Source organism: Pedobacter sp. Leaf176 (assembly GCF_001424305.1).
In the GTDB taxonomy this organism is placed as follows: domain Bacteria; phylum Bacteroidota; class Bacteroidia; order Sphingobacteriales; family Sphingobacteriaceae; genus Pedobacter.
On sequence record NZ_LMPD01000001.1, the window covers coordinates 634,386 to 691,260 of the forward strand.

Annotated in this window: 59 protein-coding genes (2 of these 59 only partly in view); 26 read left to right on the plus strand and 33 right to left on the minus strand. The window is 37.4% G+C overall.

Annotated features, from left to right (window positions below):
- Window positions 1-549: the 5' portion of an HAD family hydrolase gene (locus ASF92_RS02840; RefSeq protein ID WP_056087487.1), read on the minus strand. The gene continues 84 nt to the left of window position 1, outside the view; the window shows 549 of its 633 coding nt (coding positions 1-549); the start codon lies at window positions 547-549; its stop codon lies off the left edge, out of view.
- 76 nt (window positions 550-625) lie between these two features.
- Here ASF92_RS02840 and ASF92_RS02845 point away from each other — a divergent pair, with 76 nt between their 5' ends.
- From ASF92_RS02845 to ASF92_RS02860, 4 genes are all read left to right on the plus strand, one after another.
- Window positions 626-853, plus strand: a complete 228-nt coding sequence (locus ASF92_RS02845) for a YtxH domain-containing protein (protein WP_056087490.1) — start codon at window positions 626-628, stop codon at window positions 851-853.
- 62 nt (window positions 854-915) lie between these two features.
- Complete coding sequence (locus tag ASF92_RS02850) at window positions 916-2,316, plus strand: MBL fold metallo-hydrolase RNA specificity domain-containing protein (RefSeq protein WP_056087492.1); 1,401 nt, start codon at window positions 916-918, stop codon at window positions 2,314-2,316.
- A 454-nt stretch (window positions 2,317-2,770) separates the two neighbouring features.
- Entirely contained in the window at window positions 2,771-3,124 is a 354-nt protein-coding gene (locus tag ASF92_RS02855; RefSeq protein WP_157263688.1) for a hypothetical protein, read from the plus strand.
- Between the two features lie 187 nt (window positions 3,125-3,311).
- Window positions 3,312-3,503, plus strand: coding sequence for a cold-shock protein (locus ASF92_RS02860; RefSeq protein WP_010599638.1), 192 nt, complete (start codon window positions 3,312-3,314; stop codon window positions 3,501-3,503).
- Window positions 3,504-3,573: 70 nt separating this feature from the next.
- On the opposite strand, the gene ASF92_RS02865 is transcribed toward ASF92_RS02860, so the two are convergent.
- Window positions 3,574-3,981: a GxxExxY protein gene (locus tag ASF92_RS02865; protein WP_056087498.1), complete on the minus strand. Its 408-nt coding sequence runs from the start codon at window positions 3,979-3,981 to the stop codon at window positions 3,574-3,576.
- An 804-nt stretch (window positions 3,982-4,785) separates the two neighbouring features.
- On the opposite strand from ASF92_RS02865, the gene ASF92_RS02870 reads away from it, so the two are divergent.
- From ASF92_RS02870 to ASF92_RS02880, 3 genes are all read left to right on the plus strand, one after another.
- Window positions 4,786-5,466: a succinate dehydrogenase cytochrome b subunit gene (locus ASF92_RS02870; RefSeq protein ID WP_056087501.1), complete on the plus strand. Its 681-nt coding sequence runs from the start codon at window positions 4,786-4,788 to the stop codon at window positions 5,464-5,466.
- 18 nt (window positions 5,467-5,484) lie between these two features.
- Window positions 5,485-7,464 carry a fumarate reductase/succinate dehydrogenase flavoprotein subunit gene (locus ASF92_RS02875; RefSeq protein WP_056087504.1) on the plus strand — a complete coding sequence of 660 codons (1,980 nt, stop codon included), beginning with the start codon at window positions 5,485-5,487 and terminating at the stop codon, window positions 7,462-7,464.
- 66 nt (window positions 7,465-7,530) lie between these two features.
- Window positions 7,531-8,301, plus strand: a complete 771-nt coding sequence (locus tag ASF92_RS02880; RefSeq protein WP_056089108.1) for a succinate dehydrogenase/fumarate reductase iron-sulfur subunit — start codon at window positions 7,531-7,533, stop codon at window positions 8,299-8,301.
- A gap of 319 nt (window positions 8,302-8,620) precedes the next feature.
- On the opposite strand, the gene ASF92_RS02885 is transcribed toward ASF92_RS02880, so the two are convergent.
- The 12 genes from ASF92_RS02885 to ASF92_RS02940 form a co-directional block, all read right to left on the minus strand.
- Window positions 8,621-9,013: an energy transducer TonB gene (locus tag ASF92_RS02885; protein ID WP_056087508.1), complete on the minus strand. Its 393-nt coding sequence runs from the start codon at window positions 9,011-9,013 to the stop codon at window positions 8,621-8,623.
- A 222-nt stretch (window positions 9,014-9,235) separates the two neighbouring features.
- Window positions 9,236-9,808 (minus strand): hypothetical protein, encoded by a 573-nt coding sequence (locus ASF92_RS02890; protein WP_056087511.1) that lies wholly within the window; start codon window positions 9,806-9,808, stop codon window positions 9,236-9,238.
- Window positions 9,809-9,814: 6 nt separating this feature from the next.
- The gene (locus ASF92_RS21335) at window positions 9,815-11,806 is read right to left on the minus strand and encodes a M56 family metallopeptidase (protein ID WP_056087515.1); all 1,992 of its coding nucleotides are present in this window, start codon (window positions 11,804-11,806) and stop codon (window positions 9,815-9,817) included.
- Entirely contained in the window at window positions 11,803-12,180 is a 378-nt protein-coding gene (locus tag ASF92_RS02900; protein WP_056087520.1) for a BlaI/MecI/CopY family transcriptional regulator, read from the minus strand. The genes ASF92_RS21335 and ASF92_RS02900 overlap by 4 nt, the downstream gene beginning before the upstream one ends.
- A 107-nt stretch (window positions 12,181-12,287) precedes the next feature.
- Window positions 12,288-12,929: a response regulator transcription factor gene (locus ASF92_RS02905; protein ID WP_056087522.1), complete on the minus strand. Its 642-nt coding sequence runs from the start codon at window positions 12,927-12,929 to the stop codon at window positions 12,288-12,290.
- A gap of 1 nt (window position 12,930) precedes the next feature.
- Window positions 12,931-13,599, minus strand: coding sequence for a sensor histidine kinase (locus ASF92_RS02910; RefSeq protein ID WP_197413215.1), 669 nt, complete (start codon window positions 13,597-13,599; stop codon window positions 12,931-12,933).
- An 89-nt stretch (window positions 13,600-13,688) separates the two neighbouring features.
- A complete protein-coding gene (locus tag ASF92_RS02915) occupies window positions 13,689-14,339 on the minus strand; it encodes a hypothetical protein (RefSeq protein ID WP_056087528.1) in 651 nt (216 codons plus the stop codon).
- A 26-nt stretch (window positions 14,340-14,365) separates the two neighbouring features.
- On the minus strand, window positions 14,366-14,848 hold the full coding sequence (locus ASF92_RS02920; protein ID WP_056087531.1) for a hypothetical protein: 483 nt from the start codon (window positions 14,846-14,848) through the stop codon (window positions 14,366-14,368).
- A gap of 501 nt (window positions 14,849-15,349) precedes the next feature.
- Window positions 15,350-16,942, minus strand: coding sequence for a M20/M25/M40 family metallo-hydrolase (locus ASF92_RS02925; protein WP_056087533.1), 1,593 nt, complete (start codon window positions 16,940-16,942; stop codon window positions 15,350-15,352).
- A gap of 245 nt (window positions 16,943-17,187) precedes the next feature.
- Window positions 17,188-17,985, minus strand: a complete 798-nt coding sequence (locus ASF92_RS02930; RefSeq protein ID WP_056087536.1) for an ABC transporter permease — start codon at window positions 17,983-17,985, stop codon at window positions 17,188-17,190.
- A gap of 2 nt (window positions 17,986-17,987) precedes the next feature.
- Window positions 17,988-18,896: an ABC transporter ATP-binding protein gene (locus ASF92_RS02935; RefSeq protein ID WP_056087539.1), complete on the minus strand. Its 909-nt coding sequence runs from the start codon at window positions 18,894-18,896 to the stop codon at window positions 17,988-17,990.
- Between the two features lie 2 nt (window positions 18,897-18,898).
- A complete protein-coding gene (locus tag ASF92_RS02940; protein WP_056087541.1) occupies window positions 18,899-19,159 on the minus strand; it encodes a hypothetical protein in 261 nt (86 codons plus the stop codon).
- 246 nt (window positions 19,160-19,405) lie between these two features.
- Between ASF92_RS02940 and ASF92_RS02945 the strand changes: the two genes are divergently transcribed.
- Both ASF92_RS02945 and ASF92_RS02950 read left to right on the plus strand, forming a co-directional pair.
- On the plus strand, window positions 19,406-20,437 hold the full coding sequence (locus tag ASF92_RS02945; RefSeq protein ID WP_056087544.1) for a sensor histidine kinase: 1,032 nt from the start codon (window positions 19,406-19,408) through the stop codon (window positions 20,435-20,437).
- Window positions 20,438-20,520: 83 nt separating this feature from the next.
- A complete protein-coding gene (locus ASF92_RS02950) occupies window positions 20,521-21,270 on the plus strand; it encodes a LytTR family DNA-binding domain-containing protein (RefSeq protein WP_056087549.1) in 750 nt (249 codons plus the stop codon).
- A gap of 89 nt (window positions 21,271-21,359) precedes the next feature.
- On the opposite strand, the gene ASF92_RS02955 is transcribed toward ASF92_RS02950, so the two are convergent.
- Window positions 21,360-22,118, minus strand: coding sequence for a 1-acyl-sn-glycerol-3-phosphate acyltransferase (locus ASF92_RS02955; RefSeq protein WP_056087552.1), 759 nt, complete (start codon window positions 22,116-22,118; stop codon window positions 21,360-21,362).
- 56 nt (window positions 22,119-22,174) lie between these two features.
- Window positions 22,175-22,636, minus strand: a complete 462-nt coding sequence (gene tnpA, locus ASF92_RS02960) for an IS200/IS605 family transposase (protein ID WP_056087553.1) — start codon at window positions 22,634-22,636, stop codon at window positions 22,175-22,177.
- A gap of 45 nt (window positions 22,637-22,681) precedes the next feature.
- Here tnpA and ASF92_RS02965 point away from each other — a divergent pair, with 45 nt between their 5' ends.
- Window positions 22,682-22,897, plus strand: coding sequence for a hypothetical protein (locus ASF92_RS02965; RefSeq protein WP_056087557.1), 216 nt, complete (start codon window positions 22,682-22,684; stop codon window positions 22,895-22,897).
- Here ASF92_RS02965 and ASF92_RS02970 read toward each other — a convergent pair.
- Both ASF92_RS02970 and ASF92_RS02975 read right to left on the minus strand, forming a co-directional pair.
- Window positions 22,892-23,446, minus strand: coding sequence for an NUDIX hydrolase (locus ASF92_RS02970; protein ID WP_056087559.1), 555 nt, complete (start codon window positions 23,444-23,446; stop codon window positions 22,892-22,894). The two genes, ASF92_RS02965 and ASF92_RS02970, sit on opposite strands and share 6 nt — an antisense overlap.
- A 61-nt stretch (window positions 23,447-23,507) precedes the next feature.
- Window positions 23,508-26,000 (minus strand): outer membrane beta-barrel family protein, encoded by a 2,493-nt coding sequence (locus tag ASF92_RS02975; RefSeq protein WP_056087562.1) that lies wholly within the window; start codon window positions 25,998-26,000, stop codon window positions 23,508-23,510.
- A 215-nt stretch (window positions 26,001-26,215) separates the two neighbouring features.
- On the opposite strand from ASF92_RS02975, the gene ASF92_RS02980 reads away from it, so the two are divergent.
- On the plus strand, window positions 26,216-27,139 hold the full coding sequence (locus tag ASF92_RS02980) for an NAD(P)-dependent oxidoreductase (RefSeq protein WP_056087565.1): 924 nt from the start codon (window positions 26,216-26,218) through the stop codon (window positions 27,137-27,139).
- 3 nt (window positions 27,140-27,142) lie between these two features.
- On the opposite strand, the gene ASF92_RS02985 is transcribed toward ASF92_RS02980, so the two are convergent.
- A complete protein-coding gene (locus ASF92_RS02985; RefSeq protein ID WP_056087567.1) occupies window positions 27,143-27,601 on the minus strand; it encodes a GNAT family N-acetyltransferase in 459 nt (152 codons plus the stop codon).
- A gap of 141 nt (window positions 27,602-27,742) precedes the next feature.
- On the opposite strand from ASF92_RS02985, the gene ASF92_RS02990 reads away from it, so the two are divergent.
- Window positions 27,743-28,219, plus strand: a complete 477-nt coding sequence (locus ASF92_RS02990) for an OsmC family protein (RefSeq protein WP_056087570.1) — start codon at window positions 27,743-27,745, stop codon at window positions 28,217-28,219.
- An 81-nt stretch (window positions 28,220-28,300) separates the two neighbouring features.
- Here the strand turns inward: ASF92_RS02990 and ASF92_RS02995 are convergent, their stop codons facing one another.
- Window positions 28,301-30,178 carry a M1 family metallopeptidase gene (locus tag ASF92_RS02995; protein WP_056087573.1) on the minus strand — a complete coding sequence of 626 codons (1,878 nt, stop codon included), beginning with the start codon at window positions 30,176-30,178 and terminating at the stop codon, window positions 28,301-28,303.
- A gap of 361 nt (window positions 30,179-30,539) precedes the next feature.
- Here ASF92_RS02995 and greA point away from each other — a divergent pair, with 361 nt between their 5' ends.
- Window positions 30,540-31,013, plus strand: coding sequence for a transcription elongation factor GreA (gene greA, locus ASF92_RS03000; RefSeq protein ID WP_047798983.1), 474 nt, complete (start codon window positions 30,540-30,542; stop codon window positions 31,011-31,013).
- 85 nt (window positions 31,014-31,098) lie between these two features.
- Window positions 31,099-31,497: an HIT family protein gene (locus ASF92_RS03005; RefSeq protein WP_056087577.1), complete on the plus strand. Its 399-nt coding sequence runs from the start codon at window positions 31,099-31,101 to the stop codon at window positions 31,495-31,497.
- 54 nt (window positions 31,498-31,551) lie between these two features.
- Here the strand turns inward: ASF92_RS03005 and ASF92_RS03010 are convergent, their stop codons facing one another.
- Entirely contained in the window at window positions 31,552-32,391 is an 840-nt protein-coding gene (locus tag ASF92_RS03010) for a hypothetical protein (protein ID WP_082489433.1), read from the minus strand.
- 168 nt (window positions 32,392-32,559) lie between these two features.
- On the opposite strand from ASF92_RS03010, the gene ASF92_RS03015 reads away from it, so the two are divergent.
- Together ASF92_RS03015 and ASF92_RS03020 are read left to right on the plus strand one after the other, a co-directional pair.
- Window positions 32,560-33,183 carry an RNA polymerase sigma factor gene (locus ASF92_RS03015; protein WP_231729725.1) on the plus strand — a complete coding sequence of 208 codons (624 nt, stop codon included), beginning with the start codon at window positions 32,560-32,562 and terminating at the stop codon, window positions 33,181-33,183.
- On the plus strand, window positions 33,180-34,373 hold the full coding sequence (locus ASF92_RS03020) for an outer membrane beta-barrel protein (protein WP_056087583.1): 1,194 nt from the start codon (window positions 33,180-33,182) through the stop codon (window positions 34,371-34,373). Before ASF92_RS03015 ends, ASF92_RS03020 begins: the two co-directional genes overlap by 4 nt.
- 1 nt (window position 34,374) lies before the next feature.
- Here ASF92_RS03020 and ASF92_RS03025 read toward each other — a convergent pair whose 3' ends face one another.
- The 3 genes from ASF92_RS03025 to ASF92_RS03035 all read right to left on the minus strand — a co-directional run bounded on the left by ASF92_RS03025 (window position 34,375) and on the right by ASF92_RS03035 (window position 36,844).
- The gene (locus tag ASF92_RS03025) at window positions 34,375-35,256 is read right to left on the minus strand and encodes a pirin family protein (protein WP_056087585.1); all 882 of its coding nucleotides are present in this window, start codon (window positions 35,254-35,256) and stop codon (window positions 34,375-34,377) included.
- 175 nt (window positions 35,257-35,431) lie between these two features.
- Window positions 35,432-36,532, minus strand: coding sequence for an NADH:flavin oxidoreductase (locus ASF92_RS03030; RefSeq protein WP_056087588.1), 1,101 nt, complete (start codon window positions 36,530-36,532; stop codon window positions 35,432-35,434).
- A gap of 9 nt (window positions 36,533-36,541) precedes the next feature.
- The gene (locus ASF92_RS03035) at window positions 36,542-36,844 is read right to left on the minus strand and encodes a helix-turn-helix transcriptional regulator (protein ID WP_056087591.1); all 303 of its coding nucleotides are present in this window, start codon (window positions 36,842-36,844) and stop codon (window positions 36,542-36,544) included.
- Between the two features lie 175 nt (window positions 36,845-37,019).
- Here ASF92_RS03035 and ASF92_RS03040 point away from each other — a divergent pair, with 175 nt between their 5' ends.
- The 6 genes from ASF92_RS03040 (at window position 37,020) to ASF92_RS03065 (ending at window position 46,730) form a co-directional block, all read left to right on the plus strand.
- Complete coding sequence (locus ASF92_RS03040) at window positions 37,020-37,598, plus strand: RNA polymerase sigma factor (RefSeq protein ID WP_056087594.1); 579 nt, start codon at window positions 37,020-37,022, stop codon at window positions 37,596-37,598.
- Window positions 37,599-38,100: 502 nt separating this feature from the next.
- Window positions 38,101-39,273 (plus strand): FecR family protein, encoded by a 1,173-nt coding sequence (locus ASF92_RS03045; protein WP_056087596.1) that lies wholly within the window; start codon window positions 38,101-38,103, stop codon window positions 39,271-39,273.
- Window positions 39,274-39,487: 214 nt separating this feature from the next.
- Window positions 39,488-42,841, plus strand: a complete 3,354-nt coding sequence (locus ASF92_RS03050; protein ID WP_231729726.1) for a TonB-dependent receptor — start codon at window positions 39,488-39,490, stop codon at window positions 42,839-42,841.
- Between the two features lie 11 nt (window positions 42,842-42,852).
- Window positions 42,853-44,361, plus strand: a complete 1,509-nt coding sequence (locus ASF92_RS03055; protein ID WP_056087599.1) for a RagB/SusD family nutrient uptake outer membrane protein — start codon at window positions 42,853-42,855, stop codon at window positions 44,359-44,361.
- A gap of 12 nt (window positions 44,362-44,373) precedes the next feature.
- Complete coding sequence (locus ASF92_RS03060) at window positions 44,374-45,795, plus strand: PKD domain-containing protein (protein WP_157263690.1); 1,422 nt, start codon at window positions 44,374-44,376, stop codon at window positions 45,793-45,795.
- 65 nt (window positions 45,796-45,860) lie between these two features.
- Window positions 45,861-46,730, plus strand: a complete 870-nt coding sequence (locus ASF92_RS03065; protein ID WP_231729727.1) for a family 16 glycosylhydrolase — start codon at window positions 45,861-45,863, stop codon at window positions 46,728-46,730.
- A 483-nt stretch (window positions 46,731-47,213) separates the two neighbouring features.
- On the opposite strand, the gene ASF92_RS21135 is transcribed toward ASF92_RS03065, so the two are convergent.
- Together ASF92_RS21135 and ASF92_RS03075 are read right to left on the minus strand one after the other, a co-directional pair.
- Window positions 47,214-47,720 (minus strand): hypothetical protein, encoded by a 507-nt coding sequence (locus ASF92_RS21135; RefSeq protein ID WP_197413216.1) that lies wholly within the window; start codon window positions 47,718-47,720, stop codon window positions 47,214-47,216.
- Between the two features lie 260 nt (window positions 47,721-47,980).
- Complete coding sequence (locus tag ASF92_RS03075; RefSeq protein WP_056087610.1) at window positions 47,981-48,373, minus strand: helix-turn-helix domain-containing protein; 393 nt, start codon at window positions 48,371-48,373, stop codon at window positions 47,981-47,983.
- Between the two features lie 99 nt (window positions 48,374-48,472).
- On the opposite strand from ASF92_RS03075, the gene ASF92_RS03080 reads away from it, so the two are divergent.
- Window positions 48,473-48,850 (plus strand): DoxX family protein, encoded by a 378-nt coding sequence (locus ASF92_RS03080; RefSeq protein WP_056089112.1) that lies wholly within the window; start codon window positions 48,473-48,475, stop codon window positions 48,848-48,850.
- A gap of 110 nt (window positions 48,851-48,960) precedes the next feature.
- Here the strand turns inward: ASF92_RS03080 and ASF92_RS03085 are convergent, their stop codons facing one another.
- The 3 genes from ASF92_RS03085 to ASF92_RS03095 form a co-directional block, all read right to left on the minus strand.
- A complete protein-coding gene (locus ASF92_RS03085) occupies window positions 48,961-50,220 on the minus strand; it encodes an MFS transporter (RefSeq protein WP_056087612.1) in 1,260 nt (419 codons plus the stop codon).
- 18 nt (window positions 50,221-50,238) lie between these two features.
- On the minus strand, window positions 50,239-50,673 hold the full coding sequence (locus tag ASF92_RS03090) for a MarR family winged helix-turn-helix transcriptional regulator (protein WP_056087615.1): 435 nt from the start codon (window positions 50,671-50,673) through the stop codon (window positions 50,239-50,241).
- A 95-nt stretch (window positions 50,674-50,768) separates the two neighbouring features.
- Window positions 50,769-51,089, minus strand: a complete 321-nt coding sequence (locus ASF92_RS03095) for a hypothetical protein (RefSeq protein ID WP_231729728.1) — start codon at window positions 51,087-51,089, stop codon at window positions 50,769-50,771.
- An 82-nt stretch (window positions 51,090-51,171) separates the two neighbouring features.
- Here ASF92_RS03095 and ASF92_RS03100 point away from each other — a divergent pair, with 82 nt between their 5' ends.
- Window positions 51,172-51,468, plus strand: a complete 297-nt coding sequence (locus tag ASF92_RS03100; protein ID WP_056087619.1) for a Dabb family protein — start codon at window positions 51,172-51,174, stop codon at window positions 51,466-51,468.
- A gap of 61 nt (window positions 51,469-51,529) precedes the next feature.
- Here ASF92_RS03100 and ASF92_RS03105 read toward each other — a convergent pair whose 3' ends face one another.
- The 3 genes from ASF92_RS03105 to ASF92_RS03115 all read right to left on the minus strand — a co-directional run bounded on the left by ASF92_RS03105 (window position 51,530) and on the right by ASF92_RS03115 (window position 55,570).
- A complete protein-coding gene (locus ASF92_RS03105) occupies window positions 51,530-51,754 on the minus strand; it encodes a CDGSH iron-sulfur domain-containing protein (RefSeq protein WP_056087622.1) in 225 nt (74 codons plus the stop codon).
- A 168-nt stretch (window positions 51,755-51,922) separates the two neighbouring features.
- A complete protein-coding gene (locus tag ASF92_RS03110) occupies window positions 51,923-54,433 on the minus strand; it encodes a zinc-dependent metalloprotease (RefSeq protein ID WP_056087625.1) in 2,511 nt (836 codons plus the stop codon).
- A gap of 354 nt (window positions 54,434-54,787) precedes the next feature.
- A complete protein-coding gene (locus ASF92_RS03115; RefSeq protein WP_056089119.1) occupies window positions 54,788-55,570 on the minus strand; it encodes an alpha/beta fold hydrolase in 783 nt (260 codons plus the stop codon).
- A gap of 256 nt (window positions 55,571-55,826) precedes the next feature.
- On the opposite strand from ASF92_RS03115, the gene ASF92_RS21140 reads away from it, so the two are divergent.
- Both ASF92_RS21140 and ASF92_RS03120 read left to right on the plus strand, forming a co-directional pair.
- On the plus strand, window positions 55,827-55,973 hold the full coding sequence (locus ASF92_RS21140) for a hypothetical protein (protein ID WP_197413217.1): 147 nt from the start codon (window positions 55,827-55,829) through the stop codon (window positions 55,971-55,973).
- Window positions 55,974-56,009: 36 nt separating this feature from the next.
- The gene (locus tag ASF92_RS03120) at window positions 56,010-56,525 is read left to right on the plus strand and encodes a DinB family protein (protein WP_056087628.1); all 516 of its coding nucleotides are present in this window, start codon (window positions 56,010-56,012) and stop codon (window positions 56,523-56,525) included.
- Between the two features lie 138 nt (window positions 56,526-56,663).
- On the opposite strand, the gene ASF92_RS03125 is transcribed toward ASF92_RS03120, so the two are convergent.
- Window positions 56,664-56,875: the 3' end of a lipoprotein signal peptidase gene (locus ASF92_RS03125; protein ID WP_056087630.1), read on the minus strand. The gene runs 391 nt beyond the window's last position; only the last 212 of its 603 coding nucleotides appear in the window; the start codon falls outside the window, past its right edge — the gene reads right to left on this strand; it ends in the stop codon at window positions 56,664-56,666.

The window sequence follows — 56,875 nt, forward strand, 5'->3', positions numbered from 1 at the left end:
ATCCAGTAAAAAAGTGGTCAAACCCAGCTCTAAGCCAAATTTGATTTCAGAGTCAACATCGTCGCCGATTACCAGTATGTCATTAAGATTCAAATTGTGTTTACTTATCAATGTTTTGAAAGCATCTTTTTTAGTTTGATTTGAAGTTGTGACATCGACAATATAAACTTCTTCAAAATCATCAGCTATACCCAGCATTGTCACTTTTGTGGCTTGCTTCTTCTGAAATCCTGCTGTAACAATAAATTTTCTACCCCTAAGTGATTTTATGAAATGATAATCCTCCCCCGGCGTTAGTGGCGACGTTACCTCGCCGTTGACTAAATATTTTATTGCATTATCAATAGCTTCTTGTTTAAACCCGAATTTTAAAGCCACTTTCTGAAACGGTATTCTCAACATTTCTTTTTTAGCAATTTGATACTGCTCATCAGAAATGCCTAAGTCCTGTTGTTCCAGAACATGATACAAGCCGCCCATTAACTGATCCTCATTGGGCTTGGTAAAATAAATCGTATTATCTAAATCGATAAAGAAAATGCTTTTCATTATGGTTTGGTTTTTGTGTTGTTAAAAAAATAAAACAGCAGCAGCTAATTTATGTTTAATATTAAAAAATAAGATTATGACTAAGGAAACAAAAATTATAGTAGGTGTATTAGCCGGAGCGGCTTTGGGTGCAACAATTGCATTAGCACTATCTTCTGATTCATCAGATGATTTAAAAGGGAAAGTATCTGATTTTTTTAGCGATTTGCTGGATGCTTCCAAAGATAAACTTGCAGGTCTTACAGATAAAGCTTCGGGTGTAGCTGATAAGGTTAAAGACAAAATAGCCGACATAAAAGCATAAATAATTGGAGATGCCGGTTAATACCGGCATTTTTATTCAATTATAATTTCTAACCATCACGAATGAAAATAACTTTTCACGGTGCTGCACGTACAGTTACGGGTAGTAAACACCTGATTACACTAAAAAACGAAACCCAAATATTATTAGATTGTGGCCTTTTTCAAGGCATGGGAGAGTTTACCGATAAGCTCAACAACGCTTTCGGTTTCGATCCAGAAAAAATCAAATACCTTGTGCTGTCTCATGCCCATATAGACCATTGCGGCTTACTACCTCGCTTAGTGGGATCGGGTTTTGAAGGAAATATCTTTTGTACGGCGGCAACAATGGATTTGGCCAGGATTTTAATGATGGATTCTGCAAAAATACAAATGCAGGATGCAGAATTTGCCAATCGGCATTTAAAGCCGGGCCAGGAAGAGGAGCAACCGCTCTACACTGAAGATGATGTTGTTAAAACAGTCGGTAAAATGAAGATTGTGGAATACAATGAAGATTTTGATATTGAACCTGGCATCCGGTTAAAATTTACAGATGCAGGGCATATTCTTGGCAGTGCAGCCGTGCATTTAACGATTACAGAGGATAATAAACCTACCCGCATTACATTTAGTGGTGACGTAGGCCGTTATGAAGATTTGTTATTGAAAAGTCCGCAACAATTTGATCAGGCAGAGTATATTTTAATGGAATCCACTTATGGTGACTCCTTGCATAAGGATCTGGACCCGATTGAAGATATGCTTTATGAAGTGATAAATAATACCTGCAACATCAAAAAGGGAAAAGTTATCATTCCTGCATTTAGTGTTGGTCGTACGCAGGAACTTCTGTATGCTTTAAATGGATTAGAACTAAAGGGCAAATTACCTGATGTTCCTTATTATGTAGATAGTCCATTGTCTTCAAGGGCGACAGAGATTCTAAGAAACCATCCTGAAGTTTACAATAACGGTGTTAAAGAAATCTTAAAGGTGGACCATGATATTTTTGGTTTTAAAGGACTACGCTTCATCGAAACAGCGGAAGAATCCAAAGCCTTAAATCAGGATCCGAGAGCATGCGTTATTATATCCTCATCTGGAATGGCTGAAGCCGGTAGGGTGAAACATCACATTCGAAATAACATAAGCAATGTAAAGAACACAATTTTAATAGTTGGTTATTGCGAGCCATCTTCGTTGGGCGGACGGTTAATTGCCGGGCAAAAAGTCGTCAATATTTTTCACGATGATTATGAGGTACAAGCGGAAGTTCGTTCAATAAAATCAATGAGTGCACATGGAGATTATGAAGATTTATTGAAATTTTTATCAGGACAGGATCCAGCTAAAGTTAAACAATTATTCCTGGTACACGGGGAATATGAAGTTCAGCAAAACTTTGCAACCAGGTTAAAGGAACATGGTTTTAAACACGTTGCCATTCCCGAATACCATCAGGAGTTTGAACTCGAATAATTCAGATCAGATTTCTTAGCTTTTATATAAGCTGGGAAATCCTTTTTTTTCTATCGGTAGTCAAAAGCGGCTATCAGGATTTCCTAACTTCAAAGACATAATCTGTCTACTAATCAATTTTTATTTTTACGCCATTGAAGCGATCTACGATAAACATTCGTTTTATCAATGGGACTTGTTTATCTAAAATCATAAACACATTTTAGATTCTCATTTACCGGACGGATATCCGTATTTAGATAATGCTGATGATTCAGGCATCACCAGCATCTGTAAATATTAATTAAAATTAAATGTTATGGCTTTAGCTTACATCAATCTCCGTACGAAACAATATTTTAACTTCATGTGTCGCACAGAGTTTGAACGCCGGATTTTCCATGACACTTACTGCGAATTTCAAAAGAGGTCGAAGCCATTTAATTTAAACCAGCGTTTAAATACCTTTTCCCAGATGATAGAGGTAAATGAAAGCGCAAGCAGATTACATCAAAGACTTCAGTATTCCGTAATGAATACAATCGATGCTTTGGAAAATAAAATACCTGTTTTACAGGATATGGAAAATACATCTATACTTTTTGCATTGGCCGAACTTCACATTATTACCTCTGATCTGTTGAACAAAGCCGGGCATGTAGTTTCTTTAACTTATACAAGTCCGCGGTTGGTTTTACATGAGTTGGTTGGTGATTTACTGGTTTTAAGTTATGATATTAAAGGCCTTTTTAACGAAATTTTTATTGTAAAAATGACCGACGACCTTGTTGTGAACTACGAGCGGCAACAGGAGCCAGCTTATAGTTAAGGTGCCGTTTTGAAGTGAATCTTCGCTATACGAGTTGATTTTTTAAGTCAGATTTCTTAATTTTATTGTGGAAACAGGCTTTAGCATGCAGTGAACAGCATTTTAGCCCTTATTTATATATTAAAAAATAAAAAATTGATTTATAGGTATTTAACACTATCTTTGAAACAAATTAAAATACAATATAATGCAACAAGGAACAGTAAAATTTTTTAATGAAACTAAAGGTTTCGGATTTATCACTCCATCTAATGGCGATGCCGAAATTTTTGTTCATGCTTCAGGCTTAATCGATAACATTCGTGAGAATGATACCGTAAACTACGATGTAGAAGAAGGTAGAAAAGGCTTAAACGCGGTAAATGTAAAAGTAGCTTAAGAAAACTCGAACACATAAATCGTTAAAAAGTCCCGGTAATTTACCGGGACTTTTTTTATTGCCATATTTTTTATCCCTCAGGGAGGATTTTGAAGAAATCATTAACATAATACCTGGCTGATTTTGTGATGTTATCCGTAAAGAAGTTTAATAGTATTCCTTGTGGAGCTTGAACAAGTTTCATATAGGTCATTAGCTGCGCTTCATGAACAGGAAGAATATTGGTAGCCGCTTTTATTTCGATAACAATCGTTTTTTCTACGAATAAATCCAGGCGTAAATCGATATTCATTTCCAAGTCGTCATACACAACGGATGCAATATGTTGGTGTTCTACTAAAAAACCATCCTTTTCTAATTCATAGCCTAAACATTTTTCGTAGATGTGTTCCAACAAACCTGGTCCTAGTTCTTTATGTACCTTAATAGCACAGCCAACTATTTCATAAGACAATTGAGTAATTTGTTTTTTAGTCATTAATAAGTTGATGAAATAAGAATTTATATTAAACAAACTAGGGGATGGCCAGAAATAGCAGGTTTGTTATAATAAATATAGTTATTACTTCGCATAGGAAAGAAAAAACTATTATTAGTCTTTATACCGCCAGATTAGATAAACATTAAGGAAAAGAAATTTAAGGGGTGTGTCTGAAGATTTGAAAATTGTTTTCTTGATTACCTTAACTTCTTTATGATTATAAATAGGAGTATCATTATTTACCATTAGGGAACTAAGAATTTAAGGGGTGTCTGAAGATTTGCAAATTGATTTCTTAATTACCTTAACTTCTTTATGATTATAAATAGGAGTATCATTATTTACCATTAGGGAACTAAGAATTTAAGGTGTTTCTGAAGATTTGAAAATTGATTTCTTAATTACCTTAACTTCTTAATGGTTATAAAATAGGAGTATCATTATTTACCATTAAGGAATTAAGGAAGTTAAGGGGTGTGTCTGAAGATTTGAAAATTGTTTTCTTAATTACCTTAACGTCTAATGGTTATAAATAGGAGTATTATTATTAGCGTTAATGGAGTAGGCGATTAGACCCGTTCTTATTAATTACTAATAGTGAAAATAAAAAAATAATCGATAATGTCGTAAGTTCCTGAAATCTGAAGGCAGACTTTAAATGTTCTTATTATAGAATAAATTGCAAATGTGCTTTAGAATGTTTCTAAATAAATGTTTTATCTGTGTTTTGTCACAATCGTTTATAAATTAAGTCTATAAATAGATACTTTTGCAAGAAATTTAGATATAAATCCTAATCAAATGAGTGGTTTCGGAAATGCGCTTTCTTCATCAATAGGAAGAAAATACGTTATGGGTATTACAGGTATATTCCTGATACTTTTTTTAATTGTACATGCTGGTATTAATTCGTTAATTTTTCTTGACGATAATGGGTTGAAGTTTAATATCGGAGCACACTTTATGGCAACGAACTGGATAATAAGAGCTGGTGAGTATATCTTATTCCTGGGTTTGCTCGTGCATATTTATCAGGCGGTTAACCTTACAATCCAAAATAGAAAGGCTCGTCCGGAAGGATATGCTGCCTACAATGGCAATGCAAATAGTAAATGGTACAGCCGTTCGATGGGTTTATTGGGCACATTGTTGCTCATCTTTTTAGTAATTCACCTTAAGGATTTCTGGGTGGTTTCTCGTTTCACCGGGATTCCGACAGTAGACGCAAACGGTAATGAAGATTTATATGCCGTGATGAGGGAAAAATTTCAAGACCCGGTTCGGGTAGTTGCCTATGTTCTTTTAATGATTTCATTATGTTACCATTTATTACATGGCTTCGCTTCCGCCTTTCAAACTATGGGTTGGAACCATTCAAAATATAACGGCTTAATTAAAAGTGTAAGCGTCTGGTATGCAATCATTATTTCGATTGTTTTCGCTTTGATGCCAATTGCGGTCTACACACATTTAATTAATTAATTTTAGCGCAAAAGAGATATGTCAGATATTAATTCAAATATTCCAGAAGGTGAATTAACCAGTAAATGGACGAAATATAAGTCTTCTGTGCCTTTGGTTAACCCTTCGAATAAAAGAACTATCGAAGTTATAATTGTAGGTTCTGGTTTAGCAGGTGCTTCAGCAGCTGCTACCTTAGCTGAAATGGGTTACAAGGTGAAGTGTTTTTGCTTCCAGGATTCGCCCCGTAGAGCGCACTCTATCGCTGCGCAGGGTGGTATTAATGCAGCAAAAAATTATCAGAATGATGGCGATAGTGTTTATCGTCTTTTTTACGATACAATCAAAGGTGGCGATTACCGTGCCCGCGAAGCAAATGTGCATCGTTTAGCAGAGGTAAGTGCTAATATTATAGATCAATGCGTGGCTCAAGGTGTGCCTTTAGCTCGTGAATATGGTGGCTTGTTAGATAACCGTTCATTCGGTGGTACGCAAGTTCAGCGTACTTTCTATGCTGCGGGTCAAACTGGCCAGCAGTTGTTATTAGGGGCCTATTCTGCTTTGGAACGCCAGATTGGTATGGGTAAAGTAGAAATGTATACCCGCCATGAAATGCTTGAAGTGGTGAAAATTGATGGTAAAGCCCGTGGTATTATCGCTCGTAACTTAATTACAGGCGAAATCGAACGTCATTTTGGACACGCCGTTGTGTTAGGAACAGGTGGTTACGGTAACGTATTTTATCTGTCTACCAATGCGATGGGTAGTAACGTTACGGCCGCTTGGAAAGCACATAAGCAAGGTGCTTATTTTGCCAATCCATGTTACACGCAAATACACCCGACATGTATTCCTGTATCCGGCGACCATCAGTCAAAATTGACCTTAATGTCAGAATCCCTACGTAACGATGGGCGTATCTGGGTACCTAAAAAGAAAGATGACACCCGTAAGGCTTCGGAAATACCTGAAGACGAAAGAGATTATTATTTAGAGCGTCGTTATCCTGCTTTCGGTAACCTTGTGCCTCGTGATGTAGCATCTAGGGCCGCAAAAGAACGTTGTGACGCAGGTTATGGTGTAGGTGCTTCAAAACTGGCAGTTTACCTGGATTTCAAAGCTAATACGGAACGTTATGGTAGAATTGAGGCTTCAAAAGCGGGTATTCACAACCCAGATAAAGATACTTGCATGCGTTTAGGTACTGCCGTAATAAAAGAAAAATATGGAAACCTATTTGATATGTATGCGCAGATAACAGGTGAAAACCCTTACGAAACACCAATGCGTATCTATCCTGCGGTTCACTATACAATGGGTGGTTTATGGGTGGATTATAATTTAATGACTTCTGTACCTGGTTTATACTGTACTGGTGAAGCTAACTTTTCAGATCATGGTGCTAATCGTTTAGGTGCTTCGGCATTAATGCAAGGTTTAGCTGATGGATATTTTGTTTTACCTTACACCATTGGTGCTTACTTATCGAAGGAGATTTCTGTAAAGGCAATCCCTACCGATCATCCTGCATTCGTGGAAGCCGAAGAAAGGGCAAAAGGAATTCTTAATAAGCTTATCAACATCAAAGGAACCAAATCTGTAGATTATTTCCACAAACGTTTGGGCCACATTATGTGGGAAAAATGTGGTATGGCTCGTAATGAAAAAGGTTTAAAGGAAGCTATTGAGGAAATCAGAGCTTTACGTGCTGAATTCTGGAGTAACGTTCGTGTACCTGGAATAGCTGAGGAGTTAAATCCAGAGTTGGAGAAAGCTGGTCGTGTTGCCGATTTTATCGAATTGGGTGAATTAATGTGCATTGATGCATTAAACCGTAATGAAAGTTGTGGTGGTCACTTCCGCGAAGAATATCAGACAGAGGAAGGCGAGGCTTTACGTGATGACGTTAACTATGCCTACGTTGCAGCATGGGAATTTAAAGAAGGTGTAAATTTCGAACTGCATAAAGAAGAGTTGAAGTTTGAAAATATTAAAGTAGCACAAAGAAGTTATAAATAGCAGAGAGCACTGTGCATAGAGCCTTTAAGCCATATGCACTATGCTCCCCGCCTAAATCTCAATATCATGAGTACAGGAAATATGAACTTAACGCTAAAAGTTTGGCGTCAGAAAAATAATAAAACCAAAGGTGCTTTGGTTGACTACCAATTAGCAGACATTTCACCGGATATGTCTTTTTTAGAAATGTTCGATGTATTAAACGAGCAGTTGATTAATAAAGGAGAAGAACCTGTTGTATTTGACCATGATTGTCGGGAAGGGATTTGCGGCATGTGCTCTATGTTCATTAATGGGCGCCCACATGGTCCAAAAGATTTGGTAACAACTTGCCAGTTACACATGCGTTCTTTCAAAGATGGCGATACCATCGTTGTTGAGCCCTGGAGAGCCGCAGCTTTTCCTGTGGTAAAGGATTTAACTGTAGACCGTTCTGCATTTGACAGGGTTATAGCCGCCGGAGGATTCATTTCTGTGAACACTGGTAACGCTCAGGATGCAAACAATTTGCCGATACCTAAAATGCATGCTGATGCAGCGTTTGAAGCCGCAGCTTGTATTGGTTGTGGTGCCTGTGTTGCTACTTGTAAAAATGCATCTGCAATGTTATTTGTATCCGCAAAAATATCTCAATTGGCTTTATTGCCACAAGGTCAGCCAGAACGTTACCGTCGCGTGCAAAGCATGGTAGCACAAATGGATGCAGAAGGTTTTGGAAATTGTACCAATACAGGTGCATGCGAAGCCGAATGTCCTAAAGGAATTTCATTAGAGAATATTGCGCGTATGAACCGTGATTTTGCTTCTGCTAAGTTCCTCTCGGAAGAAACAATTTAAAATATACTGTGCATTCCGGTTATTCGGAATTCTTAGGCCTCAAACTTTGTTTGGGGCTTTTTAGTGTAAAGGGGATGTGAATATTTTAAATAAAATAAATAAATGAAAGGTAAGTAAACTTAACGAAACAGATTATAATTTGTTAAAATGAGGAAAATTCTATGTTAGCATATTAATTAATAATTTATTTTAAAATTTTATTCTGTAAAGTTTGTATATCAATTAAATGTTTTATAAATTTATTGTTCCGAGACAGGAGAGAAAACATAAAACCCCGACAATTTTTGCCGGGGTTTTGTGTTTATAAGTGATACCTGCATTAACTTTGAGAGAAATTCACATTTATATTGTATTTAACCCTTACAGGCTTACCTTTGATTACCCCTGCATTCCATTTAGGAGATGCGGAGAGCACCCGAACGGCCTCTTTATCAGTTTCTTTAGTTAAGCCTCTGATAACTTCCACATCATTTAAATGACCATCTCTTTCGACAATAAAAGACAACCAAACCTTACCTTGTGTTTTGTTTTTCTTCGCAACATCAGGGTATTTAATATTTTTTCCTAAGTATTCGTAAAACTTCTTAATGCCACCAGGATATTCCGGTATTTTATCTACTGATACGAAATCGTAAATTTTTTGTGCTTTGCTTGTTAGGCTGCCGGCCATTAAAATAAATAGCAAAGTTGGTAAAATCAATAATCTTTTCATGATAATAAGTTTTTATTTTTGTTGTTAATTTTTAGCAAAGTATTCCTCATACCTAATTTTCGCATTAGATTCATTTGAATTAATAAGTTTTCGGGAATGGGTCAACCTAGTTTTTATCTACCGGTTTACCTCAATGTTCAGACTTTTTTACAGGTTTTGTATTAATGATAATGACCCCGTTGTAAGCTTGCGGGCCATATTGTACAACTGCAGAATCTTTTTTTAATATTGAAACGCTCTGATTGTATTCGGGTTTAACCAACTCAATGCTTCCTTTTCTATTTTCTGCCCATCTAAAATATAAATTGCATCATTGTAATTGGGTAAAAATTGTTTGTCAATGCCTCTGAAGGTAATATTCGGTTTACCGTTTAATGATTTTATGGCTATTCCTTTTTCGAAAGTGTCGTTATAAGCCCTAAAATTGGCTGGGCTGTTTATATCTTTTTCTTTCGGCAAAATGCTATTCTTTTGCTCTAAATTTATTTTATCCACCTGCTTATTCATTGATTTTGTGGTTATGACAATCGCACCATCAATTGCTTCAATTCCAAATAATTTTATTGCATCATCGTGCCTCAGAATTGTGATTTCTGCTATCGAATCCGGACGAAAACTGTCGGTAATAGATTCCGGATTTATTTGTTTAACACCATCAATTATATACAGAGGTTTTTTAATGCCCGTTTTTTTGACGGTATAGGATACTTTTATGGAGCTATCTGAACTATTTTGCGAATGTCCGTTCGAAATTGCACCAATAAGTAATGTGGTGATTAGAAATAACTTCTTCATACAAAATTATAGTTTCGTTTTTATAATGCTCGATGAGTTATCCAATAATGGTTGTGGAAATTGAGGTTGTTTAAAGAGGCTGATCTTACTCACTTTAGAAGTAATTAATATTACCCCATTAGCACCGCTATTTCCATAAGTGGCGTAAGCACCAGCGTCTTTTAAAATTGAAATTGACTCAATCGTTTCAGGATTTATATGTTTCAATGCATTGTTTCCCTGTATTACACCATCAAGGACAACTAAAGGCGTTTTTTTTCCTTCAAAATCTTTAATGCTCAATGAAGTTGAAGTCATATTTTCTACAGTTGGCTTCGATTTTTCACTTTCCGTACTGAGCGTAAAATTTATATTTATATTGTATTTAACGCGGACCGCTTTCCCATTTTGAATGCCAGGTATCCATTTCGGTGATTCTGCTAATACTCGCTGTGCTTCTTCATCTGTACCGCTGCCTAAGCCGCGGGTAATTTTAATATCGCTTAGTTCGCCGTCTTTTTCCACAGTAAAAGATAGCCAAACCTTCCCCTGCACGTTATTGTTTTGGGCCGTTTTAGGATATCTGATACTTTTACCTAAATATTCATAAAACTTCTTCATTCCACCTGGAAATTCTGGAACTTTTTCAATGCTGACAAAGTCATAAACTTTTTCGGTGCCAGCCTCTTCTGTGGCATCGGAAGTTACTGAAGGTGCATAGCCGGTAACATTAAGCTGCTCCAATTCTTTGTGGCCTTCAGTATTATTAATGGTTTTATTTTGAATTTCGGATTCGGAACCATTCAATCTAAAAGCGACTTTTAACGCATATTTGCCATTCGCTACGTTTTTAAAGCCTTTAAAGGATAGAATTGCTTTCATAACTTCCTCATCACATCCTTTTCCTAAATCTGCATTGGTACTTAAGTCACTAACTTTGCCGTTTCTTAATGTAAACTTTATCAGCGCGTTACCTTGTAAATTATCTTCTAACGCATCTTTTGGATAGACCACTGACTTACTCAAAAAATTATAAAAGTCCTCCCAGTCTTGCTCAACTGGTAAATTTTGAATAACAACTTTTGCAGGAGTAGTTTCCGCAAAGTTTAGCTGCATTGGTTCTGTTACTATTTCCTGAACCAGCTTAAGCGGTTTCTCCAATGGAATTTGTTCCGAGAAAGCGAGGAGTTTTTGGTTTTTTCTAATGGTAGCCGATGAGAATACGATAAAAATAGCAAATAATGGAATTGAGATACCATATTTAAGTATTGCCGTCTTCTTAGAACGTTCTTTGTGAAGCATGTATATGCGTCTTTTGACTAAAGATTTATCGAAGAAATTACTGGTTAAATCATTCGGTCTGATTCCAAATGATTTACTTAAAATCAGCATGGCGTATTCAGCTTTGTCGCCTTGAAATTCAGCGGCATGTTCATCTGCTAAGAATTCGTGAATATTTTTTATCGCTTTTTTATAAAAATAAATTACAGGATTAAACCAGGTTACGATTCCGATTGCTTCGAAAAATAAGATGTCCAGGCTATGCCATTGTTTAATGTGCGCTTCCTCATGACTATCAATTACAGCCCTTTGCGGAAGCGCCGAATCAATCACTTTCTTGCCAAAAAAAGAAAAAGCTGAGCCTTCTTTTGCTCTTCTGATAAGTCTGTTTACGAGAAGCAGGTTGAAAATTAAACGGGAAAAGAAGAATAGAATTCCACCGCAATATGCATACACAAATAAGTTAGCCCAATTAAAGTTCCCTTGCCCTTCTGTTACAATTGTAGCTTGTTGTAAAACAGCATCCCATCTAACGGTAGTATAAACCTGTTGGGCTACCCTTTGTTCGGTAAGCCATTCTAATCGTATAAACGGTATGCTCAGGGATAAAATCCCTGCTGTAACCAAATAGAAACGATTTAGAGTAAAATAGGTTTCCTTATCTAAAAGCAGCTTGTAAAAGCCGTAAAAAACAATTAAATATAAGTTTACCTGCAGAAGGTAATGGGCAAAACTCATCTTGGTTTGTGTTTAATTTTATTAATCATTTTTAAAATTTCATCCACATCACTTAAATCCAGTTTCTCTTCTTTAACAAAAAATGAAAACATACTTTCTACTGAGTTTTCGAAATAATTACCCAATAATTTTTCGGTAGCATGGCGTTTATATTCTTCTTTACTGATTAAAGGATGGTACTGGTGTGCTTTACCGAAAGCTTCATGTCCAATAAATCCTTTAGTTTCAAGAATTCTGATGATTGTAGATACTGTATTATAGGCTGGTTTTGGAAATGGTAATTCATCAATTACCTCTTTAACAAATGCTTTTTCCAATTGCCACAACACTTGCATAATTTGCTCTTCAGCTTTAGTTAAATCTTTAATATCCATTTTATTTTGATTATAGAAACAGACAAAATATGTCTGTGATATTAAAGTTAAAACTAATTAATTAGTTAAACAAATATTTTGGCAATTATTTTTTACTCGTTTTAGGTTTAAATTTTAATGAGATTGTGCTTAATTCCGTAAACAACCAAGCCGGTTCTCGTTTTTATATTGAGTTTGGCGAACAAAGATTCGCGGTAATTATCTACTGTTCTAGGGCTGATATTCATCAGTTCTGCAATTTCTTTATAGGTAAATTCCGTACTGCAGTGCTGCAGAAATGTGAGTTCTTTTTCTGTAATTAGAGGTTTCGGTTCTTCTTGTTTAAGTGAAAATAGTAATCTTCCGGAAACCATTTCATTTATATAGAAACCTTTATCAATAATGGCTTTGATTGCTGCGATTAACTCGGACGGTGTGGAGCCTTTCAAAACATAGCCTCCCGCACCTGCTTTTAACATTCCGATTATTGCATTTTCATCTTCATGCATGCTCAGGGCCAACACATTTACCCGTGGATATTCTTTTTTTACATAGCGGGTTGCCGCGTAACCATCCATGATCGGCATATTAATATCCATTAAGACAAGCTGTACATCTGGATTTAGTTGCAACTGTTTTTGCATGTCGATGCCATTTTTAGCCTCAAAAACGACTTTTATTTCATCAAATTCTGATAAAAGATTGGCAACACCTGAACGAAAAAGCGTATGGTCGTCTACAATGCCTATAGATAAGATTTCTGTTTGCATACTATGGATATGGTATTTCAATGAAAATAGAGGTGCCTTTTTCCACAACCGAATTTACTTCTATTTTTCCTTTTATTAATTCCACTCTTTTTTGAATAGATGCCAGGCCTATCCCGGTTTTCTTAGTTCTGGCTGCCTCATAGTCAAAACCGATACCGTTTTCTTTAACCGTTAAGAATAAGGTTTCATTTTTCAGATAGGTATCGATATGAATTGAAGTCGCCTGTGCATGTTTAATAATATTGTTTATTATTTCCTGCAAGAGCCGGAGAATAATTAAATCCTTATCGGGAGAAGAAACACTTAATTCCAATAAATTGTTGCTCACCTGAAGTTCATAACCGCCAACTCTTTTTAACCAGTTTATTTCCTGTTCTATCGCATTTCCGATACCAGATTCGACAATTTGTTCTCCATGTAAAATTTTGGCAAGCTCTCTTATTTCTTTAATTGATTTATTAACCAAAGAAAGTGAATTTTCTATTTTTTCAGAAGCTTTCTCATTTTCAGGTACATTTATGGAATTTAAAGTTAAGGTTGTTAAACTTAATAACTGGCCAATATTGTCATGCAGTTCGGTCGCGATAGTTTGCATGGTTTGTTCCTGAACTTCGATATGCGTTTTTAATATTTCGGATTCAAACTTTTGACGCATGTTTTCTTTTTCCACAAAATGATTTTTTTTGTGACGATTATACGATCTGATGTAAAGTAATAAGAATATTGGCATCAATAAAAAAACCAATGAGGCTAATAAAATTATTGACATACTTTCCGTTGGCGAGCTCTGCATATAAAGGCGTAAATCCAAAAACCGTGTAAGAATACGTTAAGTGTATTGTATATAAATAGTCTGGTGCCATACTTTCCGAATGAATTTTCTCGAATGATATCATCAAAAAAATTAGCTAATGTGCCACCAAAGTAAAAAATTAACGTACCGCCAATCCACCAGAATGCGGGGTGGAATTTTAAGTCAACATAATTCTCATCTTTAAGCAGCAGATAAAAATACATCAGGGCATATACAACAAACACAACCGAAATAATACTTACGGTAAGTATGTTATAGCTATTTATTCCATAGAAAATAAAATACCCAATATAGATTATCAGGATAGCCAAATAAACTGAAAATATTAGCTTTTTAATATCCGCATACTCATTTAGAAATACGTAAAAGCCATAGGAAATAAAGCTAATTTCTATAAAGATATAGATGTTGTAAACCAGGAGGTTAGTATGGTAAGTTTTTGCACAGAACTTACCCAGTATTTCGGTTCCTACAGATAAAAAAAGATAAAGTAATAAGGTTCGCCAGAAAACAGATTTATCTCTTATTAGAAATATAATTCCAAAAAACAAACTTATAAGCTCTGTAATTACTATAAAACTAAAAAGGTATCGCATTAAGGGTGGTGTTAGTCATCTTAATATTAGTTCATTAAAGGACTTCCACCATCACATTCATTTGGGCACAAGCCCCCTCTGTTATCCGGATCTGTTGGTAAAGGAGGGTTGCAAATTGGGTGATTTCCTTTTTTATGAGGATGGCCATGGCCTAATTTATCCGTAAAATAATCTGTTTTTGGCACACCATTAATTACTTTGGTAACAACAAACAGTACGGTATTCATATCAACATAACTATCCGGTATTTTATCTCCATAATCCAATTTATTAATTGCGTCGATTATTTCCTGAGTATACCTTGCGAAATAGACCCTTACACCATCTCCGCCAAAACTTTTTACCTTTTCGGCAAGTTGGGCAATTTGCCCGGCCGGAAACCATGCTGCTTCAGTATAGGTGCCTTTACCAGTTGTTTGGCATTCTCTAAAGGCTGCAGTCATTTTTTTAGCAATATCTAAGGGGACGGTATTTTCTGAACCATCTTTTGTAAGGAATTTTTCTGTCATAAGGATTGTTTGTTTACGGCTTAAAAATGGTTATAAATACGCAGTTTATCAACCGTAAAATTACCTTCAAAATTACCGTAAAATTACCCTGTTAAAAAGGGTGTTTCAATCCTGAGATTTAGTGTTTATACATTTAAATTTGAATCAATGAAAGCGTAATGATTAGGCTTTTTAATTGAGAGCCAAATCATTTAAATAAAGTAGAAACCAAACTGCCTGACTATATCACTACAAATTACTTATTGATTTTATTTGTAATATTTCCGGAAGAAATATAAAATAAAGAGAATTTTAAAGGAATTTAATGATTACAACATATGTATCGTCTGGTTAAATAATATTAAAAAGATTGCTGTCGCAGCACGCCTCTCAAACACCTCAATTAAATTGCTTACATCAGTAAGCCATCTATCTTTTTAGCTTTAGTTAGGATTGTGAAAACAATCCAAAGAAAAGGTCCCGATGAAAATCGGGACCATTCTTATTTGAGCATATTTAAATTTAATTACGGGCAGGTGCAGTCGCTCCGCTTGAAGCCGCGGCAGGTGCAGTTGGCAACGCCTTTCTTGGGATTTGTGCATCGCGTTGCGATGTATTATAGACGAAAGATGCAATAATTGTTGCAGCCTGCTTTAAATCGTCTTCAACTAACCTATCGTAAGTATCCATATTACTATGGTGTGTACGTGTATTGTAATCCATTGGGTCTTGAATAAACTGGAAGCCAGGAATACCAACAGCATCAAATGCCTGGTGATCGGTACCACCAGTGTTGCTCACCGTAATTGTAGTTGCGCCTAAATCTGCGAATGGGGTTAGCCAGCTTTTAAAAATTGGGCCTGCTGCTTCGTTACCTTGCAAATAAACGCCTCTGATTTTTCCTGTTCCGTTATCTAAGTTATAATATGCAGATATTTTTTTCTGATCGGTTGTTAAAACCATGGTTTTCGGGTCGCCAAAGTGTTTTGCAACGTAACCTCTTGAACCAAATAAGCCCTGTTCTTCTGAACTCCACAGTGCGATGCGGATGGTGCGTTTTGGCTTAAATTCTATTGATTTTAAAATCCGCATCGCTTCCATCATAACTGCGGAACCCGCTGCATTGTCTGTTGCCCCCGTTGCGGCGTGCCACGAATCAAAATGACCACCAATCATCACCAATTCATCTTTAAGTTTTTTATCCGTACCAGGAATTTCAGCGATTACGTTATAGCCCTTAGGATCTTGATCGTAAAAAGAAGTTTTGATGTCTGCCTCTAGTTCTACCGGTTTGCCAGCACGTAATAAGCGAAGGATGTGCAAATAGTCTTCAGCTGCAACTTCGAGTTCAGGAGAAACGGGTTTAGCATCTAAAGCGTAAGAAGCTCCATTGCTTGTAAAGAAAGTTCCTTGTCCGCCGCGGGCATAGGTTAAAATTAAGCCTACTTTTTCTTCAACAAGCATTGCGCTCATTGCCGCGCGTACCTCACGCATTTTCATCATTTGCGCCATCATGTTGTTTGCTCCACCAGGGCGAGGTCCTCTCTGACCGCTAGCCATAGGTTTTGCTTCTGCCATTTTAGCCAGAGTTGTATCTGCATAGCGAGAAAAATCTGGTCTGGCTCCGCTTGTTAATGGCGCACCAGCATCCATCATAACAATTTTACCGGCTAACTTGCCTTTGTATTTTGCTAAGTCGGCAACACTATCTGCTTTAATTAATACCACATTAGATTTAATCGGGCCGTTGGTTCCTGGTGTCCAGGCCTTTGGAGATGCAATAATTGCATGATAATACGGCAGCGTTGTGGCGGCATAATATTTATCGACCTGCCATCCTTTGCCAAAAGTACCCCAGGCTTCTAAGTGTACATTTTTTAATCCCCAATCGGTTAGTTGTTTCATTGCCCATTCCTGCGCTCTTTTTAAACCAGGTGAATTCGATAAACGTGGTCCATTAGCATCAGTAAGATTGAATGAAATGTCCATTACTTTGGAATTTTCTAATCCTTCTTTTCTGATTTTTGATACAATGGCTGCATCGGGGGCTTCTTGAGCAAAAGCATACATGCATAAGCACAAAGCGAATGCTGTTGTTGTAAATCTTTTTATCATTTTTAAGTTAGGTTGGTTATTTTCTACCTAAAAATAAGTTTAATTATAGATTAAACGCTTTTACCATGAGATTTTTACATGAATTTCGACGCATTTGATCCGGTAAAGATAATGGGAGCGAAAATTTTTGATTAAAACCTTATTGAAGGAAGATTATCGCAATTTTGGTTTTTTGGTGCAGCCTTAGAACGAAAAAGGGTGTGCTTTAACTGGAATATTTTAATTCCTTCCAAAAAATCTGATAATTATTTTATACTTTTTTTAGAAACGATAAGGTAGCCGATAACGAAGAGCACGGCAGCATAAATTAAACTGGTGTAAACCTCTTTCGTAAAAATGTCGAAGGCTAGAGGGTCGCCGCCAGACTTTACTTTTGTAATCCTTAAAGCAAGCGTTGGTAAGCTATACGGAATTAGGTAAGCGTACTGCCAATTTAAACTTGCTGTTACGATACCCATTATGGTGCCTACGAAACCGATACCCATAGGTTTTAAAAAATCGCCCCAAACTAAGCTTAAAATAAATTGAAGTGATAAAATCCCTAAAGATGAAAGGAATAATTTAGCATAAGAATTAAACAGAATTGTCGATGGATTGTATTCGTTGAATGTGTATTTTGGAACTGATGCCTGTAGTAAATGGCCAAGACCATAGGTTAATGCGGCAAACAAAGCGAGGCAAATAAATATTAATAAGACGGCATACAAATACTTGGCAGCATATATAGAGAACTTATTTAACGGTTGGGCAAAAAGCGTTTTCCAGGTATCGTTTTTATGTTCGATGTTGTTGACCGAAAAGGCCATAAAAATAACATAGAAAGGCATAATCAGCATGCCCATAACATTTAAAGTTGCACCACTGTAATGCGCCCAAAGCAATAAGCCAGGGTAACCCATTTTAAGTATTTTATCCGAGTTGGCATAAAAACCGAACGAGACTAAGCTGCAAATAACAACTGGAAGTAAAATCGCGGCCCAAAATGCCAGTGTTTTTCTTGATTTGTAAAATTCGGAAACTAGAGAAATATAAAGTGAGCGCATGGTTAATTATTTTTAGTGATATCCAGGAAAAGATTTTCTAAATCTTTTCTCTGTTTATAAAGACTGGAAACCGTAAAGCCGTTTTTAATTAAAAGCGTGTTCAGGATTCCGCTGTCTTCCGGAGAAGTAAAGGGTACAATTATCTTTCTATCTGTTTGCTCGATAATTTCATAACCCGAATCAGCAATTAGGATTGCTGCATTTACGATATCATCAATTTCAATTTCGAGCATTGGTTTGCTGAGTAGGTGCAGTTCATTTATGGTGCCTTGAAACAGTAATTGTCCTTTATTTATAATGCCAACGTGTGTTGCCGTGCGTTCTATTTCTGCTAATAAATGACTTGAAACTAAAATGGTTTTGTTATGTTTCGATGCCAGATCTATCATCAAATTACGGACTTCAATAATCCCATTTGGATCTAAGCCGTTCGTAGGTTCATCTAATAATAAGAGTTCGGGATCGGAAATAAGTGCCAGAGCAATGCCTAACCGCTGTTTCATGCCTAAAGAGTATTTACCCGATTTTTTATTTGCAGCTTCGGATAAGCCCACCAATGCAAGCATTTCATCGGCTTTACTTTTTTTAATTCCTAAGAGAATACAGCGGTTGATAAGATTCTCTTTTCCGGTTAAATGACCGTAAATGGCGGGTTGTTCTACTAAAGCACCTACACGCCTTAAAGTCGCAATGCGATTGCTGTTAATTTCTTTACCAAAAATAAAAACCTGATCAGCAGGAGACTGAAGCAGGTTTAACAAAATTTTTATTGTAGTGGTTTTGCCAGCACCATTGGGCCCTAAAAAACCATAAATGCTACCTTTTGGTACTTGCAGTAATAAATCTTTAACAACGGTTTGATTGCCAAAGTTATAATTTAACCCTACGGTTTCAATGGCGAAATTGCTCATGCTTATTTAAAAATAGCAGTTGCTTGTTTCACGATAGATGTTGAAGCTTTGGCAGGTTTAACTACTATTTCTGCATTGTTATTTTGATTGGTGTTTACAGTAAGTGTTAATACAATCATCATAAAGACAGGCAATAACAAAAGTAAAAATGGCGAAGTGTTGGCTAACTTTTTCATAACAGGTTTATTTATTTTAAGAGCGATGAAGCTTTCAGCAGAAAGTGATAATTGATTTTTCGAGATGTTTACTGCTGGCGTTTTCATAATTGTTTTGTTTTGATGATTCAAAGAAACACAAGAAAATAACGCTGCTAAAATCTATTATACCAAATGTTCAAGATTATAGATAAACGGGTATTTTTGGCGTTTGTCGATAAATTTTGGCGATTGGGCCGTTGGTAGAAAAAAAATGCCAGTTGGTAGATTGTTTAGTTGATAAGAATATTTCTTTATTTATTTTGGTTGAATCATTTTGGTGGGTCTGATGACCTAAATTCCTATAATTGTAACATGAAAAAAAGTAGAGGGCCTTTAATCTTACACATAATTTTTTGGGGTATAATTCTCTTAATAATCGGGTTGGCATTGTTCTTTGAGAAAGAACGCCATACGATGAAAGATTATATTTTATCTTTTGGAGTTTTTGGTGTAATTAATGTATCTATATTCTATATAAATTACATTTTTCTGATACCTGAGTTCATTAAGAAGCACAAAAAATATTGGCTTTTCGTCTTATCGTTTATTTCATTAATCGTTGCGGCCACTCTGATAAAAACGGTCATTGCTGTTTTAAATCCTGAGGAGTTGTTAAAGTATAAGATTGACGGGAACGTACGCGAGTTTTCCGTAAATGCGTTTGCGATCAATAGTATTTTTTCAGCTGGTTTTTTCCTGGTCAGTAGTTGTATCATTAGTTTTATTATTGATTGGTTTTCGAGTCAGAGCATTCGACGTAACCTGGAAAGTGAACGCCGTGAAATGGAACTTCAGTTTTTAAAATCACAGTTAAACCCACATTTTCTGTTCAATTCATTAAATAACATTTATTCGCTGGCCTATCAAAAATCAGACAAAACAGCTGATGCAATAATGAAACTTTCGGAAATTATGCGTTACATGATTTATGAAAGTAATACGCCTACGGTTGCCCTAAGTAAGGAAGTCGATTATCTGAAAAATTACATCGAATTGCAAAAAATAAGGTTTAAGGATGGCGCCTTTGTTGAAATCGTTTTGAATGGTGAAATCGACGATCAAAAAATAGTTCCGTTGATGCTCATTTCCTTTGTGGAGAATGCTTTTAAGCATGGTGTTGTGAATGATCCGGCAGAGCCTGTTAAAATTGAAATTATTGCCAATCAAAAGATTTTGCATTTTAGCGTCATTAATAAAAAGAATAACCAAAATAAAGATGCACAGGGTGGTGTCGGTTTAGTCAATGTTGAGCGCCGCCTGCAACTGATTTATCCCGATAGATATAAATTAAATGTTGTAAATTCGGCTACGCATTACACCTGCGAGCTGATGATTGATATTTGATTATCGCTGAAGATTAAGAACCAAATTGAAAAGCAAAACCAGGAACATCCTGAGTTAATAACCGATACCGAATACTGAAAAAAATGAACTTAAACTGTATTGTTGTTGATGACGAGCCTTTAGCGCTTGATATTTTGGAAGACTATATATCCAAGGTGCCTTTTTTAACCATGGTTAAGAGATGCGAAAACCCGATTGAAGCTTTACAAATCGTTCAGGGTGGGGGTGTTGATTTGGTTTTTCTCGATATCCAGATGCCTGAGTTAACCGGTATTCAATTCTTAAAAATTGCTGGGAATAAATGTAATTATATTCTGACAACAGCATATCCACAGTACGCTTTAGAGAGTTATGATTTGAATGTTTCTGATTATCTTTTGAAGCCGATAGCTTTCGATCGTTTTTATAAAGCCGTGGAAAAAGTGCATAACCAGGCGAAACCTGCCGATGCTGCTCCGCCACAAAGTCAACCCTTAGTTACACCTGCACCTTTTTCAAGTTCGCCAAACCCTGTTCAAGACTTTATCTTTGTTAAAACCGAGCATAAAATTCAGAAAATTTACCTTCATGATATTTTATACATAGAAGGATTGAAAGATTACATTTCTATTTTTACAAAAGATGAGCGCATTATCACTCTGCAGAGTATGAAGAAAATGGAGGAAGCATTACCAAAAAGTCAGTTTATAAGGGTACACAAATCTTATATTGTTGCGGTGGATAAAATTGAAAGCATTGAGCGAAGCCGTATTACCATCAACAAAAAGATTATTCCGGTTGGCGATACCTATAGAGATGAATTTTTCAAAGTTATTGGAAATAAGAACATCTAGAAAAACATGGAAAGCGCCAGGCGTTTAGCGTCGATTAACCAGTTCAACAATTAACCAACTAACCTTTATACATACGGATTATTAGAAAATTACAAAACCGCAGGTTGCTCGATTGACTGGTTCAAAATTTTCCTGATTTCCGTTTCAATTTCTAGCGTAATCTCATTTGGTGTTTTAATACCAGGTTCAATGGGTTTTAAAACCGTCCAGCGTAAGGCATTTCCGGCTGTTAAAGGAAACATCCCGAAACGTACAATCTTCCATGAATTTTCAATTGCAACCGGAACAACCAACGCATTTGGTACAACCTTAAGCAATGTTGCAATTCCACCAAACTGGAAAGTTTTCAGCTGCCCGTCTTTAGCTCTGGTTCCCTCAGGGAATATAACTGTACTCCAGTTGTTTTCTTTCATCCTTCGCCCTAGTTTAATAATTTCTGAAATTGCTTGTTTATTGTCTTTACGATCGATGTTTGCACCACCGCCAACGCGCAAATTAATAGAGATTGAAGGAATGCCTTTGGTAAGCTCAATTTTTGAAATAAACTTGGCATGGTGTTTACGTAAAAACCAAATCAGCGATGGAATGTCATACATGCTCTGGTGATTGGCAGCAAAAATGATTGGTCTGTTGGTTGGTAAATCGAATTCATTTTTAAAGGAAATTGAATTCACCAGAAAGATCTGGCAGTAAGTCAGAAAAAAATTCAAAGCATCAACCGAAACCTTATGTGCCTTGTAACCGAAAAATTTAATGCAAATCCATTGGATCGGATGAAAAATACAAAGACTTAAGGCGAAAAAAAAGTAAAATACCGGGCTTAAAATGTAGCCAAAAAGCTTGCTCATTGAATGGTTTTATGAAGCAAAGATAGGAATATTGTCTATTGCAATAAGAACGAATATTATTCGAGTGGGACAAATATATATTTTTCATCATATTCAACTTCAAAGGCTTTTAAAAAGTCCAGGTACTCCTTTTGAAATGATTTCTTTTGATGATGCTTTTCTTGATTTTGAATGTACCTGATTACATTTTTAACATGGCTTTGTGAGTAAGAAAATGCACCAAAGCCTTCTTGCCATGAAAATCGTTTCTTACTAAAACCGTTATGGTTTACCCATTTAGAACTTTCTGTTTTAATGTTTTGAACTAATGCGGAAATTGCCTGATTTGGGCGCATTCCAATTAGTATATGAATATGATCGGGCATTGAATTAATTTGTAGCATTTTGTGATTATTGTGTTGCACAATCCCAGTAATATATTGCAGCAGTCTTTCTTTCCATTCCGAACTAATTAATGCTTCCCGATATTTGACCGCAAAAACAAATTGAATGTGTAATTGGGTATATGTATTTGGCATATTTCAATTTTAAACAATATACCTAATTTTTACCAATCGTTCCAAATGGAACGAAACATATTATCCTATCTGATCTATCAAGCAATTGCTCCGATGGAGCAAAAAGCAAGGCACATAATAATATTTGTAAATATTAAAGACGATGTTCTTCTACAAGCTAATAAACGCAAAGTATTTGTCCCTTCGGGACAATTGCCATTTGGAAAAATGGGTGCAATTTTTTATGTTCCACCAGGAACATCTGATGGGATAAATTTATAATTCACCATTTAACAACATTAGTTTGGCTTTTAAAATTGCAGCAACGCTCATCGAATCTGTAATTTTACCATTCAGCACCATTTGATATGCCTCCTCGAGTGGTAGCTTTCTAACAATAAGTTCTTCTGTTTCTTCAGGCATGGCAATACCTTGAATTAGTTCTGTGGCGATATAAATGATACTCAACTCATCGCTCACGGAATTTGATAAATGCATTCGCTGAATCTCTTTCCAGTTTTTGGCACTCATACCGGTTTCTTCAAGCAACTCCCGCCTGGCACTTTCGATCGGCTCTTCACCCAGCGGACCGCCACCTTCAGGAATTTCCCAGCTATAAGCCTTTAAGGGAAAACGATATTGGCCAACCAACCAGGTATTGTAATCTTCATCCAAAGGCAAAATGCCAATAGCGTAATTTTTGAAGTGTACCTCACCATAAATTCCTTTTCCACCAGATGGATTTATAACCTGGTGTTCGGTAAGCCGAATCCAGTTGTTATCGTATTTGATTTCGCTTTCAAGGGTTTTCCAGGGATTGATTTCTTCCATCACGCAATATAAATGAATTATAAAAAAAAGCGCTTAAATTTCTTCAAGCGCTTTATGTTAATTAGAAAGAACCTTCATCTGGTCTGTTTTCCTGTTGGTCGTCTTTTTTAGGTTTCTTCGTGTTGTTAAATAATGTTTTTCCGAAACGGTAAGAGAAAGTTAAGTTTCCCATCGTGCCTTGCATCTGGCGTTGAAAATCGACAATTGTTGAGGCATCTTCTGTTGTCATGCTCCATCTGCGGGTGTTAAATACATCTCTGACATTGAAGCTAAGTGATGCTTTTTTATTTGGGAAATCATATTTAGCACCCCCATCGATACCATACATTGCATTGCGTTTTCCTTGTGCCATTACCTCTGGTGCACGGTAATCGCCACGTACCTGTACCGATACATTTTTTGCAACAGTTAAATTTCCAGTTATGTTGGCGTTCCAGCTAAATCCACTTGTTGTTGCAATATTGAAACGCTGATCCCCAAAAAACTTACTTTGATATAAGTTTACGTTTGTTGTAAAATTTAACGCTTTTACCAAATCGAAACGACCGATCAATTCTAAACCGCTGTTAATTTGACGGGATAAGTTTTGAGGCGTAGATGTGATGATTCCGTTGATATCAGGTGTACTTCTTACCCTTTGAATAACATCATTGGTTTGGCGGTAATATAAACTGGACGTTAAAGTTACTTTTTTGAAGTATTTGCTGTAACCCAATTCGAATGAATGTACATCTTCCGGCAATAAATTGGGGTTACCTCCCCTGTAGTTTAACGGGTCGGAGACGTCTAAAAACGGGTTTGTATCCCATGGTCTTGGACGATTAACGCGACGGGTATAACTCAGTTGAATTGTATTATCCCCCTTCAGCTTCTGGGTTAAAAAGACACTTGGATACAACCTTTTATAATGAATATTTCCAGCACTGGCGGTTAATATGTTATTTGTGTAACCTTCTAAATGGGTATCAAGACGGGCATCTTCAGCTCTTAAACCTAATTGGTACCCGAAATCTTTAATTTGATTTTGATAATTTAAATAAAGAGCATGAACCTGATCTTTACTATCGAAATTATTAATTAACTTATTATTCTCAATGTAAATATTGGAAGCTGTTAAAATTGAATCGGCATACTGACCATTATCGCCTAAGCGGATTTGACTGCGATAACCAGCTTCAATCTTTCCTGCTTTGCCAACAGGTAAGGTATAATCCGCCTGAATGTTGTAATTTGTGTTATCACCCGTGTTGAATGTACGCTGCAAACTGCGGTTTAAATTTATAGCAGCACCGTTTAAGTTCGTTACGTTCGTATTGTAAGTCTGGTCATTATCGTTTGTGCCATAAGAATAACCAAAGTTAAAGGTCAACTCCTCTTTAGGTTTTTTAAATTTCTGGCTATAATCTAAGTTTAAATCGTAGCTGTTTCCACTTCCGCTAGTAATGTTATTTCTATTGCTAAGTAACACCGGATTTAAAGATGTGCCGAGTTGACTAATGCTTATCGCCTCGTTACGGTCGTTCTCCCTCGAGTTAAAACCACCTGATAGACTTACCACACTTTTTGGAGCAACATAATAATCAATACCCGCTTTTGCATTATGGCCTTTATCTAAAGAACTTGAAGATGTATTCTGATTTGCGAAGGCTGTAGAACTTACAGGGTTTTTATACGTAATGTCCTGAAAACCGCCGCCAATACGATTCCCATAACGGTAGCTGTAGTTCCCATAAACATTCAATTTACTGTTTTGAAAACTTAGATTTGTATTTGCGTTATAGTTATCGCGGTTACCAGCCGTTAATGCTGCCGAACCATTAAAACCTAATTTTGTGTTTTTCTTCAATACAATGTTGATTATACCCGACTGACCTTCAGCATCGTATTTAGCCGATGGGTTTGTAATAACCTCCACACTCTCAATAGAACTTGCAGGAATGGACTGTAAAATTTGGGCAACATTACCACCTGCAATTAATGAGGGCTTACCATCAATCAAAACCTTTACACCCGTAGAACCACGTAAACTTACGTTTCCATCCATATCGGTTGAAACTGAAGGAACATTTTGTAATAAGTCGCCCGCTGAACCACCTTCACTTACTAAACTTTGATCAACTGAAAAAATTTTCTTATCGATACCCATCTGGATAGCCGATTTTTGCGCAGTTACCGTTACATCTTTTAATATGTTGCCCGCAGCAGGATTCATTTTAATTTCGCCAAAATTTAACGTGCCTGTAGCGGCAGTTATGGTTACGTTATCTCTTACCATGGTTTGGTAACCAACAAAGCTAATTTTGAATGTAAATGTTCCAACTGGCAAATCGGCCATGGTAAAAGCACCATTCATATCTGTTTGTGCTACTTTAGCATTCGCTTTGGTTTCCTTATTGATTAGAACTGCTGTAGCAAAAGGGATGGTCTCCTGAGTTTTGGCATCTTTTAGTACACCGGAAATTTTTGCTTTGCTACCAGTTTGAGCGAATAGACTAAAGGAAAGTAGTAAAAAGAATGTAGTGATTAGTATCGTTTTTGATTGTAATAGTCTCATTAAATTTTAAAAGTTTTATTAGTTTTTGTAAAGAGTGACAAAGAAACGGCAAGGAAGTTTAAAATAAGTGCAGTAACTATTTTATTACAGCCATTGCACCGTAATATTTTTGTTGGTTTTTATTGGCTTGTTTGCATCATAAAGCCCAGAAAATTGCTTTCATCACGTAATTAAAAAACTAAACCAAAATCATAAATTGTTACTTTTGTTTTATAATGAGTAAAAAAATATTAATAGTTGATGATTTGCATCCCGCATTTAAAGAAGCGGCCATTAAATTGGGTTATGAGGTAGATGACGAGCCAAAAATTACTCGCCGGGAAACGCTGGATAAAATTGCTGTTTATGAAGGCATTGCTGTTAGAACAAAATTCCGGATTGATGCTGAAGTTTTTGCTGCTGCACCGAATTTGAAGTTCGTTGCCCGTGCAGGTGCAGGTTTGGATAACATTGACGATAAAATTGCTTTTGAGCGTAATATTCAACTCATAAATGCACCCGAAGGAAACCGGGATGCGGTCGGAGAACATGCCATAGGTCTACTTTTAGCCTTGATGAATAATTTCCGCAAGGCTGACATGGAAATCAGGAGCGGAATTTGGAATAGGGAAGGGAACCGTGGTTTCGAACTGAAAGGAAAAAAGGTTGGTATCATTGGGTATGGCTTCATGGGTCAGAGTTTTGCCAGAAAGCTTGCGGGTTTTGAGGTTGATGTTATGGCTTATGATAAATATAAAACCGGTTTTAGTGATGCCTTCGCCCGTGAGGTGAGTATGGAAGAAATTGTAAAGCATAGTGATGTGCTAAGTTTACATATTCCACTAACTTCCGAAACCAGGCAAATGATTAATGACGAATATTTTTTCCATTTTAAAAAACCGATTTTCTTTATAAACACAGCTAGAGGTGAAATAGTTAACACGTTGGCAGTACTTAATAATCTTGAATCGGGTAAAATTCTGGGCGCTGGTTTAGACGTTCTGGAGGCCGAAAAATTTCCTTCATTGGGCGAAAAAAGCTGGTATGAAGCATTAAAAGCAAATGAAAAAGTAATTTTAACACCGCATGTTGGTGGTTGGACATTCGACTCTTACCGCAAAATTTCAGAGGTTTTAGCTGAAAAATTGAAGGCCTTATAGAATTTATTTCTTCCAGGTAATTTTCACCGCCGACATTTTTTCATTTTCCAGTCTGATTTCAGGACAAAGCAAGAAACCATTTTTCAAATAAAAGTTTAGTGGCGATTTATAGATTTCGCCATTTAACTTTACGGCTTCCTTATCGATAACCCAGGCAGTTAAAACAGTTTCATCTTCCTTTAGCGAATTTAATAGCGCTGTTCCTTTGCCCTGGCCGTGAATTTTTTTATCGATAATTATGGCGAACCATTTTTCATTGTCTCTAATAAATTTGCAGGCCCAGGCCAGTATTTCACCGTTTTCACCTTCTAGTAAATAGTGGACAGGATCTGATAAACCAGCTAAATAATTATCAAATCCATTCGAATCAATAAAGTTTAATGATTCTGGATATTCATTATTCCAGATTCCAGAGATTTGGGTTTTTTCTGAGTTAGTTAGGGAAGTTTTAGTGAGAAGCATTGGCGGAGCTGTTGTAAAATCCTTGGCGAATATAATCTTTTACCCTCTAACCCTTAAATCTCTTCTTAAACCTTTCCCAGAAACACATTCAAATCAATCTTAATTTCTTAAATTGGCAATACAATTTCTAAAAATTACATCATGCCGAAAGATCACTTATACAAAACAACGGTAACCTGGACAGGCAATAAAGGCTCGGGTACAATGGATTACCGCTCCTACGATCGCGATTATTTAATTTCTGTAACTGGTAAAGCTGATATTTCGGGTTCATCAGATTCTGCATTTTTGGGCGATAAATCAAAATATAATCCTGAAGATTTACTGCTGGCGTCAATTTCGAGTTGCCACATGCTTTGGTATTTGCATTTATGCTCGAAAAACGAAATTGTTGTTATCGATTATAAAGATGAGGCGGTTGGTACGATGGAAGAATCGGCAGATGGAAGTGGTAAATTCAGAGAGGTAACTTTACATCCACAGGTTTTAATAGCTGATAAGGCACATTTTGAACTTGCAGAATCTTTACATAAAGAAGCGAATAAAATGTGTTTCATTGCAAATTCGCTTAATTTTCCTGTTAAGCACGAAGCAAACTGTAAAGCGGAGCATGGGTAACCGTTTTTCGTTGGCCGTTTTCGTTTTCAATCGGCAGTTCTCCTGATTGAGAACTGCCAACTGTAAATTTTGAGCTGAAGACTACTTTACTTCGTAAACATTATCCGTTGGTGTAGCATCCATGAAAATGCCACCATCCAACTTAATCGATTTTATTTTACGATTGGTGTTAATTGTCATGGTCATTTCTTTTTGATTGGCTTTCCAAACGGCAGGTGTTTTGTGAATGGTTTCTGTTTTGCCTTCGGTATCGGTTACTAAAATATCGAAAGGAATTGCAAAACCGCCTTCGTTTTTAATCACAAAAGTAGCTTTACCGCTGGCAATTTGAGGCTTTGTTAAAGCCAAGTCGATGTAATTATTTGTGAAGAACCAATTTTGGAAAAACCAATTCAAATTCTGCCCGGAGCCCGTATTCATTGAGTTGAAATAATCCCATGGAATAGGGTGTTTACCATTCCAGTTATTCATATAATGATGAAGTGCTTTTTTAAATAAATCGTCGCCCAACATATCTTTCAAAGCCAGGTAAGAAAGCGAGGCTTTTCCGTAGGAATTGTTTCCATAACCAGATCCCGAAACCTGATCAGACATCGAAATTATTGGTTGGTCTTCTTCAGTCGATTTATCGTTAATGTAGCGCTGAACCCGGAAAGATTTATAAAATTTATCTGCGGCTTCTTTCCCGTGTTCGGCAATTCCGATTAAATATTCTAATGTCGTCGCCCAACCTTCGTCCATATAGGCATAACGCGTTTCATTAATGCCCATGTAGAATGGAAAGTAGGTGTGAGCCACTTCATGATCCTGAACCAATTGCGCGAAAACCGGATCGCCGGTATCAGAATCGTTCACCATCATTGGGTATTCCATGTCTGCAAATCCCTGAAAAGCAGTCATTTTTGAGAAAGGATATGGAACGCCCGGCCAGTTATTCGAAAACCAGTTCAATGCATATAGATTATTTTTAACTGAGTTTGGAAAGTCTTTCGATTTTACATTGTAAGCTGCCTGAGTGCTCACTCTTCGGTTGGCTTTTGTATCGACGACAACACTAGCGGCATCCCATAAATAAGTGCTGCTTAAACCGAAACAAACATCGGTAATGTGGTTGGCTTTGAATTTCCATGTGTTCCAGTCTTTTTGCATGGTAACCTTGCCGTCTTTCAATTCCTGCTCATTGGCAATGTGCTGAATCTCATCTGTTAAATAAGATTTTTTTAATCTTGAGGCAATTTCGGGCTGTAAAACTTCATCGGGATTCAATAAATCGCCCGTGGCATAAACCACATAGTTCTTTGGTGCTTTAACTGAGAAAGTGTAATCATTGAAGTCATTGTAAAACTCGGCTCTATCGGTATGCGGAATTCTGTCCCAACCGTTGTAATCATCGTAAACGGAAATTCTCGGGTAGCTATAAGCAACATATAAAGTAGTCGGATCTATTTGTCCTTCGCGACCGCTTTCTTTAGATAAAGGGTAATCCCAATTAATTTTAATTGTAATTTTTGATTTTGGCGCTAAAGGTTTCTTCAACCGGACGTTGCCAACAGTTCCCCAATCTTTGGTATTAACGGCAATCGTTTCTCCATCAACTGAAAAAGCCGAAATACTTAAACCTGCGCTTAAAAAATCCTGACTCACACTGCCACTTCTGGGTGCGGTAGGTTTATGTAAATTGTTTACGAAACGTATTGCAAGTGTTTTTAAGGTATCGGTACTGTTGTTACTGTATACAATTTCTTCGCTTCCGCTAACAACCTTTGTGTCGGTATCAACTTTAATGTCCATGTTATATTTGCCATGATTTTGCCAGTAATTTGGCCCGGGTGCACCATTCATGGCACGTGTGCCTTTTGCATATGCCGCTTTTATGTTTCTGGGCATATAAAGTTCCTGTGCCGAAACTACAGAACTTCCCAAATAAGCCAAGAGGGCCAGAGAAATTAACTTTTTCATTTTTGAATAATTTCGACTAAGCTAAAAATAATGAATGAATTTAGGGTGAAGGAAGAACGGATAATTGCCAGGTAATTCTGTTATAAAAAAAGCTTCCGCAGATTTCGCTAATAAGTGCAGAATAGAATACGTTAAATTTAAGCAATTGATAATTATTTTTGTGAGTTACTTATGCGGTTTATAATCATGTTAATCCCTAAATTCCGAAAATCTAGGGTTTAATCCTGAAAATCCTGTTCTTTTATTTGCTTTTGTAATTTCCACATTTTATCTTCGTTATAATTGAAGCAAGACTATGTAGGAGACCAACTATATAGTCTTGTTTGTTTTTTATAGTGTTTGAATAAAAATTAATAGAGCAATGACAGAGGTAACGTACTACACACAAGAGGGCTTAGATAAATTAAAAGAGGAAGTTCATTATCTAACGACCACCGGGCGTCAGCTAATATCTAAAGCAATTGCTGAAGCGAGAGATAAGGGAGATTTATCTGAAAATGCAGAATATGATGCTGCGAAAGAAGCACAGGGTTTGCATGAAGCCAAAATCTCTAAATTAAAAAATACATTGGCGAATGCCCGTTTAATTGACGAATCAAAGTTGGATTTATCTAAAGTTCTGGCTTTGTCGATAGTTAAAATTAAAAATGTTAAAAACGGTGCAACCATGACCTACCAATTGGTTGCTGAAAGTGAGGCGGATTTGAAAACAGGGAAAATATCTGTTAAGTCGCCTATTGCGCAGGGGCTGCTAGGCAAATCAGTCGGTGAATTTGCTGAAATTGAGGTGCCCGCCGGTAAAATGCAATTCGAAGTTTTAGAGATTTCGAGATAAGCGAATAGCGTTTGGCGGTATTGATATTAAGGCCTATCGCCAAACGCTTAACCCTATACCTTCCACCTTTTAACCTTCTACCTTTATGACGATATTTTCAAAAATTGTTGCCGGTGAAATTCCTGCCCACGTTGTTGCTGAAACTGTAGAATATCTTGCTTTTTTAGATGTTCAGCCATTAACTGCGGGTCATGTTTTGGTGATTCCGAAAATTGAGACAGATTATATTTTCGATATGGAAGAAGATCTCTATGTTGGGCTTTGGATGTTCGCAAAGATTGTTGCTAAAGGTGTTAAAACAGCTTTTCCCTGCAAAAAGGTTGGCGTTTCGGTAATCGGACTAGAAGTTCCCCATGCGCATATTCACCTCATCCCAATGAATAATGTTAGCGATATGAATTTCAGCAAGGAAAAATTGAAGCCGACACAAGAAGCACTTGCAGAGGCTGCTGAAAAAATAAGGCAGGCATTGTTGGAAGAATAGTAAAAGCCGGCTGATCAGATATCAGCCGGTTTCCTTAATTAATAACTCTTTTATCTAAGGTGCAGGTGGAACCGTCGTTGCATTCAACATCGGCCAGAAACCAGGCGCCGGCCCTACACTCGATCCCTTATTATCGCCACGTTTAGTATCCTGACCAAAATAATATAACGGCCATCCTTTATAGGTCATTTGTTTTTTGCCAAATACATCAATTACTGAAATCATATCCTTTGTAATAATAGAAGGCAAGTTTTTCAACTCTGCTTCATAAACCGGCCAAATGGTATTGTTGCTTAAATCCGCTTTGGTAAAAGTATTTTTATTGTTTTTATCCGGAGAAAAAGCGTACAGCGTCCTTCCGTTTGCATCTGTAAGGTATTTTGTTAATCCCGTTCCTTCAGTATAATTGCTAGTGTAAGGCTTTCCATTTAAGCCAATCATTTGGGCATTGGCCAACATTAAAGAATAATCTGGTTTTGCCACAAACCATATGCCTCCAACGCCATCGCCTTTTACATCACCCATAGCAATATCATTTTGGTAATAATAAAGCGGGTAGCCTTTGTAAGTGCTTTGTTTACGGCCATCGGCTCTGCTAATTTCGCCAACCTCTGCTGGATTAATGTTCAAATCAGTACTGATATCGGCCGCATAATATATTGGCCAGACTGTTTCACAACCACCCGTACAAGTTGGTGTGCCGGCAACATCGTTAGCAAATAGGTAAAGTGTTTTGCCCGAATTATCGGTAATTATAGTGCCAAATTTGGCATCTGTTGCGAGTTGAATTCCTTTTTTCTGAATGGAATTATCTGTACTTTTTTTACAGGATGACATAATCACTAAAGCAATGCACAGCACAGCAAATCGTGTTTTTTTTAAGTAGATTAGCATATGGTTTTCTTTAAAATTTATTCCTGTTACGCTCGCTTCAATTAAAAGGTTGCCCGTTCAGCTCATAATTTTTAGGTAATTCTTTCATCTATTGATATGATAAAAAATATTTATTTAAGGCAACCTTTTGTTTTTTTATTCCGTATGGTGATTTAGAAAGGAGAATTAGTGATCCCAAGTCGCAATGGTGAACAAGCTTTAGAAAGTTATATTAACAGCTGTATTAGAAATGAACAGGAAGGTCAAAAAGCGCTTTACAAACATTTCTATGGCTTTGCTATGGGCATTTGTTTGCGTTATGCAAGTAATCGTTTGGATGCAGCAGGAATATTAAACGATGGCTTTTTCAAGGTTTTCAAAAATATTGACAAATTTGAAAAAGACAAATCATTCAAGGCTTGGCTTGGGCGCATCATCACCAATACGGCAATCGACTATTACCGGGCTAACTTAAAGTTTTCTGAACATGCAGATATTTCTGATTACAATGAAATTGCTCAGGAACAATCTGTTTATGCAAAACTTGCCTATGAAGATTTACTTGCATTAGTACAAAAATTAACGCCTGCCTACCGTACAGTTTTTAACCTTTTTGCGATAGATGGTTACTCACACGAGGAAATTTCGGAAATGCTGTCTATTTCTGTCGGAACATCAAAATCTAATTTATTTAAAGCCAGGCAAAAACTTCAGGAAATGCTTAAAGCGCCTGTATTACATCCTTACGAGCGGAAAATGGTTGTATTTGATGCAAACGCTGTGCAGGTGAATTTTAATACGAACACAAAATGAAAAAGGGTAACGATATAGATAAATTATTCAGAGCAGGATTGGAGCAGCCGGATATACCTTTCAACGATGCACATTGGCAGGCGATGGAGGAACGCTTGCACCCAAAACAAAAACGCAGAATAACACCTGTAACGTGGTGGGCTGCATTAAGTGGCCTGGCGGCAATGTTATTAATTGTATTTTTTGTAATTAAACCTGATGATGAAAAATCAAATCCAGGCCTTACTGTAAGGAAGAAAGTAGAAAAAAACAATGAGCATAATGCGGATGATAAAGTTCAAGTTGAAAATCAAAAAGGGCTAACCATCGAAAAAAATAAAGGTTTAATTGAAGGTAAACAGATTTTAGTGGATGCAATTAAATCAATAGCTAAAAACCCTGGTTATGAAAACCTGGCAAAGACTGAAAATCTATCAAATCCAAATTTAAGAACTCTTTTAGTGACTAATAATTTGTTAATGAATACGATTTCATCGAGCAATCTACCTCTTACATCATACTCAAATCAGATTGCTGAATTTATTGGAAGAACGAACATTTTAATTGAGCCCGCTAAGCCGAGAAATAAAGTTAGCGTGAAAACATCGGGTAACCGACCAAGATTTGTTTTGAGTGTACTGGCTGGGCCTGATTTAACATCCGTAAACCATTCCGGACAAAGTAATTTAAGTGGCAGTTTCGGCGCTGAACTTACTTTTTCGCTTACAAAAAGATTAAGTATAACAACCGGAGCCGCTTATGGCAAAAAGATTTATGAATCTGATTTCAGTCTTTATAAGCCAAATTCATCATACGTTTTTAGAACTGAACCGACGAATGTACATGCTAATTGTGATGTGTTGGACATTCCACTTAACCTTAATTATAAAATATTTGATGGAAGAAAAAATTCTTTGTCCGTTAGTACAGGGTTATCGAGCTATTTAATGCTTAAAGAAAAATACAGCTATACTTATAATTCTGCTTATCCGGGGCCCGCTGATTACGAAGTTAAAAATCAAAACCAGCATTACCTGGGCATAGCAAATGTTGGTGTAGAATTTCAACACAAAATAAGCAGTAAACTAAGCATTAGCGCCCGCCCGTTTATGAAAATTCCACTGACGGATATTGGTTATGGCAACTCAAAATTGTCGTCAACCGGCGTTGCCGTTTCGGTCAATATGAATTTGTTTAGAAAGTCGAATTAGGCTATCGGATGCTTTGCATGGGAAGCGGAACGAAATCTGTTTCGCCGGGAACCAGTTTATAACTTTGATTTAGCCATTTCGTTTTGGCCTCTTCTATAAAAGCCTTATCAGTAGCAACAAAATTCCAGTACATGAAACGTTCTTCAGGGAAAGGTTCGCCGCCAAAAATGTAAACCGTTGAGTTTTCATGCATTTCAAATTCACATAACTTTGAATTGTTGGCGATAAGAATATGTTTTGGCTCAAAAATGTTGCCTTCACTTTCAATAGCCCCGTCTAAAATATATAATGCACTTTCCCCGAACAAATCATTGCCAATATTTACTTTTTGTCTTGCCGAACTTTTTATTTCGATAAAATACAGCGGACTGTAAACTGGAACAGCAGATTTTTTACCAAAGGCTTCGCCAGCAATTAATTTAAACTTCAACCCATTTTCCTCCCAATGCGGGATGTCTTTTTCCTCGACATGGAAAAACTCCGGTTCCATTTTTTCCAAAGCCTTTGGCAAAGCAACCCAGATTTGTAAACCATGAAGCATTTTATCAGTATGCCTTAAGTGCTCAGGCGTTCTTTCCGAATGAACAATTCCCTTACCGGATGTCATCCAGTTTACCTGACCTGGTTTTATGACTACATGATTACCAAGAGAATCTTTATGCGTGATTTCGCCCTCAAACAAAAAAGTTAGTGTAGACAATCCAATATGTGGATGCGGCGGAACATCGAGGTTCTCGTGATCGCTCATTGCAGCCGGCCCCATATGGTCGATAAATGAAAACGGCCCAACCATCCGCTTTTCCCTGAACGGTAATAACCTGCCAACCATAAAGTTGCCAATGTTGGCCGGACGTTCATCTATAATCAATTTAATGTTCGACATCGGATTTCCTATTTTATGAGGTGAATTTAAAAAAAAACTATATCAATTCGTCATTGCATGGCGCAATCTTAATTGCAAGATAGATTGCTTCGTACCTCGCATCCGATAGCAATCGGACGACGAAAGTCCATAAAAAAGGCATCCCTTCCGAGATGCCTTAAAGTTTTTACGTACTTTAAACCAATTCTGCGAGTGCTTCTTTGGTAAAGCCTTTCAATTCATCGGTCCGGTTGGCTTTAATTTTTTCAACCCATTGCGGATCAGATAAAAGCGGCCGGCCAACTGCAACTAAATCGAAGTCGCCTCTATCCATTCTGCGAACCAATTCATCTAAGGAACTTGGTTGAGAACTTTGGCCTGCAAATGCGCCAAAGAAATCGCCATCTAAGCCAACGGAACCCACAGAAATTGTTGCTTTGCCTGTAATTTTTTTAGCCCATCCAGCGAAGTTTAAGTCAGAACCTTCAAATTCCGGTTCCCAGAAACGACGTTGTGAGCAGTGGAAAATATCGATTCCAGCATCAACCATTGGTGCTAACCATTGTTCCATTTCGTTTTCATTTTTTGCTAATTTGAAATCGTATGCAGCAGGTTTAAATTGCGACAACCGGATAATTAACGCGAAATCTTCACCAACTCTTTTTCTGATTTCTTTAATTACTTCAACAGCGAATCGTGTACGTTCTGCCAAAGTTTTACCTCCCCAGATGTCTGTGCGGTTATTAGTTGCATCCCAGAAAAACTGGTCGATTAAATATTGGTGAGCACCATGAATTTCAACGGTATCAAAACCTAGCGCTTTTGCATCTGCAGCCGCCTGGCCAAATGCAGCAATGGTATCTGCAATTGCAGCATCTGTCATGGCAACACCGTTTTCAAAGCCTGGACTGTTGAAACTCGAAGGACCTTCAAAAGGTGTGCTCGGCACCCAACCCGATGCGTGATTTGCATGAATGCCCTGGTGCCAGATTTGCGGACCCATCTGGCCACCGTTTGTGTGAACACCATTAATTACATCCTGCCAACCTGCCAACGCTTTTTCGCCATAAAAATGTGGGATATTTGGGTCGGCAGAGGACGAAGGCCGGTTAATTACCGTTCCCTCTGATAAAATTAAGCCGACTTCACCTGCAGCTCTTTTTGCGTAGTACTTAGCAACATCAGCTGTTGGAACGCCATCCGGTGAAAAGGAACGCGTCATGGGGGCCATTACAATTCTATTTTTTGTATTTAATGTTTTCAGATTAAATGGTCTGAATAAGCTGTCTGTGTTCATATTTTTTAATTATAATTCTGAATTAATGATTTTACTTAATTGTTTTATACCTTCTTTATTGCGTTTGTAGTAAGTCCACTGCCCAACACGGGTTGAGGAAACTAAATCCGCACGCTGCAGAATGGACAGGTATTCGGAAATTGTACTTTGAGATAAACCTGCTTTGTTTTGGATTTGCCCAACGCAAACACCAACATTTTCGAAATCGGCATTTGGCTGATCGGGGAAGTTTAGAGCAGGTTCTTTAAGCCAGTTCAAAATCTGTAAACGGGTTTTATTTGATAAAGCCTTAAATATTTCTACTTGATCCATGAAGCAAATATATATCGACTTTTCCCGATATACCAATGATTAAATTTAAGTTTACAAAACCGTGTGAAAAGCATGAATAAGCGTTATTAAAACGTTTTAAATAAATGCTTGATGCGAAATTTTGTTAGGATTTTACTTAAACTAATTCTTACATTCGTTTAATCATTCTAACCAAATGTCTCACTATAAATCATTAACTGATAACGAACTTTTCGATCTTACCCAGGTTGGGGACAAATATGCTTTCGAAGAAATATACGAACGCTTTAATGGTTTGTTATACATTTATGCGTGTAAATTGGTTACGGATAAAGAGGATGCAAGGGATATCGTTCAGGAAATTTTCGTTTACCTATGGAGCAATCTCAATATTAAAATCAAATCTCAGTTATCAGCTTACTTATACACGGCGGTAAGGTATAAAGTATTCGATTGGATTGATAAGAATAAATCGAAATCAAATTATTTATTGTCATTAGAACATTTTTCCGAGACAGGTGATTGCATCACTGATGATTACATCCGGGAAAAAGAGTTCGCATCAATAATTGAAAAAGAAGTTAGCTTATTGCCTGCGAAAATGAGGCAGATATTTGAAATGAGTCGCCGGCAGCATTTATCTCAAAAGGAAATTGCCGAAATACTTCATCTTTCGGATAAAACAGTGAAAAAACAAATGAGTAATGCTTTGAAGGTACTTCGATTGAAGCTTACATCTTTCATTTCAATTGCAATTATTCTGTTCATTCGCTAAAAATTCTTTTGTTTATTAAAAATGCCGGTAAGCCTTTTTAAAGTTTTCGAAAGCATTTAGTTTGAAATGTTCAAAAGTGATTTGAAAATGAAAGGTATTGCTTTTGGCAGCAGGCAGTCCTGCTATCGCTCATAGTCCTCGCTACGCTGCGGGCTATTCCGCTCTATCAGGTTTAAAAACCGAGGTTTGTGCACCCAGCATACCGTTAAAATAGAATACCGCATTTGCAATTTAGCCCCGGTTGCAGCGAACACGAAGCAACAGCCATTTAGGCTGTTTTGCGGAGTAAAGCGTAAAACGGGAACAAATTTGGTTTTGTGCAAAAATCCTGCGCTTCCAGATAGAAATAGCAAATTCAACCAGATAATTTGATAAGTCCTGACCTTGAATAAATTATAGATTAAGCTTTTTAACCGAATTTAAAAAAAAATATTTTTCTTTCATCTACTACCTGGGCTTCAGTTATCCTACATGTATTTAATTAGCCAAATATATTACAGTGATGAATAAAGCTGAAGTTGAAAAACTTTTAGAAAAATACAGAGATGGACTTTGTACTAAGCAGGAAAAAGTGCTGGTTGAATCGTGGCATCTTTTTGAGCTGTCAGAGAAAAAATCTGATTTAAAACAGCAAGATATCATTGATGCTAAAAACCAAATCTGGCAAGCTATTGAAGAGCAAACGGAACTAAAACCAAAAACAAATTATATAACCTGGCTAAAGGTAGCAGCAGCGGCAGTAATATTATTTTTTATTGGCTTCATTATAAACAATAAAATCGAAAAGCAATTTATAGATAAAAGCTTAACTAAAAGTAAACTTGAAATTATTAAGCCGGGAACTAATAAAGCAACGTTAACTTTAGCTGATGGCTCTAAAATTTCGCTTACGGATGCGACCAATGGCGTTATCGCCGAGCAGGCCGGTATCAACATTACAAAAACAAAAAACGGTGAAATTATTTATACCATTGTTTCTCCAACGGTAGCAAAGACTAAAAATTTATACAATACAATTGAAACGCCACGTGGCGGGCAATATCAAATCAATTTGCCCGACGGCACAAAAGTCTGGCTAAACGCTGAATCCTCTTTAAAATATCCAACAGCTTTTAATAGTGATGGAAGGATGGTGGAATTGAAAGGCGAAGCTTATTTCGAGGTAGCAAAGTTATTAGACGGGAATGGCGGTCGTGTTCCGTTTAAAGTTAACAGTGAAATTGGTGATGGCAGAAACCAGCAGGTTGAGGTTTTAGGTACGCATTTTAACATCAATGCTTACCACGATGAACCAAATAACAAAACAACTTTATTAGAGGGAAAAGTTCGCATCCTGAATTTGAATTCCCTGGCATCCGGTATATTAAAACCAGGACAGCAATCGGTTATTTCGGCTTCATCGCCATCTGTTCTAGTGCGCAATGTTGATGCGGAAGATGCAATAACCTGGAAAGATGGTTTTTTCAGTTTTAACGATGAGAATTTACAAACTATAATGAATAAAATTTCCCGTTGGTACAATGTAGATATCACCTATCGCGGCGCGAAAATGGATAAGCTTTTTGGTGGTAGAATTTCTAGATTTAATAGTGTAAACGAAGTTTTAGAAACCTTACAGGCCACAGGCGATGTCCATTTCAAAATTGAAGAAAGGAGGATTTTAGTTATGCCTTAACGTATACTTTCCATCATCGGTTACGATGATTTTAGAATAAAGCATGGCTAAAAAAAACCGGAAGCGCGGCAACGCTCCCGGCGCAAATTAAGGCTTATTCTAAATCGTAAAATTGTGAGATACAACTATTCTAAACCTAATAACCAAATATATGAATTTTTATACTGAATGGTTGCCCAATCCTAAGGGCCGACTATCTAAATTATTGTTGATTATGAAATTGACTTTTGTCTTATTAATCACCACGTTTCTTCAAATAAGTTACGCTGCCAAAGCACAAAATATAACCCTCTCAGAAAAAAACAAAACCTTACTCAGTGTTTTTCGAAAACTGAACAAAAGTGTTGGTTATAGCTTTTTATACAATTCCGAGCTTTTAAAAGAGGCCAGACCGGTAACCATTGATGTAAAGAACATTGATATCAAAGAGGCTTTGAGACAAATTTTTAGCGAACAGCCTCTTGATTACACAATTAAAAATAATACGATTATCATTCATCGGAAGTCAATAGATGGTTCTCCTTTGTTATTACGTGCTTACGCTGATATCAGGGGTAAAGTTGTTGATGAGACGGGTGCGCCGTTAATTGGTGCAAGTGTAAAAGTCAAGGGAACAAACCAAGGAACAATTACCGATGTGAACGGAGCATTTCTTTTAAAAACAGTAGAAGAAAATGCGGTCATCGTTGTTACTTATATTGGTTATGAGAATAAAGAAGTTTCCGCAACATCCGGAGATTTAACGATTCAAATGGCACCACAAGCAGGTGTACTTGCGGATGCTGTTGTAATTGGTTACGGTACACAAAAGAAAAGTGTGGTAACTGGCGCAATATCTCAGGTAAAAGGAACAGATTTAGAAAATATGCCTGTAGTTCGTGTTGAGCAATCTTTACAAGGCCGTACTTCTGGTTTAACCATCACAACATCTTCTGGTCAGCCGGGTGAAGGCGCAACCTTGCGTATTCGCGGTACAACTTCAATAAACAATAGTGAGGCCTTGTATATTGTTGATGGTGTGCAGGTTGGAGGTGGTATCGATTACCTTAACCAGGCGGATATCGAATCCATCGAAGTTTTAAAAGATGCGGCATCCGGTGCCATTTATGGTGCCAGGGCGGCTAATGGTGTAATCATCATTACCACAAAAAAAGGAAGTCGGAATGGCAGAATGGCTGTCAATTACAATACTTATTTAGGAACTCAAGCACCATCAAGAAAGTTAGATTTGTTAAATGCGACACAATACGCTACTATTTATAATGAAGCGGAGTATGCAAAAACGCCAGGTTTAACTACGCCAAGATTTCCAAACCCTTCACAGTATGGTGTGGGAACAGATTGGCAGGCCGCTGTTTTTAATAACGATGCAAGAATTCAAAATCACGAATTAAGTATTAGCGGAGGCGGTGAAAAGTCTACCTACTACAGCTCATTCGGGTATTTCGACCAGGAAGGTATCGTTGCGACAAGTAATTCTCAATACAAAAGATTTACAGCTCGTTTCAATTCGGAGCACCAGTTAACTAAGGCAATTAAATTCGGTCAAACAATTGGTTATACCCGTACAAACTCTGTTGGGGTTGGTACCAATACAGAATATGGTTCGCCATTAAACAGGGCGATTAACATCGACCCAATTACACCAATTGTTGAAACAGATCCTGCAAAATATGGTGCTGCACCATATATAGGTAATCCTATTGTAAGAAACGAAGCTGGTTTTCCGTACGGAATTTCACAATATGCCCAATCAGAAATTTTAAACCCGGTGGCTGCTTTGCAAGTTGCACAAGGTAACGGCTGGTCGGATAAAGTGGTGGCAAATGCTTTTGTTGAAGCAGAAATTATTAAAGGTTTAAAAATAAGATCACAAGGAGGCGTAGATTTAGCTTTCTGGGGAAGTGAAGGTTTCACCCCGATTTACTATTTGAACTCCATTAATCAGACAACAATTACTTCTTATAACAGAAGCTCAAACCGTGGCCTTTTTTATTCATTAGAGAATACAATCAGTTATAGCAAGCAAATTGATAAGCATAACGTTACCGGTTTAATCGGTTATTCGTTCCAGAAAAACAGGGGTGAAACCCAAGGCGGGACAAAAGATGGTATTCCGGTAAGCAATATCAGAGATGCTTCATTACAATTCCCGGTTTCAAGAGCAAATGATGTATTTTACGGTGGGGAATATTTGAATACGCTGAACTCCGCTTTCGCACGTTTAACTTATAACTACGATGAAAAATACCTTTTAACGGGTATTATCCGCAGAGATGGTTCTTCACGTTTTGGTCCAAATAATAAGTTCGGTTATTTCCCATCAGCATCGATTGGTTGGGTTGCAAGTAGAGAAGATTTTTTTCCTAAAAACAACTATGTAACTTTCGTTAAATTCAGAGGTTCTTATGGAGTAGTAGGTAATGACAACATAGGCGATTTCAGGTATTTATCTACCGTTAGCGGTGGTAGAAATTATACTTTAGGCACGTCTGCAGGTTTAAATAACGGTGTAAGTCCGGATGCTTTATCAAATCCTGATTTGAAATGGGAACAAACATCATCAACAGATATCGGTGTAGATATGAACCTTTTCGGCAACTTTACTTTAACTGCCGATTGGTACAAGAAAAAGACAACCGGTATGTTGCTTCAAATTGCCGTACCTGGTTACGTTGGCAACGCTGGTCCGATTGGTAACATTGCCGATTTATCCAATAAAGGTTTCGAATTGGAGTTAGGTTATACGAAAAGAATCGGCGAATTCTCTTTGAGAGTTAACGCAAACGGTGCCTTTGTTAAAAACAATATTGATTTCTTAGGTGATGATAAAGAATATCTTGGCGGCCAAACGGTTACGCCTCAGGCTTTGGAAATTACCCGTACTAAAGTTGGCAACGCAATTGGTTCCTTTTATGGTTACAGAAGCGATGGCTTATTCCAGAATCAAACTCAAATCAATAACTATAAAAGTCAATCGGGCGCACTTATACAACCAAATGCAAAACCAGGTGATATCAAGTTTATTGACTTAAATGGCGACGGTCAGATTAATAACGACGACAGAGAAATCATTGGTAACCCAACGCCTGATTTCACTTACGGTATGACAGTTAACCTTGCTTACAAAGGTTTTGATTTAGTTGTTCTCGGTCAGGGCGTTGCCGGCAATCAGATTTTTAATGCATTAAGAAGATTTGACTTGCCAACCGCAAATTATACCACTGCTATTTTAAACCGGTGGACGGGTGAGGGAACAAGCAATACCATTCCGAGGGTAACACTGGATGACAGTAACCAGAACTACAGCCGTGTTTCGAGTATTTTCCTTGAAAGTGGTTCATACTTTAGAATCAAAACTTTACAGGTAGGCTATTCGCTTCCTAAAAAATTGGTTGCCAAAGCTGGTTTGGATAAAGTTAGATTTTATGTAATGGCGAATAACCTGGTAACATTTACAAAATATACAGGTTATGACCCGGAAATTGGTGGCGGAAGTTATGGTGTCGACCGTGGTTTCTATCCGCAGGCAAGAACTTTCTTTGCCGGTTTAAATGTTGGTTTTTAATTATTGAAAAGATGAACAATAAAAATCTTAAAAGCCTGATGGCAATAGTTGCTGTTATGGTTGTTTTTGTTTCGTGTAAGAAGGATTATTTAGAGCTAACGCCACGTGGAACAGCTCTTGAAGATAACTTTTATAAAAATGAAACCGAAGTTATGCAAGGCGTAATTGCCGTGTATGACGTTACGCAGTGGGGTACAACTGGTGGTTATACCATGAAGATGCCTTTATTAAGTGCCGCATCTGATGATTGTTTCGCCGGCGGCAGTAATGCTTCCGATCAGCCAAACTGGGTTGCTTATGATAACTTTAACATGAACTCAAGTCTTGGTCCGCAAGTTGGTTTATGGAATAAAAACTTCACAGGTATCAACCGTGCCAACGTGATCCTGAGTAAGATCGAAAAGGCAACAACATTAAGTGCTGCTTTTAAAACCCGAGTTACCGCAGAGACTAAATTTTTAAGAGCTTACTTTTATTTTGATTTGGTAAGGTGGTTCGGCAATGTGCCATTAATTACTAAAGTTTTAGAAACCAGTGAGCTTTACGCTCAGGTTCAATCTTCACCCGCTCAAATCTATGCTCAAATTGAGAAAGATTTAAGAGAGGCGATTCCGGGTTTGCCCGCAACGATTTCTACAACTGAAAAGGGTAGGATTTCTCAGGGTGCGGCAAAAGCGCAGTTGGGTAAAGTTCTGCTATACCAAAATGATAATGCGAAAATGGTAGAAGCGGCTACTTTATTTGAAGATATAAACCGCCTTAACAATCCTTACGGTTATTCATTGTTACCAAATTATGCAGATATTTTTAACCCTGCTAATAAGTTCCATGCAGAGTCTATCCTGGAAATTCCTCATTCTAACAATGCGGCCTGGTCTGATTGGGGTTATATAAATGGTGGAGAAGGAAATGTTGGAACACAGTTTATCGGTATGGATAGCTACAATGGTGATACTTATTCCAGCGGTTGGGGCTTCTGCCCGGTGACCCTCGACTTGGTTAACGTTATGAAGAACGATCCTAGATTTGCAACCACAATTATTGATGGTGCAGCATTAAAAGCGGGAGGTGCAACTTACAATGCCCGTTACCAAAACACCGATTATTTCATAAAAAAATATGCGCCTTTAAAGGCATTCCGATCAGCGAGTGGTGTTGCTGAACAAAACTGGCCGATTAACGAGATCGAAATCCGTTTAGCAGATACATATTTAATGCAAGCGGAAGCACTATTGAGAAGTGGTGGTAGCGCAACCCGCGCCAAAGAATTGCTGGATGCCGTTAGGGCACGTGTTGGTTTAACTTCCATTCCTGCTACGCTCGATAATATTTATGCAGAACGCAGACTGGAATTAGCAACCGAAGGTCATCGTTTCTTCGATTTAGTTAGAACGGGTAAGGCTGTCGCGGTTTTAGGTTCCCAGGGATTTAAAGCGGGCAAAAGCGAATATCTGCCAATTCCGTTAAACGAAATCGAAGTTACCAAAGGTGGTATTAAACAAAATCCAGGTTATAATTAATCAGCATCTGACATGAAATTATTTAAAAACAAAATAAAAGTATCAATCTTGCTTAGTCTGGGTTTGATGCTTAGCATTATGGTTTCCTGCAAAAAGAGCGAAACCACAAAAGACATCGGTGTTCCACCGACAGCCGCAGAAATTCAGTTTTCATCTATGCCAACAAGTGCTAATCCAAATATTGTAAGCTTTAAAAGTCTTTACAACGGAATTAATGCCCACTGGGATTTCGGAAATGGCGCAAGCGCTGATGGAAATGATGTACAATCATCTTATCCAATTGCAGGAACGTACACCGTTAAGTTAACGGTATTGGCCGATGGCGGTTCCGTTTCAACAACCAAAACCATTACGATAGCAACTACCAACACAAGTATGTTGAGCGATCCGGCTTACACCTTGCTTTCAGGTGGTCTATCAAATGCTGCCGGTAAAACCTGGGTTATCGACCAAACACAACCGGGTCATTTAGGTGTTGGGCCAAATACTTCGCAAGCGCCTGACTGGTATCAGGCTGGCCCGAATGAAAAAGCAGGCCTTGGTTTTTACGATGATGAAATGACTTTTGCTATGGGCGCATCATCGCTAAAGTATACTTATGCAAATAACGGAACTACCTTTGCCAATGCATCGAATGCGCCTGGAATTGGTGGCCCGACCGGAGCAAACGACCCGACTGTTAATTATACACCTCCAACAAACTTGACATGGATTTTGAACGATGTTAATGGGGTAAAATACATCAACCTAAGCAACAACGGTTTTATTTCTTATTATTTAGGTGTTTCTTCTTATCAGATTTTATCGCTTACAACTGATGAAATGTGGTTACGTTGCCTTGATAAATCTAATGCAGGTAATGCCTGGTATTTGAAATTAATCAGGAAAGGATATGTAAGACCAGTTGTTCCTCCTGTTTTAAAACCAATTCAGGCTGCTATTTTATCTGATGATTTCCAAAGTGCAACTGGCATGGCTTGGCTTGCTGAAAATATGGATTTCAACAGAAATTATGATAACCCTGCCCGTTTCCCTGTAAATACCTCTTCAAAAGTAGCTTATTACGAAAAAAGAACAGGCAACGATGGTCAGTATGGAAATCTCAACATCACGATGCCATATCGTTTTGATTTGGCTGCAAAAAATAAAATCAGGCTAAAGGTTTTCTTACCCGGCGGAAATGACTTTACAAAAACTCCGGCAACTGTTGCTGTCAAGCTTCAAAATTCTTTATTAGGTGGTAACGCCTGGCAAACACAAATAGAAATTGTAAAAACAATTACTGTAGCTCAATACAATACTTGGGTTCAGTTGGAGTTTGATTACTCAGCTTCTGCCAGCCAAACATTATACGATAAAATTGTTGTACAAATAGGTGGCGAAGGCCATCCAAATCCCGGTATATTTTATATCGACGATTTCGAGTTTAAATAGTGTAAATAACAGCAGTTTGGGATTCGTCCTAAACTGCTATTAAATTTTTTAAAATGAGGGATTCAGTGAAGTACTTAAAAAAGGAAATTTTAACTGCTTTTGCAATTTTAGCAGTGGGAATAAGCGGATGTTCAAAAGGAACCGATGAAGGTGGTCCGGTTTATGTGCCGCCGGTTATTACAACACCCGTTGATAAAAACTGGAGTTTTGAAACCACACCAGCCTGGGCAGATGAATTTACGAACACGGGTGCAGCATTGTCATCTAATTGGGATTACGATACTGGCGGTGGTGGTTGGGGAAATAACGAGCTCGAATACTATACCAATACGACCAACAATGCAAGCGTAGCAAATGGACTCTTAACTATTACAGCAAAAAAAGAAAGCATGGGTGGTATGGGCTACACTTCATCCCGCATGGTAACAAGGGGAAAATTGGACGCGCTTTATGGTCGCTTTGAAATTAAGGCAAAGTTGCCGGCAGGAAAAGGAACATGGCCTGCAATTTGGATGTTGCCAACAGACAGAGCCTATGGTGATTGGCCAAAGTCAGGAGAAATCGATATCATGGAGCATGTCGGGTACGACCAGGATAATGTACATTTTAGTACGCATACGGAGGCTTATTATTTCAAAATAAATACCCAGAAAACCATCACTAAGAAAATCGACGGTGCAAGCACCGCTTTTCATCTATATCGTGTTGATTGGACACCTTATGCTGTTAGGGGTTACTTTGACGATGTTAAGGTTTTTGAGTTTGCGAATGAGGGAACAGGTTACAAAGTATGGCCATTCGATAAAAAGTTTCACCTTCTTTTAAATATTGCTGTTGGTGGCGATTGGGGAGGAGCACAAGGTATAGATGATTCCATCTGGCCACAAAAAATGGAAGTAGATTACGTTCGTTATTATAAAATGATCGAAAAGTAGGATTAAGCTTAGTTTAATTGTAAGTCGCTAAGAAATTAGCGACTTTTTTTTGAATATTTTACCACCTAAGACACCTTAGTTTACCTCAGTTTTGAATATCATTATTTAAATAGGTTGAATATTATTAATAATAATTAAGTCCATTCGCTCTTTGAAGGGGGCATAGGATAATATCTTGCTTCAGATAAGCCTAATCCATTTCTTAGATGCCTAAGGTGGTGAAATTAGTCAAGATCCCTCAAAAAAGAAACGGGGATAAATCATACCGACCTATCCCCGTCATCTAAATTAACGCTCTCAGATATATAAACAATCAAAAATGCGATTTATTATATTGAACTTAAATTATTTTTTATTTTAATAAATCCCTCAAAAAAGAAACGGGGATAAATCATACCGACCTATCCCCATCATCTAAATTAACGCTCTCAGATATATAAACAACCAAAAAAGTAATTTATTATACCGGGCAGAAAATATTTTTTATTTTTTTGCTGCGGCCTTTGCTTTCTTTTCAACTGCGGGAACTTCTTCTGGAATTTCAGCTTTTTTCTTTGCAGGTGCTTTTGCTTTTTTAACTTCGGCAACAGCTTCGTCGGCAACATCAGCCTTCTTTTTAGCCGGAGCTTTCTTTTTAGATTCAGCAGTTGCAGCTACTTCCTTTTTCTTTGCAGGTGCTTTAGCTTTTTTAGCCTCAACAACAGGCGTTCCTACAATAACTTCCTCTTTAACCTCGGCTGCTTTTGGCGCATCTGCCTGGTTCAAATAATTTGCTAAAACCTGTTTCAAATAAACTTCTGGCTTAGGCATGTTGATTATTGTTCCCGGCTCTTTGTCTTGAGATTGCTTAATATAAGCCGATTTAATTTTGCCCCAGTCTTTAGAGTAAAGTTTAATAAACATTTCCACAAATTGTTCGTCTGTATATTTTTTAGCCAGCCTACCCAGCACTGCCTGAATTTTTTCTTCTTTTCTATGTAATACCGCCATCGCTTTTATTTTGTGCAAAGATAGCCGATATTACAGATAATCATATAAATACAGAATTTAAACTTTATTCCATATTAGTTTTTAACTATGAGAACTGCAAATTAGGTAATAGAAAATAGAGCCTGTTACTATTACCAGTAGTTGGATCTCATATGTCTTGTCCGTAAGATTAGATGAATTAAATTTAAACTATTGATTCATGCAATGAAACATAAGGCATCCTTATTTAATTAAATCTTAAACGCTTTAGGTATAGGAACCTAAGCTTCAACTTTCTCCAAAACGCCCCCTTTTTTCCTGTGCATTACGAGTCTTTCGCGATGTTGCATGCCCCAATCTCTCAACTCGTTGATAACTTTATCCAGTGAATCACTATATTCAGTTAATTCATAGGTCACCGTAACCGGAGTAGTTGAATATACCTTGCGCTGCACAAATTCATTTAATTCTAAGTCTTTCAGTTCTTTCGATAAAATTTTTGGCGTAATTTCTCCCAACGATTTCTGAATCTCATTAAAACGTTTAGGGCCATCTTGTAGAGAAAGTATTAAAGGCAATTTCCACTTCCCATTTAAAACATAAAGGGCATCCTTCACTGCGTTTAAACTAACGCTGCAACTTTCTTTCGTGTGATTTTCTTTTCTAAATGCCATCTTTCAAAGGTAAGCACTTTCCCAAATGATACTACTATCCTTCGGGAAAGTAGTATTCTTTTGATAGTAAATATGGATATGTTTGTGCAAAAAAAGGATATGAAAACAAAAACTATCAACATTATGTATTGGATATCAACCACATTAGTTTCGCTGATGATGATTTTTTCGGCTTATTCATACTTCGCTAATCCCGAGGTCAAACAGGGATTTCAGCATTTGGGTTTTCCGGATTATTTTAGAATAGAACTTGCCATAGCGAAGATTTTGGGTGCTATAATTCTCTTGTTACCTACTAAAAGCGATGTTAAAGAATGGGCTTATGCCGGTTTTGTCATCACTTTTGTTTCTGCTTTTATCGCGCATACGGCCTCCGGTGATCCAATATCAAATCGTGTTGGACCTATTGTCTTTTTGCTGGTATTGGCATTATCTTATTTCACTTACCATAAATCGAAAATGGTAGTTAACCTGTAATTTTTCTCCCGAAGATTTCCCAGATAAACGCAGAATATTGATTAACAATCTGCGGAAATCACGGTTATATGCGGGATCACAAATGCCTTCAATTGACAATTTCATCATTTTTAGATTTTCTCCAGTACGAGCTCACTAACAGGTTTTACCGGTTTGACGTTTTTAACTTCACCTTTATACAATCTTCTATAAGATAAAATACCAATTAAAATAGCAATCGTGCCTTGAAATAACACTGTGTTTTGTGTGCCAATTAATTGTGAAATGCTTCCGATTAGCAAGCCACCCAATGGCTGCATTCCGAAAAAAGCCATCGCATAAAAGCTAATTACCCGCCCACGCATATCTGGATCGACGGTGGTTTGAATTAAGGTATTGCTAATGGTTATTTGCGACATCATTCCAAAGCCAGAAATAGTAGCGAAAACTAATGCTACGGGATAAGAAGTAGTATGAGAAAACAAAGCCAAACCTGCCCCAAAAATTAAAGTATTTATGGCCAGTATTTTCCTTAGGTTCCTGCCAGGCTTTAAGGAAGCCAAAAATATTGCGCCAGAAAAAGCACCTAAACCGATAACGCTATCTATCACGCCAAATGTTGATGCGGTTCCCTGAAAAATATCTTTTGCATAAACCGGAATCAATGTACTGAATGGCAATACAAATAAGCTGATTAAGGCCAGCATAATTAAAACGTAAGCAATAGACGGCGTTTCTTTAATATAGGCAAAACCCTCTTTTAACTCACCTATAATATTTTTCGTATGCGGTTTCGATACATATTTTGGTAATTTCATCATTAATAATGAACCAATAACAGCGATAAAACTTACCGCATTTAAGCCAAAACACACATCATCACCAAGTTTCTCCAGAGCCAGACCTGCTAACCCAGGACCAATTAACCTGGATAAGTTTACCATTGATGAGTTTAAAGCCAAAGCATTAGGTAAATCTTCCTTGTTATCAACCATTTCATAAACCAATGATTGCCTTGCCGGGACATCGAACGCATTTATCAGGCCTAGAAATGCACTCAGGGCAATGATCTGCCACATTTCATAATGCTTTGAGAAGATTAAAATGGTCATTAAAATGGCCTGAACCATTGATGCGATTTGTGTAACAAGCAAGAGTTTATATCTATCGTACCGGTCAGACGCAACACCTCCGATAAAGGAAAAAATAAATGAGGGAAATAGGCTCGCAAAAAGCGTAAGACCAAGCATGAAGTTAGAGTTTGTTTGCTCGTAAACGACCCAGCTGACCGCTGTTTTTTGCATCCACGTTCCAATTAGTGAAACGGATTGTCCGCCAAAGTAAAGCCGGTAATTGCGACTTTTAAATGCATTAAATGTACTGATTTTCATAATTCAAGGCCATCTGATTTAGAAATCAACCAGTTTTGTTAAAGGACCTATAGCTTCTTTTAAAATTAATTGTTCTTGTTCTGTGCAAACTTCTGCAATGGCCTTACTTAGCCATTCATCCCGTTCATGCCTTACCTGTTCAAGCATTTCTTTTCCTTCGGCCGATAGCGAAATATGAATTTTTCGCTTATCATCTTCAGATGCCGTTTTATAAATTAGTTTAAGCTCAGCAAGGTGATTTAACAAAGCACCCATCGATTGAGGTGTAATTTTCTCCAAAACCGCGAGTTCTGCCGAAAGCAGATAATCCTGTTGTTCTAATAAGATTAAAATTGAACGTTCTGTTTGAGAAAGAGCCGTATTTGAGGGAGACAGCTTACGCAGTTTTCGGTTTAACCGGGCTAAAACCGGACGAAGTTCCGAAGCGATTGAATTACTTTTTTCTGTGCTCATATTTGTAAGGCAAACTTGTAAGTTTGCCTTACAAATATAGCGCTAAATTACAATCTGTATTCATCAATAAAATATATTGACATTGAAAAGATTTTTTATTTTTTCCAGCCTTTCTGCATTTTCTTGTAGGCTTTTTTACTAATCCTGGATTTCTTTTTCGACCTTGATTTTCCTTTCTTCTTCCGGGCGTTAATATTATTTACCAGCGAATTTTTGACTCCTAACTTATTTTTCTTTAGTCCTTTCTTTTTTTTCTTGTCTTTTTTCTTACCTTCTTTTTTCTTGCTTGCTTTCTTTTTGTCTTTGGCCATCGTGTTGTGTTTTAACAATATTAAATCAAAACACAGAAAAGTAATAAAGGTTCCGTGAAAATTATTGAGCTTTTTAAACTTATCCATTACGGAAAGTACAGTCATGCTTCATTAATAAATAAACTGAGTTTACGCTTAGATTGATTTTTAGAATCTGGCTTATCATTATATTTGAAAAAAATATATTATGATAGCACACCACGTTTTATTCTGGCTTAAAGCCGACACCACTGATGAACAAAAAGCAGCTTTCCGTAAAGGTTTGGAAAGTCTGGAAGATATTGAAGTTGTAAGAACATTCCATATCGGAACACCTGCACCAATTGATCGGGCAGTTGTAGATACAACTTATACCTTCAGCTTGACTTTGTTTTTAGAAGATTTAGCCGCACATGACGTTTACCAGGTTCACGAAATCCACAAGGCTTTTTTGGATGAATTCCGCGGGTTATTTGAAAAGGTAATCATTTACGACGCGGAATAAATAGATATCAATAAATCATCCTGTGTTTATCGAAAGACAAGCACAGGATGTTCATTTTTTGTTAAACTTTTTTAGGAGGAAGGTCGAAAGCAATGGCCTCATGCTCAAAATGACCATTGTGTGCGCCATCGCAAAACGGTTTGTTTTTAGATAATCCGCACCTGCAAATCGAAAGAACTGTTCTTCCTTGCAAGCCATATTCATTTCCATTTCTATCTACGATTTCAAAATCGCCCTCTATTTTAACTGATCCGTTATTGTTAATTGTAAGTTTTGTCTTAGACATATTATGTTTTGTTTAGCACAAACTTAGAACAATAGAATGTGCCAACATAATTTCATTTTAATTTAGAAACGTTCTCTCATTCAATAATTCGCTTGTAATTTTTTCTTCAATATTATAAAAAAAAGCATCAACCACTTACGATTGATGCTTTCAGAATTTACCTTATTTCTACTTCCAGTCATCAATAAAATCCATTCCACCCATACCAATTGGGGCACCCGGAGGCATCACTTGTGCTGGCTCTGGCTGGAATTTAGCAGGTGATTCTTCAAATTCTTTAATCTGAGACAAGCCATATAATAGATTTGCCTTTTGCTTTGAAGCTGCAGCATTCAATTTCCCGCTTATCCATGATTTTAATTCAGAGATTTCCAACAAAGCCTCGCCTCTTACGCTTTCAGAAGCGCGGCTATTTGCCGCCAACTGCAGTAAATATTTCAAGGTAAGGTTGTTTACCATAACCTGTAACTGGCCTTTATAGCCAGAAACCGGCTCAGCTTTCCAGGTTTTTAAAAGAAGTTTTTCAACGACAGCAATTAGCCCCGGTTGCTCGGAATCGCGTGAATTGTATTCTACTAAACGCGAAGCACGCTCAGGATTCAATAAGGAAGAAATGGTCTCATTAGCTGCGGCTTCAGCAGTGGCAATCGGGTCGAATGTTGGTCCGGTATAACCGCTAAAGGTTTCTGCCGACGCCGGATAACCTGATGGGCGGGGCGGGATTTTCTGTATCAAACTTTCCGGTAAAGCTAAAGTCTCCGGGCTCACTGTTGCAAGCAATGCATCAAAGGCCGCCCATTGTTTTGCTGGCTCAACCATTTTAGTCGGTTTTTGTCCATCATTCTTAACTGCGTGAGTAAAATATAATCCGCCAATGTTTTTTGCAACAGCTTCAATCTCATAGCGATGTAAAAGGTAAATAGGCACTAAAACTTCTTCCAGTGTAGCCATTGGCGCATCTTTTACAATTGCCTTTTCAGAAAAATTATCTAAAACCTGCCTGCGGATCTTCATCAGCCTGTTCAATTCAATAATTGTATTTTCACCGTCTTCCCACTGGTTTGCATTCGGATGGGTATACCCACCAATGTCTGGGATATATTGAAAACCTAGTTTCAAGGTTTCGTTCATAATCTTATCAAGCTCGGCATTTTCATCAGCGCCTTTTGGGAAATCGCTGTATCCCCACATAATTGCCCTTTTATCCCAGCTTCCAATACCTTTTGCGTAGGCATCAGATAAATCGATGCTGCCATCCGCTTTTTGTTTAATACGTGGAAAAGGATAGTCCATTACTGAAGCACGTTCCTTCGGGCTAGCCGCAAAGTTGTGGTTTAAACCAAGCGTATGGCCGATCTCATGTGCCGATAACTGTCTTATACGCGCTATAGCCATTTCTTCCATTACTTTACTTATAGGTTTTCCATCAGTGTAGGGTTGCAATAAACCTTCGGCAATTAGATAATCCTGGCGATGGCGGTCGGAACCTAAAGTTACAACGCCTTTAATGATTTCACCTGTTCTTGGATCGCTATAGGATGAGCCATACGAAAACGCCCTCGGACTGCCGGCACGCGTAATCCAGTTTACAACGTTGTATCGGATATCCATCGGATCAGCGCCTTCTGGCAGTTCTTTAACCTGAAAAGCATTTTTATAACCGGCGGCTTCAAAAGCTTCGTTCCAAAATGCGCCACCTTCAATTAGTGCTTTCTTAATTGGGGCAGGAGCACCTCTATCGATGTAATAAACAATTGGTTTTACCGCCTCACTCATTTTAGCATTTGGGTCTTTTTTTTCTAAGCGATGTCGGCGTGTAAAACGCTTAACTAAAGGCTCAGACATTGGTGCAGAAAAATCTGTGTAGCTAAATAACTGATAACTGGAACGGGGATCGAATTTGCGTTGCTTAAAATTGCCATCAGGTAATTCTACAAATGACTGGTGCATTCTAACCGTAACCGCATTTGCATCGGGGGCTATATTTCCTCTCCCATTTGGCGCGCCGCCTGTAAAAGTAAGCATCGCCTCGAACTCCGTATTTTTGGGAAAATTTTTGGTGTTTGGTAAAAATATAGCAGAACGTGTTTCATCCACGCGATAAGTGCTGCCACTGCTTGCTGTGCCTCTACCGCCTGCGCCTCCGGAAGAAGCAGGTGCACCGATGGTGCCGCCAATATTCTGACTATCACGAATTATGAAAGGCGTTAAGTCAATTAAAAACTTCTCGCCTTCTATCGCAACAGGCGTAAAGCCCCAGATAACTGATTTCGCGAATGAACCTTCAACGGTTTTAATCTCATCAGGATCACCATTTCCGGCACGATAAGCTAAATTTGGTTCCAGTAAAAAAACTTTCGGGCCAACCTTAATGAAACGGGCAACGTTGGTAGAGGCGCCACCACGCTCCGCGTTTCTTCCAGCACCATCAGTTAAAGAACTGAAATAAAGAAAATCTTTATCAAAGGCATCGATTTCCAAAAATACTTTACCCGATTTCTCATCATAGTAGAAATTGAAATAGCCTTCCTGTTTTTTGAAATCTTTGGTAAAGCCAGAAATGCTTGTTGCCGGTGTTGCAGATTGTGTTCGTGCGCCAGCAGGAGCCGTTTGTGCATGCATGGGTTCACAGGCAAATAAGGGCGTAAGCACAGCTAATGCGTAAAGTTTTTTAATCATGTGGAATAGTTATGGTTTGGTTCAAGGATACAAAATCAACATTGGGTTAACAACTTGTTTTGCATAACAAATATAATTTAAACGATGATTAACAATTAGTTAGTCACGTAACTTTTTAATGGTGAACGCTATAATCTAAGTGCAGTTGGAAGATTTTCTTGAGGTAGCTCCTAAGCTTCAATTGGGCCAGCAATATGCCGCAAATTTGCTCGATGCTACTGTTGTTGACGATCAGAGTAACAGGAACAAAGATTATTTGTAAAATCAACTAATCCGATAAATGTAAAATCAGGTTGAGTTGGTATTTTAAGTCGCTCAAACTGATTTATAAGAACAAGATGATGTCATCTTAAGTTATTGATTGACGAAATCTTTAATTAACACTGCGGTAGCTTCAGGTAATTTACTATTAATAACAGCAGTACAAACTTCACCTATACAGGAACCATGCACGCCCGGCAAAACGGCTAACTGCGCATTAGCAATGAGCTGCGACATTTTTAAAGTATGTTCTAATGTGATAACATCTCTATCAGCAACGATAAATAGTGTTTTAGCATTGATTGATTTAAGAGCATCATCGCTGTAATCTTTGAAATTAATCATCCGGTTTTTATCCTTTTCAAACATGCTTTGCAGTCCTTGTTCATTTGGATTTACTTCCAGGTAAGCCTTTTTTAATGGAACAGGCATATTTTCAAGCGAAGCCTGCTGCATGCCTTCAAAGAAACCAGAAATAAAGCCATCTCTTTTATAAGCCGCAGAAATTGCGACAATTTTATTTACTAATTCTGGATACCTGATCCCAAGCTGAAGTGCTGTAGTTCCGCCATTGCTAAAGCCTAAAATATTGGTCTTTTCTATCTTTAGGTATTTTATTAACGCAGCTACATCATCAGCATCCTGCTCAAAAGTCTCAGCTGTATTTCTATCGCCTGTTCTGCCATGCGCCTGAAGTTCTACTGCTATTATCTGTCCATAATCAGCTAATAAAGGAATTAAATTGCTAAAAGATGTTTCGATGGTTGAACCGCCTCCATGTATTAATATTAGTGGAATATGGCCCTCGCCATAAATTTCGTAGTACATTTTAATCCCATTTACCGGGGCATATCCAGATTTTATATTTTTTTTCATGTGATTGTTTTGTTGCGCACTTACTGGTGTCGACCATAATAATAAAAGCGATTCTACTAACATAAAAATAATTATCTGGTAAGTTAATCTGTTCATACTACAAACTCTGGGCAATTTGATATGAATCAAATATAAGAGCTGCGATGTATCAAAAAGAGGTTTACCCGAGACAAAGTTGGGGATGGAACGAGACATTTTATAAAATTTTATTGTAACAAGTTATTGGTTTTTAATATCTTAGTTTAAAGTATTTGTTATGATAGAAATAATTTTAGAGTTCTTTTTTGGGATATTTTCCGTAACTGGCGCGAAGAAAAATAAAGCTATGGCAAGTCCTTTATTTTTAGTTGCTCTCGTTGGTTGGTTGGTTTTGATATTCAGTTTAACTTTGGTTTTTGGCTGAAATCATTATTGCCTTTAGAAAAGAATCTTAAAAATAATGGCGCAAAAATTAGAAGTTTGGCAGCGAGGTCCCTTGCCTGATATAATACCGGTTCTACAACCAGTTGCCCATGCATTATTACAGGCAAGGGAAGAGATTAATGTTTATATGTTTGAATTCCCCGTTGAATTGTTATGGAATCGTCCTGCAGGAATGGCTTCAACTGGTTTTCATCTTCAACACTTAAGCGGCGTTTTAGACAGGGTTTTTACCTATGCCAGAAATGAAAAGCTCTCGGAATTTCAATTTGAAGAATTGGCAGAAGAAGGTAAGGATAGACCGGAGGGTTATACCGTTTCAGATTTAGTGAACAGGTTTAATAAACAGGTTGATATAGCAATCGAACAAATTAAAGTTACTGATGGATCAACTTTAGATAATTTCAGGGGAATCGGTCGTGCAGGTTTACCATCAACGGTTATTGGTTTATTGGTACATGCAGCTGAACATACCATGCGACATGTCGGGCAGCTAATGGTTACTGTAGCAGTGGTAAAAAATGGTGGTATTTAGCTTAAATGCATTATGTTTTTACATTAAGCCAATAGCAAAGACACTAGGAATTATAAAAACAGCACCTGATCATTTAATGGTCAGGTGCTGTTTTGCATTGTAGCTTTTTAATAAGCCAGGGTTTTACAAAATGTCGTTTTACTCTTCCACGATCTCGCTGTTAATGCTTACTTCATCTTTTACATCTTCTTTGAAATAGTTTTTCTGGAAGATAAGGATAAGCACAACGCCAACTGAAATTGCGGCATCTGCAAGGTTAAAAACCGGTCTGAAGAAAACGAACTCGTCGCCACCCCAAATCGGAATCCAGCTTGGGAAATGTCCTTCGGCAATCGGAAAATAAAGCATGT

Excerpts from the sequence above, each read along its gene's own strand:
- ASF92_RS02845 (WP_056087490.1), top strand. The coding sequence starts at position 626 with ATGACTAAGGAAACAAAAATTATAGTAGGTGTATTAGCCGGAGCGGCT.
- ASF92_RS02850 (WP_056087492.1), top strand. The coding sequence starts at position 916 with ATGAAAATAACTTTTCACGGTGCTGCACGTACAGTTACGGGTAGTAAA.
- ASF92_RS02855 (WP_157263688.1), top strand. The coding sequence starts at position 2,771 with ATGATAGAGGTAAATGAAAGCGCAAGCAGATTACATCAAAGACTTCAG.
- ASF92_RS02860 (WP_010599638.1), top strand. The coding sequence starts at position 3,312 with ATGCAACAAGGAACAGTAAAATTTTTTAATGAAACTAAAGGTTTCGGA.
- ASF92_RS02865 (WP_056087498.1), bottom strand. The coding sequence starts at position 3,981 with ATGACTAAAAAACAAATTACTCAATTGTCTTATGAAATAGTTGGCTGT.
- ASF92_RS02870 (WP_056087501.1), top strand. The coding sequence starts at position 4,786 with ATGAGTGGTTTCGGAAATGCGCTTTCTTCATCAATAGGAAGAAAATAC.
- ASF92_RS02875 (WP_056087504.1), top strand. The coding sequence starts at position 5,485 with ATGTCAGATATTAATTCAAATATTCCAGAAGGTGAATTAACCAGTAAA.
- ASF92_RS02880 (WP_056089108.1), top strand. The coding sequence starts at position 7,531 with ATGAGTACAGGAAATATGAACTTAACGCTAAAAGTTTGGCGTCAGAAA.
- ASF92_RS02885 (WP_056087508.1), bottom strand. The coding sequence starts at position 9,013 with ATGAAAAGATTATTGATTTTACCAACTTTGCTATTTATTTTAATGGCC.
- ASF92_RS02890 (WP_056087511.1), bottom strand. The coding sequence starts at position 9,808 with ATGAAGAAGTTATTTCTAATCACCACATTACTTATTGGTGCAATTTCG.
- ASF92_RS21335 (WP_056087515.1), bottom strand. The coding sequence starts at position 11,806 with ATGAGTTTTGCCCATTACCTTCTGCAGGTAAACTTATATTTAATTGTT.
- ASF92_RS02900 (WP_056087520.1), bottom strand. The coding sequence starts at position 12,180 with ATGGATATTAAAGATTTAACTAAAGCTGAAGAGCAAATTATGCAAGTG.
- ASF92_RS02905 (WP_056087522.1), bottom strand. The coding sequence starts at position 12,929 with ATGCAAACAGAAATCTTATCTATAGGCATTGTAGACGACCATACGCTT.
- ASF92_RS02915 (WP_056087528.1), bottom strand. The coding sequence starts at position 14,339 with ATGCGATACCTTTTTAGTTTTATAGTAATTACAGAGCTTATAAGTTTG.
- ASF92_RS02920 (WP_056087531.1), bottom strand. The coding sequence starts at position 14,848 with ATGACAGAAAAATTCCTTACAAAAGATGGTTCAGAAAATACCGTCCCC.
- ASF92_RS02925 (WP_056087533.1), bottom strand. The coding sequence starts at position 16,942 with ATGATAAAAAGATTTACAACAACAGCATTCGCTTTGTGCTTATGCATG.
- ASF92_RS02930 (WP_056087536.1), bottom strand. The coding sequence starts at position 17,985 with ATGCGCTCACTTTATATTTCTCTAGTTTCCGAATTTTACAAATCAAGA.
- ASF92_RS02935 (WP_056087539.1), bottom strand. The coding sequence starts at position 18,896 with ATGAGCAATTTCGCCATTGAAACCGTAGGGTTAAATTATAACTTTGGC.
- ASF92_RS02940 (WP_056087541.1), bottom strand. The coding sequence starts at position 19,159 with ATGAAAACGCCAGCAGTAAACATCTCGAAAAATCAATTATCACTTTCT.
- ASF92_RS02945 (WP_056087544.1), top strand. The coding sequence starts at position 19,406 with ATGAAAAAAAGTAGAGGGCCTTTAATCTTACACATAATTTTTTGGGGT.
- ASF92_RS02950 (WP_056087549.1), top strand. The coding sequence starts at position 20,521 with ATGAACTTAAACTGTATTGTTGTTGATGACGAGCCTTTAGCGCTTGAT.
- ASF92_RS02955 (WP_056087552.1), bottom strand. The coding sequence starts at position 22,118 with ATGAGCAAGCTTTTTGGCTACATTTTAAGCCCGGTATTTTACTTTTTT.
- tnpA (WP_056087553.1), bottom strand. The coding sequence starts at position 22,636 with ATGCCAAATACATATACCCAATTACACATTCAATTTGTTTTTGCGGTC.
- ASF92_RS02965 (WP_056087557.1), top strand. The coding sequence starts at position 22,682 with ATGGAACGAAACATATTATCCTATCTGATCTATCAAGCAATTGCTCCG.
- ASF92_RS02970 (WP_056087559.1), bottom strand. The coding sequence starts at position 23,446 with ATGGAAGAAATCAATCCCTGGAAAACCCTTGAAAGCGAAATCAAATAC.
- ASF92_RS02975 (WP_056087562.1), bottom strand. The coding sequence starts at position 26,000 with ATGAGACTATTACAATCAAAAACGATACTAATCACTACATTCTTTTTA.
- ASF92_RS02980 (WP_056087565.1), top strand. The coding sequence starts at position 26,216 with ATGAGTAAAAAAATATTAATAGTTGATGATTTGCATCCCGCATTTAAA.
- ASF92_RS02985 (WP_056087567.1), bottom strand. The coding sequence starts at position 27,601 with ATGCTTCTCACTAAAACTTCCCTAACTAACTCAGAAAAAACCCAAATC.
- ASF92_RS02990 (WP_056087570.1), top strand. The coding sequence starts at position 27,743 with ATGCCGAAAGATCACTTATACAAAACAACGGTAACCTGGACAGGCAAT.
- ASF92_RS02995 (WP_056087573.1), bottom strand. The coding sequence starts at position 30,178 with ATGAAAAAGTTAATTTCTCTGGCCCTCTTGGCTTATTTGGGAAGTTCT.
- greA (WP_047798983.1), top strand. The coding sequence starts at position 30,540 with ATGACAGAGGTAACGTACTACACACAAGAGGGCTTAGATAAATTAAAA.
- ASF92_RS03005 (WP_056087577.1), top strand. The coding sequence starts at position 31,099 with ATGACGATATTTTCAAAAATTGTTGCCGGTGAAATTCCTGCCCACGTT.
- ASF92_RS03010 (WP_082489433.1), bottom strand. The coding sequence starts at position 32,391 with ATGCTAATCTACTTAAAAAAAACACGATTTGCTGTGCTGTGCATTGCT.
- ASF92_RS03020 (WP_056087583.1), top strand. The coding sequence starts at position 33,180 with ATGAAAAAGGGTAACGATATAGATAAATTATTCAGAGCAGGATTGGAG.
- ASF92_RS03025 (WP_056087585.1), bottom strand. The coding sequence starts at position 35,256 with ATGTCGAACATTAAATTGATTATAGATGAACGTCCGGCCAACATTGGC.
- ASF92_RS03030 (WP_056087588.1), bottom strand. The coding sequence starts at position 36,532 with ATGAACACAGACAGCTTATTCAGACCATTTAATCTGAAAACATTAAAT.
- ASF92_RS03035 (WP_056087591.1), bottom strand. The coding sequence starts at position 36,844 with ATGGATCAAGTAGAAATATTTAAGGCTTTATCAAATAAAACCCGTTTA.
- ASF92_RS03040 (WP_056087594.1), top strand. The coding sequence starts at position 37,020 with ATGTCTCACTATAAATCATTAACTGATAACGAACTTTTCGATCTTACC.
- ASF92_RS03045 (WP_056087596.1), top strand. The coding sequence starts at position 38,101 with ATGAATAAAGCTGAAGTTGAAAAACTTTTAGAAAAATACAGAGATGGA.
- ASF92_RS03050 (WP_231729726.1), top strand. The coding sequence starts at position 39,488 with ATGAAATTGACTTTTGTCTTATTAATCACCACGTTTCTTCAAATAAGT.
- ASF92_RS03055 (WP_056087599.1), top strand. The coding sequence starts at position 42,853 with ATGAACAATAAAAATCTTAAAAGCCTGATGGCAATAGTTGCTGTTATG.
- ASF92_RS03060 (WP_157263690.1), top strand. The coding sequence starts at position 44,374 with ATGAAATTATTTAAAAACAAAATAAAAGTATCAATCTTGCTTAGTCTG.
- ASF92_RS21135 (WP_197413216.1), bottom strand. The coding sequence starts at position 47,720 with ATGGCGGTATTACATAGAAAAGAAGAAAAAATTCAGGCAGTGCTGGGT.
- ASF92_RS03075 (WP_056087610.1), bottom strand. The coding sequence starts at position 48,373 with ATGGCATTTAGAAAAGAAAATCACACGAAAGAAAGTTGCAGCGTTAGT.
- ASF92_RS03080 (WP_056089112.1), top strand. The coding sequence starts at position 48,473 with ATGAAAACAAAAACTATCAACATTATGTATTGGATATCAACCACATTA.
- ASF92_RS03085 (WP_056087612.1), bottom strand. The coding sequence starts at position 50,220 with ATGAAAATCAGTACATTTAATGCATTTAAAAGTCGCAATTACCGGCTT.
- ASF92_RS03090 (WP_056087615.1), bottom strand. The coding sequence starts at position 50,673 with ATGAGCACAGAAAAAAGTAATTCAATCGCTTCGGAACTTCGTCCGGTT.
- ASF92_RS03095 (WP_231729728.1), bottom strand. The coding sequence starts at position 51,089 with ATGACTGTACTTTCCGTAATGGATAAGTTTAAAAAGCTCAATAATTTT.
- ASF92_RS03100 (WP_056087619.1), top strand. The coding sequence starts at position 51,172 with ATGATAGCACACCACGTTTTATTCTGGCTTAAAGCCGACACCACTGAT.
- ASF92_RS03105 (WP_056087622.1), bottom strand. The coding sequence starts at position 51,754 with ATGTCTAAGACAAAACTTACAATTAACAATAACGGATCAGTTAAAATA.
- ASF92_RS03110 (WP_056087625.1), bottom strand. The coding sequence starts at position 54,433 with ATGATTAAAAAACTTTACGCATTAGCTGTGCTTACGCCCTTATTTGCC.
- ASF92_RS03115 (WP_056089119.1), bottom strand. The coding sequence starts at position 55,570 with ATGAAAAAAAATATAAAATCTGGATATGCCCCGGTAAATGGGATTAAA.
- ASF92_RS21140 (WP_197413217.1), top strand. The coding sequence starts at position 55,827 with ATGATAGAAATAATTTTAGAGTTCTTTTTTGGGATATTTTCCGTAACT.
- ASF92_RS03120 (WP_056087628.1), top strand. The coding sequence starts at position 56,010 with ATGGCGCAAAAATTAGAAGTTTGGCAGCGAGGTCCCTTGCCTGATATA.